This is a genomic window from Hymenobacter norwichensis DSM 15439, assembly GCF_000420705.1.
GTDB classification, from domain to species: Bacteria; Bacteroidota; Bacteroidia; order Cytophagales; family Hymenobacteraceae; genus Hymenobacter; species Hymenobacter norwichensis.
On the sequence record NZ_ATVL01000006.1, the window covers coordinates 632,977 to 690,647 of the forward strand.

41 protein-coding genes (2 of these 41 only partly in view) are annotated in these 57,671 nt (G+C 56.4%); 17 read left to right on the forward strand and 24 right to left on the reverse strand.

Features of this window, described 5'->3' with window-relative positions:
* Positions 1 to 1,572: the 5' portion of an ABC transporter substrate-binding protein gene (locus G536_RS0103875; RefSeq protein ID WP_084708475.1), read on the reverse strand. It extends 141 nt beyond the left edge of the window; the window shows 1,572 of its 1,713 coding nt (coding positions 1-1,572); its start codon is at positions 1,570 to 1,572; its stop codon lies off the left edge, out of view.
* Positions 1,573 to 1,652: 80 nt separating this feature from the next.
* Positions 1,653 to 2,000: a hypothetical protein gene (locus tag G536_RS26125; protein WP_022822267.1), complete on the reverse strand. Its 348-nt coding sequence runs from the start codon at positions 1,998 to 2,000 to the stop codon at positions 1,653 to 1,655.
* 361 nt (positions 2,001 to 2,361) lie between these two features.
* Here G536_RS26125 and G536_RS0103885 point away from each other — a divergent pair, with 361 nt between their 5' ends.
* On the forward strand, positions 2,362 to 3,891 hold the full coding sequence (locus G536_RS0103885) for a hypothetical protein (RefSeq protein WP_022822268.1): 1,530 nt from the start codon (positions 2,362 to 2,364) through the stop codon (positions 3,889 to 3,891).
* A 38-nt stretch (positions 3,892 to 3,929) separates the two neighbouring features.
* On the opposite strand, the gene G536_RS0103890 is transcribed toward G536_RS0103885, so the two are convergent.
* From G536_RS0103890 to G536_RS0103915, 6 genes are all read right to left on the reverse strand, one after another.
* Complete coding sequence (locus G536_RS0103890; protein ID WP_022822269.1) at positions 3,930 to 4,607, reverse strand: PKD domain-containing protein; 678 nt, start codon at positions 4,605 to 4,607, stop codon at positions 3,930 to 3,932.
* Positions 4,604 to 5,323 (reverse strand): LytR/AlgR family response regulator transcription factor, encoded by a 720-nt coding sequence (locus G536_RS0103895; RefSeq protein ID WP_033369503.1) that lies wholly within the window; start codon positions 5,321 to 5,323, stop codon positions 4,604 to 4,606. The genes G536_RS0103890 and G536_RS0103895 overlap by 4 nt, the downstream gene beginning before the upstream one ends.
* Positions 5,324 to 5,379: 56 nt before the next feature.
* Entirely contained in the window at positions 5,380 to 9,060 is a 3,681-nt protein-coding gene (locus G536_RS30270) for a hybrid sensor histidine kinase/response regulator (protein ID WP_169515037.1), read from the reverse strand.
* Between the two features lie 181 nt (positions 9,061 to 9,241).
* Positions 9,242 to 11,176, reverse strand: coding sequence for an OmpA family protein (locus G536_RS0103905; protein WP_425402123.1), 1,935 nt, complete (start codon positions 11,174 to 11,176; stop codon positions 9,242 to 9,244).
* Between the two features lie 227 nt (positions 11,177 to 11,403).
* Positions 11,404 to 12,420 carry a tetratricopeptide repeat protein gene (locus G536_RS0103910; RefSeq protein ID WP_169515038.1) on the reverse strand — a complete coding sequence of 339 codons (1,017 nt, stop codon included), beginning with the start codon at positions 12,418 to 12,420 and terminating at the stop codon, positions 11,404 to 11,406.
* Between the two features lie 176 nt (positions 12,421 to 12,596).
* Positions 12,597 to 12,890, reverse strand: a complete 294-nt coding sequence (locus tag G536_RS0103915) for a hypothetical protein (RefSeq protein ID WP_022822274.1) — start codon at positions 12,888 to 12,890, stop codon at positions 12,597 to 12,599.
* Positions 12,891 to 13,095: 205 nt separating this feature from the next.
* Between G536_RS0103915 and G536_RS0103920 the strand changes: the two genes are divergently transcribed.
* Positions 13,096 to 13,518, forward strand: a complete 423-nt coding sequence (locus G536_RS0103920) for a BrxA/BrxB family bacilliredoxin (protein ID WP_022822275.1) — start codon at positions 13,096 to 13,098, stop codon at positions 13,516 to 13,518.
* A gap of 110 nt (positions 13,519 to 13,628) precedes the next feature.
* Here the strand turns inward: G536_RS0103920 and G536_RS0103925 are convergent, their stop codons facing one another.
* Entirely contained in the window at positions 13,629 to 15,701 is a 2,073-nt protein-coding gene (locus G536_RS0103925; RefSeq protein ID WP_022822276.1) for a M3 family metallopeptidase, read from the reverse strand.
* A gap of 234 nt (positions 15,702 to 15,935) precedes the next feature.
* The gene (gene recQ, locus G536_RS0103930; RefSeq protein ID WP_245575746.1) at positions 15,936 to 18,122 is read right to left on the reverse strand and encodes a DNA helicase RecQ; all 2,187 of its coding nucleotides are present in this window, start codon (positions 18,120 to 18,122) and stop codon (positions 15,936 to 15,938) included.
* 178 nt (positions 18,123 to 18,300) lie between these two features.
* On the opposite strand from recQ, the gene G536_RS0103935 reads away from it, so the two are divergent.
* Together G536_RS0103935 and G536_RS0103940 are read left to right on the forward strand one after the other, a co-directional pair.
* On the forward strand, positions 18,301 to 19,278 hold the full coding sequence (locus G536_RS0103935) for a KpsF/GutQ family sugar-phosphate isomerase (protein WP_022822278.1): 978 nt from the start codon (positions 18,301 to 18,303) through the stop codon (positions 19,276 to 19,278).
* A gap of 134 nt (positions 19,279 to 19,412) precedes the next feature.
* Positions 19,413 to 20,498: a mannose-1-phosphate guanylyltransferase gene (locus G536_RS0103940; RefSeq protein ID WP_022822279.1), complete on the forward strand. Its 1,086-nt coding sequence runs from the start codon at positions 19,413 to 19,415 to the stop codon at positions 20,496 to 20,498.
* A gap of 113 nt (positions 20,499 to 20,611) precedes the next feature.
* Here the strand turns inward: G536_RS0103940 and rlmB are convergent, their stop codons facing one another.
* The 5 genes from rlmB to G536_RS0103965 form a co-directional block, all read right to left on the reverse strand.
* The gene (gene rlmB / locus G536_RS26135) at positions 20,612 to 21,664 is read right to left on the reverse strand and encodes a 23S rRNA (guanosine(2251)-2'-O)-methyltransferase RlmB (RefSeq protein ID WP_022822280.1); all 1,053 of its coding nucleotides are present in this window, start codon (positions 21,662 to 21,664) and stop codon (positions 20,612 to 20,614) included.
* Entirely contained in the window at positions 21,628 to 22,833 is a 1,206-nt protein-coding gene (locus G536_RS30275; RefSeq protein ID WP_022822281.1) for a GWxTD domain-containing protein, read from the reverse strand. Before G536_RS30275 ends, rlmB begins: the two co-directional genes overlap by 37 nt.
* A gap of 124 nt (positions 22,834 to 22,957) precedes the next feature.
* Positions 22,958 to 25,957 carry a glycosyltransferase family 117 protein gene (locus G536_RS0103955; protein ID WP_022822282.1) on the reverse strand — a complete coding sequence of 1,000 codons (3,000 nt, stop codon included), beginning with the start codon at positions 25,955 to 25,957 and terminating at the stop codon, positions 22,958 to 22,960.
* 212 nt (positions 25,958 to 26,169) lie between these two features.
* Positions 26,170 to 26,790 (reverse strand): T9SS type A sorting domain-containing protein, encoded by a 621-nt coding sequence (locus G536_RS30280; protein ID WP_051166836.1) that lies wholly within the window; start codon positions 26,788 to 26,790, stop codon positions 26,170 to 26,172.
* A 312-nt stretch (positions 26,791 to 27,102) separates the two neighbouring features.
* A complete protein-coding gene (locus tag G536_RS0103965; protein WP_033369618.1) occupies positions 27,103 to 27,867 on the reverse strand; it encodes a biotin--[acetyl-CoA-carboxylase] ligase in 765 nt (254 codons plus the stop codon).
* A gap of 42 nt (positions 27,868 to 27,909) precedes the next feature.
* On the opposite strand from G536_RS0103965, the gene rsfS reads away from it, so the two are divergent.
* A complete protein-coding gene (rsfS, locus tag G536_RS0103970; RefSeq protein ID WP_022822285.1) occupies positions 27,910 to 28,299 on the forward strand; it encodes a ribosome silencing factor in 390 nt (129 codons plus the stop codon).
* Positions 28,300 to 28,397: 98 nt separating this feature from the next.
* Entirely contained in the window at positions 28,398 to 30,518 is a 2,121-nt protein-coding gene (gene ftsH / locus G536_RS0103975) for an ATP-dependent zinc metalloprotease FtsH (protein WP_022822286.1), read from the forward strand.
* Between the two features lie 188 nt (positions 30,519 to 30,706).
* Here ftsH and G536_RS26155 read toward each other — a convergent pair whose 3' ends face one another.
* A complete protein-coding gene (locus G536_RS26155) occupies positions 30,707 to 31,972 on the reverse strand; it encodes a tetratricopeptide repeat protein (RefSeq protein WP_022822287.1) in 1,266 nt (421 codons plus the stop codon).
* Between the two features lie 421 nt (positions 31,973 to 32,393).
* On the opposite strand from G536_RS26155, the gene G536_RS0103985 reads away from it, so the two are divergent.
* The 5 genes from G536_RS0103985 to G536_RS0104005 all read left to right on the forward strand — a co-directional run bounded on the left by G536_RS0103985 (position 32,394) and on the right by G536_RS0104005 (position 39,125).
* Positions 32,394 to 33,053, forward strand: coding sequence for a LutC/YkgG family protein (locus G536_RS0103985; RefSeq protein ID WP_022822288.1), 660 nt, complete (start codon positions 32,394 to 32,396; stop codon positions 33,051 to 33,053).
* A complete protein-coding gene (locus tag G536_RS0103990; RefSeq protein WP_026879812.1) occupies positions 33,025 to 33,813 on the forward strand; it encodes a UDP-2,3-diacylglucosamine diphosphatase in 789 nt (262 codons plus the stop codon). The genes G536_RS0103985 and G536_RS0103990 overlap by 29 nt, the downstream gene beginning before the upstream one ends.
* A gap of 64 nt (positions 33,814 to 33,877) precedes the next feature.
* Positions 33,878 to 34,747, forward strand: a complete 870-nt coding sequence (locus G536_RS26160; protein WP_022822290.1) for a hypothetical protein — start codon at positions 33,878 to 33,880, stop codon at positions 34,745 to 34,747.
* Positions 34,748 to 34,980: 233 nt separating this feature from the next.
* Positions 34,981 to 36,144: a zinc-dependent alcohol dehydrogenase gene (locus G536_RS0104000; protein WP_022822291.1), complete on the forward strand. Its 1,164-nt coding sequence runs from the start codon at positions 34,981 to 34,983 to the stop codon at positions 36,142 to 36,144.
* A gap of 335 nt (positions 36,145 to 36,479) precedes the next feature.
* Entirely contained in the window at positions 36,480 to 39,125 is a 2,646-nt protein-coding gene (locus G536_RS0104005; RefSeq protein ID WP_022822292.1) for a S8 family serine peptidase, read from the forward strand.
* Between the two features lie 148 nt (positions 39,126 to 39,273).
* Here the strand turns inward: G536_RS0104005 and G536_RS0104010 are convergent, their stop codons facing one another.
* A complete protein-coding gene (locus tag G536_RS0104010) occupies positions 39,274 to 39,921 on the reverse strand; it encodes a M57 family metalloprotease (RefSeq protein ID WP_245575748.1) in 648 nt (215 codons plus the stop codon).
* Between the two features lie 1,116 nt (positions 39,922 to 41,037).
* Between G536_RS0104010 and G536_RS26165 the strand changes: the two genes are divergently transcribed.
* Positions 41,038 to 42,705, forward strand: a complete 1,668-nt coding sequence (locus G536_RS26165; protein WP_022822294.1) for a PSP1 domain-containing protein — start codon at positions 41,038 to 41,040, stop codon at positions 42,703 to 42,705.
* A gap of 15 nt (positions 42,706 to 42,720) precedes the next feature.
* Positions 42,721 to 43,215 carry a gliding motility lipoprotein GldH gene (locus G536_RS0104020; RefSeq protein WP_022822295.1) on the forward strand — a complete coding sequence of 165 codons (495 nt, stop codon included), beginning with the start codon at positions 42,721 to 42,723 and terminating at the stop codon, positions 43,213 to 43,215.
* A 134-nt stretch (positions 43,216 to 43,349) separates the two neighbouring features.
* Here the strand turns inward: G536_RS0104020 and G536_RS0104025 are convergent, their stop codons facing one another.
* Positions 43,350 to 43,547: a cold-shock protein gene (locus G536_RS0104025; protein ID WP_022822296.1), complete on the reverse strand. Its 198-nt coding sequence runs from the start codon at positions 43,545 to 43,547 to the stop codon at positions 43,350 to 43,352.
* A 194-nt stretch (positions 43,548 to 43,741) separates the two neighbouring features.
* Here G536_RS0104025 and G536_RS0104030 point away from each other — a divergent pair, with 194 nt between their 5' ends.
* Positions 43,742 to 44,584, forward strand: coding sequence for a hypothetical protein (locus G536_RS0104030; protein ID WP_022822297.1), 843 nt, complete (start codon positions 43,742 to 43,744; stop codon positions 44,582 to 44,584).
* A 73-nt stretch (positions 44,585 to 44,657) separates the two neighbouring features.
* Here G536_RS0104030 and G536_RS0104035 read toward each other — a convergent pair whose 3' ends face one another.
* The 3 genes from G536_RS0104035 to G536_RS0104045 all read right to left on the reverse strand — a co-directional run bounded on the left by G536_RS0104035 (position 44,658) and on the right by G536_RS0104045 (position 47,773).
* Entirely contained in the window at positions 44,658 to 45,533 is an 876-nt protein-coding gene (locus G536_RS0104035; RefSeq protein ID WP_022822298.1) for a hypothetical protein, read from the reverse strand.
* 140 nt (positions 45,534 to 45,673) lie between these two features.
* Positions 45,674 to 46,672 (reverse strand): ComEA family DNA-binding protein, encoded by a 999-nt coding sequence (locus G536_RS0104040; RefSeq protein ID WP_022822299.1) that lies wholly within the window; start codon positions 46,670 to 46,672, stop codon positions 45,674 to 45,676.
* Between the two features lie 132 nt (positions 46,673 to 46,804).
* A complete protein-coding gene (locus G536_RS0104045) occupies positions 46,805 to 47,773 on the reverse strand; it encodes a hypothetical protein (protein WP_022822300.1) in 969 nt (322 codons plus the stop codon).
* Between the two features lie 125 nt (positions 47,774 to 47,898).
* On the opposite strand from G536_RS0104045, the gene G536_RS0104050 reads away from it, so the two are divergent.
* From G536_RS0104050 to G536_RS0104060, 3 genes are all read left to right on the forward strand, one after another.
* Complete coding sequence (locus G536_RS0104050; RefSeq protein ID WP_022822301.1) at positions 47,899 to 48,492, forward strand: DinB family protein; 594 nt, start codon at positions 47,899 to 47,901, stop codon at positions 48,490 to 48,492.
* Between the two features lie 167 nt (positions 48,493 to 48,659).
* On the forward strand, positions 48,660 to 54,965 hold the full coding sequence (locus G536_RS0104055; protein WP_022822302.1) for an alpha-2-macroglobulin family protein: 6,306 nt from the start codon (positions 48,660 to 48,662) through the stop codon (positions 54,963 to 54,965).
* Between the two features lie 219 nt (positions 54,966 to 55,184).
* Positions 55,185 to 55,613 carry a hypothetical protein gene (locus G536_RS0104060; RefSeq protein ID WP_157530384.1) on the forward strand — a complete coding sequence of 143 codons (429 nt, stop codon included), beginning with the start codon at positions 55,185 to 55,187 and terminating at the stop codon, positions 55,611 to 55,613.
* Between the two features lie 56 nt (positions 55,614 to 55,669).
* Here the strand turns inward: G536_RS0104060 and G536_RS0104065 are convergent, their stop codons facing one another.
* The 3 genes from G536_RS0104065 to G536_RS0104075 form a co-directional block, all read right to left on the reverse strand.
* Entirely contained in the window at positions 55,670 to 56,527 is an 858-nt protein-coding gene (locus G536_RS0104065) for a hypothetical protein (RefSeq protein ID WP_157530386.1), read from the reverse strand.
* 39 nt (positions 56,528 to 56,566) lie between these two features.
* A complete protein-coding gene (locus G536_RS0104070) occupies positions 56,567 to 56,893 on the reverse strand; it encodes a 2Fe-2S iron-sulfur cluster-binding protein (RefSeq protein ID WP_022822305.1) in 327 nt (108 codons plus the stop codon).
* A gap of 129 nt (positions 56,894 to 57,022) precedes the next feature.
* Positions 57,023 to 57,671, reverse strand: partial view of an NAD(P)/FAD-dependent oxidoreductase gene (locus tag G536_RS0104075; protein WP_022822306.1) — the 3' portion only. 365 nt of this gene lie beyond the right edge of the window; the window shows 649 of its 1,014 coding nt (coding positions 366-1,014); the start codon falls outside the window, past its right edge; the stop codon is at positions 57,023 to 57,025.

A 57,671-nucleotide genomic window follows, 5' to 3' on the forward strand; every position in this document is an offset into this window, starting at 1 on the left:
CAACAGGACCTGAAAGCGTCGTAATAAGCTAGCCTGCCGAAGTGGGTTCGGCTCGGCAGTAATGGCTTCAATCAAATGGTCACTTTCCGCGTTTTGGAAGCGGGGATAATTGATCATCCCAATGCCGCGGGAATGCATGATGGAAAAGAAGTTGTAGGCGTAGGGAGTACCATTGAGGGTATGCACGTACATATCCATATTCCCACTTTGCATTTGCCGCCGTAGCAGCGTACTTTCTTGAGGCCGCAGTTTAATCAGAACGCCCAGTTGCCGCGCAGTAGTCCGAAGCTGCGTGGCAATGGCCTCATGATCAGCAGCGCCGGCCTTATAAATAATATTGAGGACCAGTTGAATCTTGTTGCGCCACCATGTTTTGTCGGGATGCTGTTGCCAGCCGGCTTGGCTCAGAAGTGCGAGGGCCCGTTGCGGCGCAAATACCAGTAATGGCAGGCTGTCATTGTACGCCGGCTTGTCGTGCGGATTAATCAGGCCCACGCTGCGGTACGCCAACCCAGGTTGGGTGGCGCTTATCAGGCCCGGTATATCGAAAAGCATGCTCAGAGCCCGGCGAGTTAAGGGGTCTTTCAGGGCTGGGCGCTGCGTATTGAACCCTACCATGGTCACGTCGTACGAATTAGCTACCGAGAACAGCAGCTTGGTGCTATCCGCCGAATGCCTAAGCCGGTTGAAATCCTGAGCGGGTGGCTCCGGATACAAGTCAATGTCGCCTCGGCGTAGTGCCAGTAGCGCCGTGGCATTGTCTGGAATGATGCGGTAGTCCAGAACCTCAGCTTGGGCCTGTAGCCACCGCGGCGGCTTATTAAGTTTGCTGCCCCACCAGTTCGGCTTGCGCTGTAACCGCAGATACTGGTTTTTCGCCCAAGCTGTAAGCTGGTAAGGGCCGCAACCGGGCTGCTTTTCCGGCGGAATGCTGCGGTAGCGGTTGGCAAGATTCAGCAGCGACGGGTAGCGCCGAAGAGCCGCCGCAGTATCTGCCCGTAACAGCGGAAGCGGCACTGCGCGCAGTGCCGCTTCCGGGTCTAGGCTGTGTTCGGACAGAATCAGATAGTCGCCCGATGCTATGATGACGTTTTGGGAAGAGCCTTTGCAAACCAGTGTAAACCGGCGTGGGTTGGCAGCGTCCAACTCGATGTCGAGAATTACGCCATACTGGGTGCGGGAGTACTCGGTAGGTAAGCGCGGGCAGTTCATCACCTTGAGAGTGAAAGCCACATCCCGGGCCAGTACCGGCTGCCCATTGTCCCAAGTTGCTTCCCGCCGAAGCGTATAGGTAAGCAAGGTGAAACTGTTGCGCCGACTAATAACCGGCAACGATTCGGCCAGCCAGGGGGCAAAGCGCCCGTGCTCATAGTCGCCGGCCAGTAAGCTACAATGCCGAAGGTTAATAACTTCCACCGCCTGTGAGGAGGTTGCTGTCAGTGGCTCCAGCGTTTGAGGATCCTGAGCCCAGCGAATACGAACGGCCGGCGGGCCAGCGGATGGTGTGGTGCAGGCTGTGAGCCCGACACCACACAAAAGGAAGGCCGCTAATCCGGACAGGAAAGACTTCATTGGCTAGGAAAAGCACTGCAAGGGGGCAGGGCAAGTTAACCAAGAAATCCGAGCCAGTTCTTATAAACTATTCCTGGGCCTTATTTGCCAGTCCAGCCGCCTGTGCCGTGGTCGTCGATACCCGTCCAACCACCGGTGCCATGGTCAGCGTTGTTAGTCGTTGGGGTGTCGATACCCGTCCAGCCTCCGGTGCCGTGGTCAGCATTGGTCGTTGGGGTGCCAGTGGTCGTGTCGATGCCTGTCCAGCCGCCGGTACCATGGGCGTTGTTGGTCGTTGGGGTGCCAGTAGTGGTGTCAATACCCGTCCAGCCGCCGGTGCCGTGGTCATCGGCAGTTTCAGCTACAGAAACAGTTTGAGTGGTAGCAACTTCAGGGCTAACGGTCAGGCTGCTGATTTGAAATAGAGCGAGGGCGATGAGGTTGAGCATGACGAGTGGTTGTTGTGTCGTTCAAGTGATTGATTGACACAAAGGTGTAGGCAAACCGGCCCCTTGGAAAGGAAAGAAGAGCAGCAAAAGTGATTTGTATCTATTAAATAAGTTACATGAATATTTATAGTGCAAAATCGTTTTTCCCCCGAACGTATTATCCAATCCCTGGATAAGCCATGTTGTATATCAGGCTAAATGTGACATTGAGGCAAAAAAAAACCTCTATTTTCCTATTTTACAAAGGTTTCACTAGTGCAGGGCAGTAGTAAAGGAAAAAGCTGGTTATTTTGTGACGTAGATTCAGCAACCGAATCATTATTAAAAACGCCACGTAGCGTTTGTACACGTATGTTCCGGAATGGAAGAACTGATCAATCTGGCTCGAATTGTGACAGACCGGCGCTTGAAAGTGCTGCCATTGCTTGACTTTGCTGCTCGGAACTCTTCCAACAAGGAAATGGCCTTGGTACAGCTGCTAGTAGCTGAGCAGAATAAGTCGCAAAAACAGGCCATCAAAATGCTGTATGGGAAAAACGACGAAACCACCCAAACGGCCTTTCGAAAGCTTAAATCCCGGGTTCAGCAGAAGCTTCTCAACCATCTATTTTTTCTGGATGATACTGACCCGCGCCACCCAGTTTCGCGCCGCCACGAGCATCAACTGCTGAGCCTATATTTTCAAACCAGTACCCTGCATGCCGAAGGAGAAATAAAGGCCGCTGAACCGCTGGCGCGGAAGGCCCTACGATTGGCCATGAGCCAAGAGTTGACGCAGTATGCCGTGCTGTGCGCACAGTTACTCCGCAGCATTTACGCCGACCTGCGCATTCCGGTACGGTACCGTAGCAACAACCAGCAACTGGCCAAGCTGCAACAAACGCTGGCTCTGGAAGAAGAGGCGGCGCAAGTGTACTGGGATGTGAAAGCCACGATGGCCTATACAGTGCGGGCCCGCCGGAACATTCTAGATACCATGTCGGGGTTGGTTAAAAAATTAGCAGAGTTGAATCGCCAAGCTGGCACCTTTATCACGTTTCTATATTACTACCGCACCCGCATTGTAGAGCAGGAGCTAATTGGTAACTACGAGGAGATAATTCAGATTACCAGCGAAACAGCTAAGCTATATGAGTTGGGTACAATCAATCCGCGGCGGTTTGATATGCGCTACAACGACTACATGAGCGTGTACGCACACTTCCGTAGCCGACAAGCCACCAAGGGCTTAAAGCTGGCCGAAGAGTTTGTGAAGGACTTTCATTACTCTTCTGTTAACTGGCTGTATTTCATGGAAATATATGTATTGCTGGCTATTCATGCGGAGCAGTACGGGCAGGCGCGCGAGTTACTGGGGCAGGCTCGAGCCAATGTACATTTCATGAAGCAGCGCGACTTGGCTTTGCAACGTTGGGACCTGTACGAGGTGTATTTGCAGTTTATGCGGCCTGATGCTTCGCCGCTACGCATGCGCAACTTCACCACCTTCGTGCAAACCGTACCCGACCATAGCCAAGACAAGCAAGGGTACAATGTAGCCGTACTGATTCTGCAGTTTCTGTACTACCTGCGGCAGCGCGACCTAGAGGGGCTATTGGTGCGTTTGGAAGGCTTGCGCAAGTATCAACAGCGGCACCTACGCGACGCTGGTGCCTTGCGCAGTCAGTTGTTCTTCCGCATGCTGGCCATTACCGTAAAGTCCGACTTCGATCCTGCTCTTAGCCAAAAGCTAGCTGAGCCACTACTTAGCAAAATGCAGGCAGCGCCGCCACCTGGTGAGGCATTTGCTGAAATTGAAATCGTGCCTTATGAGCACTTATGGAACATGACGCTGGAGATACTAAAAGCAACTGCGGCCCAAGTTAGCGAGGAAAACAAGCAGTTGGTATAGCTCGCCAATGATGCGAAATTTGAAACAGACCGCAGTTTTTAAGGGGCAGTAGCAGGCAGCACCGTGATAATCCGACCCACGCAATGGCTGTCGGGGCAGCTGCCGGGACCATTGCCGCGTAGCGCCATACGCACGGCATACTGGCCGGGGCGCCGAAAGGTATGTTGTACGCGGCGGCCATTGCTTACCACACCGTCGCGGAAATCCCAAAGCACCACCACGTTGGCGCAAAGTGGCAGCTGCGAATCAACGGCATCGAAAGTGACGGATTGGCCGGCCCGGATGGTATCAGGCGTGGCTGTGAAGTTGAGGACAATTTCCTTGGTGAAATCAACGGGAATAAGCTTCTCGGCTTTGCGTATCTCACCAGTTTTGTCGTCTATCACATCGAGCTGCACAGTGTATGCGCGCCGGGCAGTATAGCAATGCGAAACCACCGGCCCCGTAAGCGTGGTGCCGTCGCCCATCAGCCAGCGGTAAGTGAGCGGGCCCGCCGCCGAGTCAATGGATGCGCGGGCATCCAACTCCACACACAGTTCCACCACCCGCGGCAGCGGACACGCTACGCTGGTCGTGTCGCCGTCGCGCTGCGCCTGGGCCGTTTGACTAACTGCTATCAATAAAGCCAGAAGCCAGAAGAACTGCCGCCAAAAAAACGATGGAAACGGCACGCTCTTTACCAGTTGAAACAGGCCAAAGAATAAATCAACAATCAAAATTTATTGAGGCGTTGAAACACCTCCCGCATATAGGTTTGGCCGATGGGGATGTGCTTGTTATCGATGATAATGGTATTGTCCTCAATGGCTTGTACCCGCTTGATATTGACAATGAAAGAGCGGTGGACACGTACAAATAAGGAATCAGGAAATTTCTCTTCTACAGCTTTCATCGTGCTGTACACGATGAGCTTGCTTTGGCCCGTCACGATGTGCACATAGTCGCCGAGAGCCTCCACGTAGCGCACTTCATCAAAAAGCACCTTCACTAGCTTGGTATCCACCTTCATAAAGGTGAAGTCGGCGCCGGCTGGAATGGCAGACTCAACGCCTGGGTGTGCTTGGTGAAGTTCTAGGGCCCGTTGGGCGGCTTTTAGGAACCGGGCATAGCTGACGGGCTTTACCAAGTAGTCAACCACATCATACTCAAAAGCCTCAACAGCATACTGCTTGCTACTGGTGATGAGCACCACCAACGGCGAATTCTGGAGGGTGCTAAGTAAGTCGATGCCTGACATCAGGGGCATCTCCACGTCTAGAAACAATAAATCAATTGCCTGCTGACGCAACACTTCAGCTGCTGCTACAGCACTTTCGCAACTGCCTACGCTGGTAAGGAAGGGGGTGCTGGCAATGCAGTTCTCAACCACCTGAATGGAGAGAGGGTCATCGTCGACGACAAGGCAGCGCAAATGGGGAGTAGAAGTTGGCATATTTTCAAAGGTAAACTATCCACTGCAGATTAAAATTGATGTTAATAACAGGTATGTCAACCAGCCAACCGGGCTTGCAGTGCCGGATAAAGTAGCGCTAGTTGCTCCTGCACTTCGGTAGCTAGTGCTGTAGTTACGGCGGGTGGCGCTTGTTGGCGGGCCTGTTGCTCTACTTGCTCCAGCGTCGTCTGTAGAAATTCGACACCAAAGTAAGCAGCCTGGCCTTTTAGCTTGTGCGCTGTACGTGCCAATTCGTCGTGGTCGGTGCTTTGGGCCGCAGTAGTTAGGTGTTGTTGGAGTTGTGGCGCCTGGGTAAGAAAGGTATTGATAATCTGATGGATGAAGGTTTCGTTGCCGCCGGCTAATTCCTCCAGCAGCGTCCAGTCGACAGCAGCTAGTCCGACCGCAGAAGTTGTAGGTACCACCGAGTTAGACGGGTTGCTGGGGGCTACTGGCTGACGGTTGGTATAGTGCGCAAGGCGGGCGTAAAGCAAAGCTGGGTCGAAGGGTTTAGCCAAGGTGTCATTCATGCCGGCTTCCAAAGCCAAGGCCCGGTCTTCGGGCAGGGCTGAAGCGGTGAGGCCGATGATGGGCAATTGATGGGCATTGGGGAAACGGGCACGCAACTGCCGGGAGGCCTCGTAACCATCCATTTCCGGCATCTGCACGTCCATCAGCACCGCATCGAAGGTTGCTTGCTCGACGGCTTCCATAGCCAGGCGGCCATTGGCGGCAATAGTGACGTGTACGTTCCACGCCTCCAGCGTCCGGCGAGCCACCAGCTGATTTAGCTCGTTGTCCTCGGCTACCAGTACTCGCAACTCCGGCTCGAAGCGGCCAACAGCCAGGGTGGCTTCCGGAGCTACATCGGCGGGGTCGGCGGTGGCGTATGGAATTTCAAACGAGAAAGCCGAGCCCTCACCTTCAATGCTTTCCACCCACAGCTGACCGCCGTGCAGCTCCACTAAATTACGAGCAATGCTGAGGCCGAGGCCCGTACCCCCAAACTGCCGGGTAGTGCTGGCATTGGCCTGCGAGAAGTCCTCGAAAATAGCGTCTAGTTTACTGGCCGGGATACCGATACCCGTATCCTGCACCACAAACCGAACTATTTGTTGGCCTTTAGGCAGCGGGCGGGCGGTTACGCGCAGCGTCACGCCGCCGGTGGTAGTGAACTTTACCGCATTGCCCACCAAGTTGACGAGCACCTGATTGAGCCGCACAGAGTCGCCGAGTACCGCGGCGGGTACGGCCGGGTCTACATCAAGGGTGAAGTACAGGTGCTTGGCTTCGGTGGCAAACTGGAACATGCTAGCCACGCGCCGAAGCAGTTCTGGCAAGCGGAAAGCAGCTTGTTCGAGCGTCAGTTTGCCGGCCTCAATTTTCGAACTGTCGAGGATGTCGTTGATGATAACTAGTAGGTTTTGCGACGACGACTGCACCGCCTCCAGGTACTCGTTCTGTACTGCATTAACGGGCGTTTGGCGCAGCAAATGCGTAAGGCCGATAACGGCGTTCATCGGGGTGCGGATTTCGTGGCTCATGTTGGCCAGAAACTGCGCCTTGGCTTTGCGCGAAGCCTCGGCCACGTCGCGGGCGACCGTTAGCTCGGCGTTCATCTCCTCGATGTGCGCCTTTTGGTGGCGTAACTGCTGGGTACGCTCGCGCACTGTGATTTCCAGTTGCAGCTTCTGGCGCCGTAGGGTGGCTTCCCGGGCCTGGGTGAAGGCAAAAACTCCAGCTCCGGCAGCCAGTATGCTCAGTGCCGCAAACCACCATGTTTGGTAGAACGGAGTAGCAATAGTGAAGGCGGTTACTGTGGGTGCCGACCACACTCCTTGCTCGCCCAGCCGGGCCCGCACCGCAAAAGAATAGTGGCCCGCATCAAGGCGCGGAAACTGTGCTTCGCCTACCACCGTGGGCCGGCTCCATTGCTCCTGGTAGCCAAGCAAACGGTATTGATACTGAAGCCCGGCCTGTCCTGGCAGCAAGCTTACGCCCCTGAATGTGAAGCTGACCCGATGCCGCGTTGCTGATAGTTCTCCTAAGTGGTATGGAAACTGCACGGCGCCGTCTACTTCAGTGGCCAGCAAGGTAGGAGTAGACTGACTGGTGCCTGGTAATAGCTCGGGAGCATTGGTACGCAGGCAAAGCAAACCAGTACGGGTGCGTAGCCACACGCAGTAACTGCTCCAGGCTACCGCGGCTTGAGGCAACAAATCCTGCACCAAGGGGTTGCCGGGCAAGGCCGCCGGGGCAAAATGACGGTTGGTGGTGTCGGCAAAGCTGAGGCCGTTGCGGTGGACTACCAGCACCTGCTCGTGCCGAAAATCGTGGTGGTAGCCGCCGTGGTAGCTGCTGCCCCAGCGCACCGGCAGTAGAGCGTAACAATAAGCAGAGGCTAAGCCATCAGTTGAACCATAGGGGCGTAGCCTGCCGTTTTCGTAGCAGAAAATGCCGCTGCCTTCCGTGCCAATCCACACCCGGCCCCGGTCGTCGTTCAGCAGCGAGGATACATCGAGGGCGGCTGTGCGGAAACGATAGTAACGGAAGCTTTTGCCCTGCCACACCGCCAGCCCGGTATCGTGCGTGCCAATCCAGACGTGACCTAAGGAGTCGGTGGTGAGGGCGTAAATGGTGTTGTGCAGCAGCCCGTTGGCGGTAGTGAAATGCTCGGCGGCCTGGCTGGAATCGGCGGGTAGGCGGTAGACGCCATCCAGCGCGGTACCCACCCACAAGTCGCCGTTGCGGTGCTGGGTGAAAGCCGTTACAGCAATGGTAGCAGGTAGGCGTTTGACCTGCTGCATAACTATTGCTTTAGTGTTAGGAGCCGGTATAGGAATCTGCCACAGTCCATACCCTGTGGTGCCCGCCCAGATGGATCTGGGCGGTGGGTCTGGTCCATGTCTGTCGAAAACTGGGTACGCCCGACCATCAGGAGTTTGCAAAACCACACTGGGTGTACACGGCAGTACCTTCTCCGGATAAACAATAATAGGAGATAGCTGACCAGCAGTAGGGTTGAGTCCGCAAAGCTGACCATTGGTGAGCATGCCATACCCTGTGCCTTCGCCGGTATATAATGCCGCAAGAGTTGCTGCTGTTGAGTTCTGGGGCAGCGGATAAAAGGCCACGTGCCGGTCCGACCAGCGCCATAAGCCCTGCCCCGCCGTGCCTATCCATACGTTGTGCTCCCGGTCAGCTAATACGCACTGTGGGGTAGCGCCTGGCGGCAGCACTTGCCGAAGCGTTGGAAATCGGCGCGCGGGTGCTTCCTGCTTGGTCGATAGTTTCGCGCCGGCGTACGTGGTATCGGGCGAAGAAATACCAAGCTTGAAGCGAAAATTGACCGGGTGGGAAGCCGCATCTGTTACACGTTGGAAGTGTTGGCCGTTCCAGCGCGACACGCCACCTTGGTAATGCCCAACCCACACTTGCCCGGTGTTAGGCTGCACGTACAGTTTCGTTACAAAATCTTCAGCCAGCCCGTTTTTAGTGGTAAACGTGACGAACTCCGTGCCATCGTAGCGCACTAATCCTTCGGCGGTGCCTATCCAGAGGTAGCCGGTTCGGTCCTGCGCTAGGGCATAGATGAATGGCTGCGGCAAGCCGTCAGCAGCACCGAATTGCTTCAGGAAATACTGCGGCGCCGTAGCGGAAGCTTGCGCCCACACACCTTGGATGGCCCCGCAAGCAAGCAGCAACGTGAAAAATAGTCGGTAGAAGCGAACAAGCACAGCTAAGAAGTCCGGTGGTCGGTAGCGGACTTTCACAAGATACAGTGCAGCTTTCGGCAGCTGAGTGTCATGTCGAGGAACCTCAGCCTCTACCTGATGAATCAAGTGTTTGACGCTGTGAGAAGAGAAATGCTGGGTGAAGCTGGTACGCCATATCTTATAGGATACCAGCATTGCCCGCTTACTTGCCGGTTACCTTGAACTCGGTGCGGCGGTTGAGTTGACGATTGGCTTTGGTGGTGTTGGGGGCCACTGGCTGGGTATCGCCGTAGCCAGCGGACGTCAAACGGTCTTGGGCTATGCCTTTCTGCGTGAGGTAGTCCACTACGGTTTTGGCGCGGCGCTGGCTTAGCTCCCGGTTGGTGGCGGCAGTGCCCACGTTATCGGTGTGGCCGGATATTTCCAGGCGTAGCGCTGGGGTTTCGACTAGCAGCTTTTGCAGGCGCTCCAACTCGGCAGTGCTTTCCTTGCGGAGCGTGGCTTTACCGGTATCAAAGAAGATGTTGTTGAGGACCACTTTCACGCCCACATCCAGCTTCTTGAGCTGCACATCTTTCACCACTTCCGAATAGGCGGTGCCAGCGGGTAAATCGAAATTTTCGGAGTGGAACAAATAGCCTTCCTGCCGTACCACAATGCCATAGTTCACGCCTGATGGCAACGACACCAAGTAGCGACCCGATTGCGCATTGGCCCGGAATGAGGCAATAATCTGATTTAGCTTGTTATCCACCACGTCGATAGTAGCTTCCACCGGCTGCTTGCTAGCATCATCCGTGATGGTGCCCTTCAAGATGGTTACTTGGGCAGTGGCTACAGGCACGGGCGGTGCCAGCAAAGTTTCTTTCACTGGCTGAGCACGTGAGGCTAGCAATTGGTCTTCTTGGCTGAGCACTGGTGGCTTTTCCGGCCCCAGAAACGTAATCTGGTAGATGTCCTTCGACCCCAATCCATCGTCGCGGAACGAGGAATAGTAGCCGTGCCGACCCGAGGCGGATACCACAAAAAACACGTCGTCGTCGGGAGTATTGATGGGCCAGCCTAGGTTTTCCGGCGTGCTCCACTTGCCATTTTCGTAGGTGGATTTAAAAATGTCGTAGCCGCCCATTGAGCTGTGGCCTTCCGATGAGAAGTACATCGTTTTGCCATCGGGGTGCAGAAATACGCCTTCCTCACCGTAGGGCGTGTTGATGGTGGAGCCGAGATTTACGGCCGGGCCGCGTCCGTCTATTTCTACTTTGTAAATGTCGCGCCCACCTAGGCCGCCGGGCTTGTCGCTCACCAGCAGCAGGCTCTTGCCATCGGGTGTGTACGCCGCCGACGATTCGTGTGCTTTGCTATTAATGCGGTTGCCGAGGCGCTGGGGCTTCAACCAAGTGGCACCGCGCAAACTGGCTTCGTTCAGGTCGCCGCCGTTGTCTTCCACGTACACCAGCATGCGCTGGGCATCAGGCGCGAGGCCTACGGTGGCGTCGTGGCCCGAGCTATTCACGGTTTCGCCTAGGTTACGGGCCGTGCCCCAAGTATCTCCTTCGCGGTTGCTTTGGTACACGTCTTCAAAGAAACCTCCCGATTCCGGGTCCTTCTCGCCTCCCGTCGAGCCCTGCCGCCGCGACGTGAACAAAATCACCGATTCATCGGCCGAAATAACTGGCCCATATTCTGGGTACGGCGAGTTCACGCCCGGTCCGGCATTGTCGATGAACACCCGCACGGGTTTGGCGGCCATCTTGCGGCCGTTTTCACACTCCGCTATTTTCTTCTGGATATCCTGGGTGAAACCGGCCGTGTTTTTGGTGCCGGTGGCGGGCGTGGCCTGCTTGTACTCGGCTATAGCTTCCTGCCACTTACCGTTCAGGTGCAAACCGCGGCCCAGCAAATAATGAATGCGCGGGTCAACGCCGGAATTGAGTTGGTAGGCCTTCTGCAAATACACCAGGGCGCGTGGCTTGAAACCAGAATGCAGGTAACAGTCCCCGATTTTTAAATTCAGCTCGGCGTTTTCAGGGTTGAGCTTTTGGGCCTCTAAGTAGTGCGGCAAAGCCTGCTCGTAGCGGGGCGGGTCGTTGGCATACCATTCGTCACCTAGCTTTATTTCCTTGAGGGCCGCTTTCAGGCCGTCCTTATTATTGCCGAATCGTTCCTTGCTGAATTCCACACTTTGGGCTTGAGCGGCCGTGGAAAGTAGAAGCAGGGCTAGTAGATACTTGTACATAAGATAATAATTCGTGCGGATGACCTTATCCCACAAAGGGCGCAGATTCTTCCGCAGATGACGCAGAGGTCTTTCTTAAGTGTTCAGGCCTGAGTACAGGATTTGCCAGTAGTCAATTACTGCGCTACTCAGTTGCTTTCGCCGCAGCCGGAGTTTGCGGCATAGTTGGTCCCAATTTCCAAGCCAAGCTCGGCGGCTTTGCGCCAGTCTTGGCAGGCACCGTTGGTATTGCGCAGCATTTCGCGGGCGTGGCCCCGGTTTAGGTAGGCTTCGCCGTATTGCGGGTTGAGGGCTAAGGCCTTGCTGGCGTCGGCTTCCGCTTTCTGGTAGTCTTCGAGCTTGAGGTAGGCAGCAGCACGGTTGTTCCAGGCAAAGGCGTAGGTGGCATCGAGGGCTACAGCCCGGCCGAAATCCTCAGCTGCTCCCTTATAGTCGCCAGCTTCGTAGCGGGTGGCGCCGCGGTTGGTATAGGCTACGGGGTTGTCCTGCTTTTTCTGGAGGTAGTCAACGTAGTCCTGGAGGGCGCCTTTTAGGTCGCCGGCGCGGCGCTTGGTACCGGCGCGGTTTAGTAGGGCCGGCAGCAGTTCGGGTTGCAACGCCAGCGCTTTGGTATAGTCCTGAATGGCGGCGGGGTAGTTGTTAAGCTGGCGCTGGGCGCTACCCCGGTCGTGCCAGGCGTAGGCGTAATTGGGGTCGGCCTTAATAGCTTGGTCGAAATCAGCCTTAGCAGCCGCATAGTCGGCCTTTTCGAAGCGCAGAGCACCGCGGTAGTACCAAGATGGGGCGTAGGCAGCGTTGGCTTCTACAGCTTTCGAGTAATCCTGCTCGGCTTCGGCAGGCTGTTTGAGTGCCTCCCGAGCCTGGCCCCGCCCGAAGAATGCCGTGCCGCTGGTAGGCTCCAGCTTCAGGGCTTCGTCGTAGTCCTGCACGGCAGGCTGGTACTCTTTCAGCTCGTAGCGGGTGGTGGCGCGGTTATAGAACGCCTTAGCAAAATCGGGCCGTAGCGCCAGCGCCCGGTCGAAATCCTGCAGTGCGGCGCGGTAGCTTTTCTGGTTGAACTTCGCCACGCCGCTATTATAAAGTTTCTCGGCTTGTTGGGCCGGCGGCAGGGTAGAGGCCCGCACCGAATCTACTTGTGCTTGCACAGCAAGGCTGGTTAAGCCGAGGGCAGCAGTTAAGAGTAGTAAGTTCCGCATCACATCCAGTCAATTGGTTTCGCTGGATAAATATAATTTTTATTGCCGATACCTGATTAAAACACCATAAAATTTATTAATATATAATACTATTTCAAGATGAAGTAGCAGCCTGTATGTCGCGCCTAGCCGGCCAGTTGCGACTTTACCAACGTTTGCCACTCGTGGCGAGTGGAGCCGTCGAACACCGGGCGGCCAGCGTGGCGGTACCAGTATGCGGCATTGGTAGCGTCGCCTTCCTGGCGGTGCAGCAGCGCATGTAACCAATCATACTCTGGCTCGCCTTCGTGGTCCTGTACAATATCGTGTGCCTCGGCCCACTCGTCGCGGCCGGTGTGCCAGAGAGCGAGCAGGATTGGCGAAAAACTGGCGGGCGGGGTGTGGGCCGTGAGGGAGGCGTCGAATTCAGCGTAGGTCATGGGAAATCTCAGGAGAGGTGAGCGGGTGACTAGACAGCGGCAGGAGATTGAGGTAACTTCAGCTTATACCTTGGATTGGTACCTGCGCAATAACTGTAAATCAAACTTCCGGCGGGGCACTGATGTTTGCGTATTTTTGTAACACCAACGTGCTACTGCGGCGCGTTGTTTTTTCACCTCTCACCCCAACGCCTAGCTTTTACCTATGGCTACGTACCCAGAATACATGGTTGCCCCTATCCGCCAGGACCTCGTAGAGGCCGGCTTCGAGCAACTCATGACCCCCGAAGAAGTAGATTCTGTCCTCAGCGAGCAGAGCGGTACCGTACTGGTGGCCGTTAACTCGGTGTGTGGCTGCGCCGCTGGCAAAGCCCGTCCGGCCCTGAAAATGGCCGTGGCTAGCTCGGAAAAGAAGCCGACCAAACTCGTAACAGTGTTTGCCGGCATGGAAACCGAAGCTGTAGCCAAAGTGCGCGAGCACCTATTGCCGTATCCGCCTAGCAGCCCTGCCATTGCCCTCTTCAAAGACGGCGAGCTGGTGCACATGATTGAGCGTTACCACATCGAGGGCAACGACTTGATGCGCATTGTGAACAACCTGCAAGGCGCTTTTGAAGAGTATTGCTAGAACGCGGATTTTGTAGACGATTGAGAAAGGGCTTGTAGCATATGCTGCAAGCCCTTTTTTGTTTCCTTTACTTGTTCTGTATTCGTCAAAAAACGGTAACCGGCAACTCGTTACAGGCCTAGTGACTTGAAGAAAGCTTCTTGGTTTGGCTCGCGGCCTAGGAAGTTTTTCACCAACTGATACTCGTCGTCGGTGCCACCTTTGGCCAGAATCAGGTCACGGTAGCGGAGGCCGGTTTTCTGGTCCATCACGCCGTTCTTCTCGAACACTGAGAACATATCTTCGGCGTACACTTTCGACCACATATAGCCATAATAGCCTGCGCCATAGCCAGTCAGGTGGCCGAATGAAGCCTGCATGTTGGTGCCGTCGAGGTAGGCGAAGGGCGTAATCTGGTTTTGCAGCTTCTTCAGCACGTCGGTAGTGGTTTCCGTACCGTTTGGGTCGAACTTGTCGTGCAGGGTCATGTCGAGCGTGCCGTACAGAATCTGCTGCGAGGCGCCAATGCCGGAGCCCACGTTGCGGGCCGCCCACATCTTGTCGTACAGCGGCTTAGGTAGTACTTCGTTAGTTTGGTAGTGCTTGGCAAAGGTTTTGAGGGCGTCGTAGTTCCAAGCCCAGTTTTCCAGAATCTGGGAAGGAGCCTCCACAAAATCACGCTTCACGCTGGTACCCGACTGGCTCGACAGCTCGGCCGTGGTAACCAAGTTGTGCATGACGTGGCCGAACTCGTGGAAGAACGTAACCACTTGGCTGTGGCTCATCAGGGCCGGCTTGCCGGGAGTGGGCGCGTTGAAATTGCAAAGCAACACGGCGGTGGGCAGCTGGTAGCCTTTGGCGGTTTGCTTGCCCGATTCCACCCCAAAGCAGGCAGCATGGCTGTATTTATTTTCGCGCGGAAACAGGTCCAAGTAAAAGCGGCCGATAAGCTTACCGTCGCGCTGCACCTCAAACATGCGCGCATCCTTGTGCCACACCGAAGGCTCCTTCACCTCGTTGAATTTTAGCCCGAACAACTGCTGCGTGGTTTGGAACAGGCCATCTACTACGTGGTTGACTTCGAAATATTCTTTTACCTTCTCGGCATCGAGCTGGTATTTGTCTTTCATCAGCAGGTTGCTGTAGAAGCTGCTTTCCCAAGGCGCAATGGTTTTTACGCTCGGGTCTTTGAGGTAGGCGCGCTTCACTACCAGCAGTTCCTCTAGGTCTTGCTGGCTTTTCTGCTTCACTCGGTCCACCAACTTGGTTTCGAAAGCCCACACCGTTTCGGGCGTTTTGGCCATGCGGCTGCTGGTCTGGTAAGCGGCGTAGGTTTTGTAGCCTAGCAGCTGGGCCTTCTTCTGACGCTCGATAAGCAGCTGTTTTAGCACTTCCAGGTTGGTGTCGGCGGCGCGGTTGTTATACAGCGTGTAGAGCTGCTTGCGCATGGCCTCCGACTCGGCGTACTTCATGAACGTGCTGTACGTGGGACCATCTACCGTAATGCGGTAGGCGTCGCCAGCTTTGGTGCGGCTTTTCTTGAAGTCGTCGGGCAGGCCTTTCATGTCGGCCTCACTCACCATCAGGAAGCTTTGGTCTTTGGCAATGTTGGCCCCGAAAGCAATGCTCAGGTCCCCGATTTTATCGTTCAGCTTTTGCAGCTCTTTGCGCTTCTCGGGCGTGAGGGCAAAACCGTTACGCTCGTATTCCTCAATAGTCTCCGTTACAAATTTCTTGCGTGCCCCCGTTAGCGCCAGTGCTTCTTTGGATTTCGAATAGTCCTTGATGGCGCGGTACAGCTTTTCATCCAGGGCCAGCTCGTTTCCATACTTGCTGATTTGAGCCAAGCTTTTCTGCGCTTGATTACGGATGGTAGAATCGGGGCTGGCGTTGAAGAGGATGCTGATGGGCCCGGCCACCCGGTCGATGTCGTCGCTCAGGTTGTCGAGCGCCACCATGGTGTTCGTGAAGGTACGCTTGCCGGTTGGCACGCTGTAAATGGCGTTTAACGACGTTTTGGTGCCCGCAATAACTGTAGCCGTTGCCTGCTGCACATCGGCCTTGGTGGCCTTGGCAAAAGCAATGGGCTGGTTGAATGCCGGCGTCAGCGGATTGGATGCGGCTGTCACGCTTAGTACCGCCAACGAGCTAACTACCAGCGTCATTCCCGCCCGCACGAGCGAAAAAGAAGTATGAATGGACATAAGAGAAGAAGGTTGAAAAGAAAGGCTTTGAAGGTAGCCTATTTGCTGTACTTATTCTATGCATAATAGCATATAATTCAGCCGCTTTGACCATAGAACGGCATCAGCTAACCATCAATAAAAAAGCCGCTCCGGTAAGGAAGCGGCTTTCAAACTATGTAAGCTTATTTAGTCAGGCAAACAGCGTTATCCACGAAATTCGGGTAATCCGAAAAATCTGTAAAATCCGCGTTCCTAGTTGGCTACTTCGCTCAAGAACTTAATGCGCATCAGGCGCAGGTCCTCCTCGGTGTAGTCGTCGGTGCCGAGTTCTTTCAAGGCCACTGCAATGTTGTCGGTACTGGCCGACATAAAGTAGTCGTAGATTTCCTCCTGGCGCTCCTCGTCCAGCAGCCCGTTGATGTAGTAGTCGAGGTTGAGCTTGGTACCGGAGTAGCAGATGTGCTCGATTTCCTCCATCAGCTCGCGCATATCAATGCCCTTGGAGGAAGCAATTTCCTCTAAGTCCATCTTCTTGTCGATTTGCTGAATGATGTAAATCTTGATTTTCGACTTGTTGACAGCCGATTTCACCACCACGTCCGAAGCCGTCATGATGTCGTTGTCTTCCACGTATTTCTTGATGAGCGCCAAGAATGGTGGGCCGAACTTCTGAGCCTTGCCTTGGCCTACACCGCCCACATGCGCCAGCTCATCGAGCTTAGTAGGGAAGGTGGTAGCCATTTCCTTGAGGGAAGGGTCCTGAAAGAGCACGTACGGCGGCAGGTCTTTCTCCTTGGCCATCTTCTTGCGAAGCGCTTTGAGCATCTCGAATAAGGCTTCGTCGTGGCCGGCGGCCTGCTGCACCTCTTCCTGCTCCTGCTCCTCCTTCACCTCCTCGTCGTAGTCGTGGTCTTTAGTGAGCTTAACTGAATGGGGATTTTCGATGAAGTCCATACCCTTATCCGTAATTTTTACAACGCCGAAATTGTCGATATCCTTCTCTAAGAAACCAAAAATCAAGCACTGACGCAACAACGAATGCCAGTACTGCGCATCGTGGTCTTTGCCCTGCCCGTAAATCGGGAGGCCGTTGTGGCCGTAGCTTTCCACGTGAGCATTGTTCATCCCCATAAGCACGGTGCCGATGTGGTCGAGGCCGAAACGTTGCTCGGTTTGCACCACCGCTTTCAAGGCTAGTAATACCTCTGATTTCGCCTCAAACTTCTCTTTCGGGTGCTTGCAGTTGTCGCAGAAGCCACAGTCCTTCTCGAAATGCTCACCGAAATAGTGCAGCAACTGCTTGCGCCGGCACACCGCCGAATCGGCGTAGTTAGCCATTTCTTGGAGCAGCAGCTTGCTGTTGTCGCGCTCCGTTACGGGCTTGTCCTTGTTGAACTTCTCCAGCTTCACGATATCGTCGTAGCTGTAGAACATCAGGCAGTCCCCATCGAGGCCGTCGCGGCCGCCGCGGCCGGTTTCTTGGTAGTAGCCCTCAATGCTTTTGGGCGTGTCATAGTGAATAACGAAGCGCACATCGGGCTTATCGATACCCATGCCGAAGGCAATGGTGGCCACAATTACGTCGCAGTCTTCATTCAGGAAGGCATCCTGGTTGGCCATGCGTACGTGCGGGTCGAGGCCGGCGTGGTAGGGCAGGGCCTTCACGTCGTTGACCTTCAGCAGCTCGGCAATTTCCTCTACCTTTTTGCGGCTCAGGCAATAAATAATGCCCCCCAAGCCTTTGCGCTGCTTCACATACTGAATCAGCTGCTTCTTGGTGTTGTGCTTGGGCCGAACTTCGTAGTAGAGGTTGGTGCGGTTGAACGACGTTTTGAACACCGAGGCGTCGTCCATCTGCAAGTTCTTCTGGATGTCGAGCTGCACCTTGGGCGTGGCAGTGGCCGTAAGGGCAATAACTGGTACCTGCCCGATATTGTCGATGATGCCCCGGATGCGGCGGTACTCGGGCCGAAAGTCGTGGCCCCACTCCGAAATACAGTGGGCTTCGTCAATAGCTACAAACGAAATAGTAGCCTTTTGCAGGAAATCGATGGTTTCGTCTTTGGTAAGGCTTTCAGGCGCAACGTAGAGTAGTTTTACTTCGCCGCTGATAACGTCCTTTTTCACCCGGTTCATCTCCGCTTTGGTTAGCGTCGAGTTCAGGAACTGCGCATTCACGCCGAAAGCATTGAGCTGGTCCACCTGATTTTTCATCAGGGCAATGAGCGGCGAAATAACGATGGCCGTGCCCGGTAGCACTAAGGCTGGTAACTGGTAGCAAAGGCTTTTTCCCGCTCCGGTGGGCATAATCACAAACGTATTGTGCCCCTCGATAACGTTTTGGATGATGGCTTCCTGCGTACCGCGGAACTGCCCGTACCCAAAAACTTCCTTTAACTTGCCTTTCAAATCAGCCGCCTGGCTAACGACATTATTCACAGCTGGCATTGACATCCTCACTTGCTCGGTTGGAAGATTCAGATAGAGCTTCACCACACGCAGCGGCTTGCCTATCTCAATCTAGGGAATTTTGAAGTATTCGGCATGAGACCCTAAGGAGTAAGATAAAACCGCTCTATCTCACTTCTCCGATACTCAAAACCTAATCAAATTTAGATTGAAACCGCAAAAAGAACTTCATTCCATTGCAAAAAAAGTGCTGCTAAATGAAGCGGACGCTATTCGGGGCGTGGCAGACGCCATCGAGCAGACCCCCGATTTTGCATTATGTGTAGAGGTAATCCTCTCATTGCGAGGCAGAGTAGTGGTGACGGGCATCGGCAAAAGCGCCCATATTGCCGGTAAAATGGTGGCCACCCTAAACTCGACCGGAACGCCCGCTTTGTTCATGCACGCCGCCGATGCCATCCACGGCGACCTAGGCATGATTCAGCCCGAAGATTTCGTCATTGCCATCAGCAAGAGCGGCGACACGCCCGAAATCAAGGTGCTGGTGCCGCTGCTCAAGCGCAAAGGCGTACCGATGGCCGCCCTTGTCAGCAATGCCGATTCGTACCTAGCACGCGAAGCCGACTACATTCTGCATGCTCCCGTCACGCGGGAGGCTTGTCCGCACAACTTGGCGCCTACCACTAGCACTACTGCTGCGCTGGCCCTCGGCGATGCGCTGGCCGTGTGCTTGCTGGAAAGCCGCGACTTCACCCGCCAAGATTTTGCGCGTCTGCACCCCGGCGGCACGTTGGGTAAGCAGCTTTATTTGAAAGTAGGCGACCTGAGCCGCCAAAACCAACAGCCCCAAGTGCTGGCCGATGCGCCACTAAAAGACATCATCCTGGAAATATCGGGCAAGCGCCTAGGAGCTACGGCTGTGCTGGATGCCACCGGCCAGCTCCGCGGCATCATCACCGACGGCGACTTGCGCCGCATGCTCAGCACGTTTGCCGGCCGCTTAGAAGATGTGCGCGCCCACGATATTCTCACGCCCAATCCCGTGGAGATTGACGTAGACGATTTTGCTGTGGAAGCTCTAGCCCGCATGCAACAGCGCAACATCACGCAACTGATTGTGACGGAGCAGGGCCAGTTCAGCGGCTTTATTCATCTGCACGATTTGCTACGGGAAGGATTGGTATGATTTAAAATAGAGCTGTTGCATTAGGGAAAGATTAAGTATTTCTCTTCCTGCTTCCCTGCGTGAGGAAAGGTTCCTATTAAAATCAGATATTTGCATTACTTCAACCTTTTTAGCTGCGGCAGTTTCACCTTATTATGCAACATACTTATCTCGTGGTAATGGCGGGCGGCATTGGCAGCCGCTTTTGGCCTTTCAGCCGCACCAACCACCCCAAGCAGTTTCACGATGTATTGGGCGTAGGCCGCTCGATGTTGCAACTGACCGTAGACCGGTTTGCCGGTATCTGTCCTCCTGAAAACGTATTTGTCGTTACCAACCGCGACTACCGCGAACTGGTGCAGCAGCATCTGCCCGACTTGCCCGCCGACCAGATTCTGGGTGAGCCAATCGGGCGCAATACGGCTCCCTGCATTGCGTACGCCAGCTATTGCATTGCCAAGCGCGACCCCAAAGCCGTGATTGTGGTATCACCAGCCGACCACGCTGTGCAGCGGGAAGAAGAGTTCCGGCACGTTATCAGCCAAGCGGTTGATGTGGCGCGCACCCATGAAGTGCTCATCACGCTCGGTATTCAGCCCTCGCGCCCCGATACCGGGTACGGCTATATTCAGTACATCGACGACGAAGCCAGCAGCCTGCCCAACGGCCTGAAAAAGGTGAAGACCTTCACTGAAAAGCCGAATCTGGAATTGGCCGAGATGTTCCTGCAAAGCGGCGACTTCCTCTGGAATTCCGGCTTGTTTGTGTGGCGTGCCGACGTAATCGTGCAGGCTTTCCACAACTACTTGAGCGACATTGCCGAGGTATTTGATGATGGCCAGGCGCAGTTGGGTACCGCGCAAGAAGAAGCTTTCATCACGGAAGCCTACTCCCGCTGTCGCAACATCAGCATCGACTATGGCATCATGGAAAAGGCCGACAACGTATTTGTGCTGCCCGCCGATTTCGGGTGGAGTGACCTAGGCACCTGGGATTCCCTGCACCGCATGGGCCGCCGCGACGAAAACAACAACGTCATCGACGGCGATGCCATTCTGTATGATACCACAGAGTGTGTTATCAAAACCCCTTCCGAGCGCTTGGTAGTAGTGCAGGGCCTTGATGGTTACATCATTGCCGAGTACGACAACGTGCTCCTGATCTGCAAGCGCACCGAGGAGCAGCGCGTGAAGGAGTTCGTAGCCGATGTGAAAGCCAAGAAGGGTATCGGCTACAACTAAATCGATAAAGAAATGCTACTGGGGCGAGTAGTTGCTATTCGCTAGCTCAAGCTAAAAAAGGAAGGCCGGATCATTTGATCCGGCCTTCCTTTTTTAGCTTGAGCGCAAAGCTTTTATTCGTTGCTAGGTGTTGAGGTAAGACGCTGACGAAGTACCTCAAACAGCATGATGCCGCTGGCAACCGATACGTTGAGGGAGCCAATCTGGCCGGTCATCGGAATGCGGAGGCGGTGGTCGGAGAGGCGCAGGTACTCGGGGGAAATGCCGTCTTCCTCGCTGCCCATGAGTACAGCTACGGGGCCCGTCATATCCACACTGCCGGTTTCCAAGCTTGCATCGGCTTTTTCGGTACAGGCTATAACTTGTACCCCGGATTCGCGCAGATACGTCAGTGTGTTCTTCAGGTTAGCCTCGCGGCAAACCGGTATGAGGTTGAGCGCCCCGGCAGAGGTTTTCACGGCGTCGCCGTTGATTTGGGCTGCGCCTTGGCTGGGTACCACAATGGCGTGCACACCCATACACTCAGCATTGCGGGCAATGGCGCCGAAATTGCGCACATCCGTCACTCGGTCCAGAATCAACAGAAACGGTACTTTGCCTTCTTCATACAGCCCTGATAGAATGCTGTCGAGCGGCATGTAATCTATCGGCGACACGAAGGCTACCGCGCCCTGGTGATTCTTGCGAGTCAGGTTGTCGAGCTTCTCCACCGGCACCGACGACACCGGAATGCCCTGCTGGCGGGCCATATCGTTGATTTCCTGGGTCAGGCTATTCTTGGTGCCGCGCAACAGAAAGATTTTCTCCAGCGTCCGGCCAGCGCTTAGGGCTTCCATGATGGGCCGCAAACCAAACAGCATGTCAATGCTGCGGTCAGGGGCTGGGCGGTTGGCGTAGAACGGCCTGGCCTTGTCGGAAGAGGAGCGCCGCTCCGTATTGTCTCGAGTATCCCGGTTGCCACGCGGCCCGTCGGGGCGGGCATCAATGAAGCCATCTGGTCGGCTTTCGGGGCGGCGGTAGCCGCCGGGCGTCTCACCTTCGGAAGCGGAGCGGCTAGGGCGGCTCGCGCCGGGGCGCGGGGTACGGGGCACCGGCCGATTCTCCGAGTCGTAGTAATTGCGGCGCTCTTTCAGCGGCCTTGGGCGGTCGTCGTTGCTTTTCTCCATTGCTCCACGGCGGCATACCAGAGACGTTCGTACTCGGGGCGGCGCACCAGTTCATAGTGTTCGGGTGCAAAGGTACTGGGTTTAAGCCGGAACGTGTAGGAAGCCGACGCGCCATTATCGGTGGCGTGGTATACCCACCGCTCGTCGGTGGCGGTGCGGTACACGGCGTCGGGCGGACCCACGGCAATATACAGCATGCCCCGGTCAGTCATCCATCCCGCTTTGTGGGCTACAAACAGCTCGTTGGCTGATCGGGTGCGGCCATAATAGGTGCGGATAGCCTGCCGGGCAATAACCTGCTGGCCGGCCGCCGCATTCAGCCAAAACTGGTCAACTGCTTTCTTCGGGTTGGGCGCATCGTATAGCTTTTTGCGCTCAGCCGAAGTGGTCAAATACACCAACGGCTGAATTAACTCGTCGGCGGTAGTTAGCTCGGGGTATTCGGTATCCGTTACGAGCAGCCCGAGCAACGGCGTCTCACTTGCCAGCCGCAGTGTATAAAGTCCGGCTTCTGGCAGCCGAATCGGCAACCCCGCCCGGAAAAACAGCGAATCGGTAACCGAGAGGGTGGGAGAGGCCGTGGACTGGCGGGCAGGGTCGGCGTGGGGCGGCAGCGCGGGCACAAATGAAGCACCGTAGCGCCGCACTAGCACCGGCTGCTCCGGCCCGTAGCGGTCCACTAAAAAGGCCTCGCCAGCCCGAACTGAGCGGCGCATCAACGGGGTGCCCAAGGTATCGGTTAGCACATAGGGGCGCGCGAGGCGGGCGGGGGTGATAGGCAGCCAAGCCGCGTCGCCGTTGGCCGATTCGGCGGGCGGGGCGCAGGCCAGGCTGAGCACGGTGCCGCTGATCAGTTGCGCGACAGGCAGGCAAAACTCCACCCGCGCGCCTCGCTCATCGGGCCGGACGCGCCGGGCTAGCTGTCGTACTGTATCAGTCCAGCTCAGGCGGCGCGAGTCATACGAAGGCCACGCGGTAACGCGCAACGGGTTACCCTGCCGGAACACGTTGCCATCCGGAAAGCGCAGGTAAATGCGTAGGCTGTCCCCTTCGCGGCGCGTATCCACCTGGATGCGCCGGTCGGGGCGGTACTGGTCGGAAAAGTCACGTTTTTGCGCCAAGGTAGGCCAAGTAATCAGCGCAAGTGCAAGTAGTAGGAAACTCTTCATTGAAAACGGCATACACCCTTATAACGCGAAGTTCCGCTTCGCGACCATTAGAACGAACAGCTCGGCGCTTTCGTCCATTGGCCACAAAGCGGAACTTTGTGTTACTTTCTAGTCCAAGTCTCAGTTACTGCCGCGGGTAATACTGGTTCAGCAACTCCAGGGCTTTGGAGGCCCGGGCCTTGTCGCCAATCTGCTCGGCGGCGCGGTACACGCTCTGCATGCTCAGCAGATAGGTCTGGTTTTCCATATCGAACAGCGCCGGATTGTGGGTCTGATAGTACGGCAGCGCCACTTGCGCCCGGCTAATCATCTTGTCCATGATGTCGTTGGCGCGGGCTCGTTCACCTACTTCTACTAGCGCCGGTACGAATTGCGGTGCGTAATAATCGTACGGGATGGTGTTATCAGGCATGGCCGTGAAGCACTTATCGAGCACCTCCTTAGCTTTCGCCTTATTGCCTTCCGCCAAATAGGTGTTAGCTAAGCGGGAGAACTTGTCGCGGTAGTTGGCTGGGAAGCGCAGGTTGTTTTCGTCGTAGAATACGCCTGGCTTGTCGAGGTTGCGGTACGAGAATTTCTTCATCAGGCTCTCATACATCAGGTCGGTGGCCACGTAGCCTTCGTCACCGCGCGGCTCGTAGTTCGGGTCTTTCAGGGGCAGTATGCGGTAGGCCATGCCTTCCAGCTGGAAGTAGGGCTGGAGATTCATAAAGTCGCCGCCGGCTACGGTGCTAGAGAAGTAGATGGGCCGCTTCCAGTTGTTGGTAGCCAGCATATCCAGAATCACCAGGTTTTTCTTCTCGATGGCGCCTTTGCCCATGTTCCACTCCATGCGGGTCACGAGCTGCTTGCGCCGGTCCTTGGGCACGATGCCCATCTTTTCCACGGCCGTGGTATCCACGTCAAGGAAGAAGTTCGGGCTCGGGAACGACATCATAGCCGGCCCCGATTCGTCGTACGATACCTTCAGCAGGTCGCTGTTTTGGGTTACCAGCTGAACGAATTCTTTGAGGTTGATCTGCTTCACCGATGGGTTTTCGGCGAAGGGCAGATAGTCGTTGGTGCCCTGCTTGTACCGGTCATTGGGCATAGAGATGGGCAGCGGCTGCGACTCGTAAGCGCGGCGCTTCATCTGTTGGATATACCAGTCGGTGTTCAGGTAGCTCAGTACCGCCACGCGCACGTCGGTACGCACACCTTCCACTTCTTGGGCGTACCAGAGCGGGAAGGTGTCGTTGTCGCCGTTGGTGAACAGGATGGCGTTGGGCTGCAAAGAGTTCAGCAGGTTCTTGGCTGAATCCACGGAGTTGTAGCGGCCTGACCGGTCGTGGTCGTCCCAGCCTTGCGCAATCAGTAGCACCGGTGCCAGCAAGCCTAGCGCGGTAGCCGCAATGGCCCGGCCCGAGTCAGCTTTAAGTATTGAACGAAGCAGCTCGGCCAGCCCTAACACGCTCAGTCCAATCCAGATGGCATAGGCATACGTGGCTCCAGTGAAGGTGTAGTCTCGCTCGCGCGGCTCGATGGGTGGCTGGTTGAGGTAAACCACAATAGCGAGGCCGGTAAACACGAACAGCAAGCCCACAATAAAGGCATTGCGCGAATCGCGGCGCGACTGGTAGAACAAGCCAATCAAACCCAGAATCAGCGGAATAGCATAGAAATTGTTGCGGGCTTTGCTGTCGGCCATGCGCTCCGGTACACCGGCATTGCTGGCATTCCACGGCCACAGCCCGCCCGACTGCTGGATGTCACTTTCGCGGCCCACGTAGTTCCAGAGGAAGTAGCGCCAGAACTGGTGGCCCATCTGGTAGCGGAACAAGAACGAGAGGTTCTGGCCCATAGTCGGCTTCACACCTTCCCGGATATCCACCCATTTCTGGTAGTTGTAGAGGTGCTCGGGCTGGGGACTGTAGATGCGCGGCAGCAGCATTTTGTCGGCGTCATCATACACCACCACCTGGCGCTTTTCGGCCACCACGTACTTGTCGCCTTCGCGCACGTAGCGCGGGGCGCCTTCCTCGTAACGAATTGGGCGGGCATTGAACTGCGGGCCGTAGAGCAGTGGCCGGTCGCCATACTGCTCGCGCTTGAGGTAGCTCACAAAGCTGAGCACGTCCTCGGGGTTGTTTTCGTTGATAGTGGGGTGGTAGCTGCTCCGAATCGGGATGATGAGGTAGCTGGAGTAGCCAATCAAAATGAACACCAAGCTCAACATGGCCGTGTTCAGCAGGCGGTTGCGCTTATGGATGGAGTAGCGGAAACCAACCACCAGCAGCGCCACGAACAGCACCAGGAAAATGATAATGCCCGAGTTGAAGGGTAGACCCACGCTGTTCACGAAGAACACCTCGAAACCACCCGCCAGCGAAGGCAAGCCCGGAATGATACCTACCAGAATCAGCCCTACTACTACCAAGCTGATAGCCAGCGTGACAATGCCGCCCCAGGTAGTAGGCTTTGCGGTACGACGATAGTAATAGATGAAAGCCAACGCTGGCAGAGCCAGCAAGTTCAGCAAGTGGACCCCAATACTCAAGCCTACCACGTAAGCAATGAGTACCAGCCACTTGTCGGAATCAGCTTCGTGGGCGCGGTTTTCCCACTTCAGCATAATCCAGACTACCGCCGCCGTAAACAACGATGACATGGCGTATACCTCACCTTCCTCGGCGTTGAACCAGAACGAGTCAGAGAAGGCAAACGACAAAGCGCCTACTACGCCGGCCCCAAGTATCAGCAGGCTTTGCCCAAACGTGGGGTCTGGCGCATTTGGTACCGAGTGGCCGAGTGCGCCGGGCTGGTGCAGTACCAGCTTTTTGGCCAGCATGGTAATCGTCCAGAACAGGAACAGCACCGTAAACGAGCTACTCAGCGCCGACAGCGCATTCACTAGCACCGATACCTTGGTAACGTCGCCGAACGAGAACAGCGAAAACAGCCGGCCTAATAACAGAAACAACGGGGCACCTGGGGGGTGCGGCACTAGCAATTTGTACGAACAGGCGATAAACTCGCCGCAGTCCCAGAACGAAGCCGTGGGCTCCAGAGTGATGAGGTAAACGACGGTGGCAATGGCAAACACCAGCCAGCCGACCAGGTTATTCAGGCTTTTGTATGAGCGCATACGGTAAAATAGTAGAGGGGCAGGCCCCGGCCGTCGTCGCCTGACGCGGACTTGTGGTCAAGGAAGAGGAGTTACAGTTCAAAAGTAGAGAATAAATCCGGCCGCACGGTAGCTTATGCTACACCTAGAGGAGCCATTGTTAGCTGCTAGGCATAAAAAAAGCGGCCAATTTCTCAGCCGCTTTTTCTAAAGACAAAATAAAAAGGAATCGATTAGTTCTGTAATACGAATCTCTTCGTTGAAACTACTTTATCATTCAACAACAGGCTGTAGAAGTACATGCCTGCTGGCAAATCCGATAGGTTTAGTGGTATGCCGGCACTGGCAGACTCAGGGTGAAGGGTAAAGCTGCGAATCTCCCGGCCCAGAATATTGGTTAAGCGCAACTTGTAGGGGGTGCCTATTTTCTGGTTTACCGTTACCACTACCGCGCCCTTGCTGGGGTTAGGATACACGCTGAGTAGCGTGCTGGCTGCCTTGGCATCAAGCGTGGACAGCGGTGCAGTAGGATCAACTATGATGCTGCCGTTCATACCCGTGTGGGCCGAGCAATGGTAGGCAAATGTGCCGGCGGTGGTGAGTTGCGCCGTGGTGAACGAGGTATTGGACGTGCTAATCACGAAGGTTTGCCACAAAGCTGGGTTGGAGTCCGACACCGTCGGGTGCGAGCTGGTGCCTACGTTCAGGAAGCGCACCTGGTCGCCGGGCCGGACGGTGACAGTGGCCGGCCGGTAGAAATTATCGCCCACTTCCACCACCACCGTAGCAGCGTAGGAGGAAAGTGAACCTAAAATGAGGCCGAACAGGCCAACCAAACGAGTAGAAATTTTCATGAGAGAACTGCTTCAGAAGAGAAGTTCCACAGGGAGGAACTTCTAAATATATAGTTTTTTGCGTATTAAGTGCGTTAGTTGTCTGGAATAACCGCAGGCGCACCACGTATTCAGATAGACAAGCACCGTGCCTAATTACCGATTTACAACCTGAAGCATAGATGAAGCAGCAGGCGAAAAGGTTGCGTTGAGCTTGAAATGCCCAGCTATTTTCAGGTGACTCGTAAGAGAATACGCAAAGGTTGCCCGTATGTATAGGTATAACGAGATAAACTAGGTAAGTCGCCCTTATTCACCGATCAACTGGCTAATTCAGATGACGTAACGAATTTCTTTCAGGTCGAAATAACGAATCTGTCCACCTGTCAGCAAGGCTAGGCGGCCAGCCTCGTCTACGTCGGTGATTTCGCCAGATATCTGTCGGCCATCTACCTCATATATATGAGCCTCTCTGTAGCGGTAAAGCACCTGCCGGTAGTCGTGACGGATGGCGGCGAGGCGGCCGGCACGCAATTGTAGGTAGCGACGCTCCAAGCATTCCAGCAAGCGGCTGGCCAAGGGCTCCAAGGCGTAAGCGCGTCCCGTTAGGGAAGCCAAGGAAGTAGCAGTAGTGACACCAAAGTCCTGCTGATTGATATTTATCCCAATTCCGACCACACTGTGCTGAATCATTGTGCCGCTCAGCGTGTTTTCAATCAGGATACCACCTAGCTTGCGGTTTCCAAAGAAAATATCGTTTGGCCACTTCACCCGAAGCGCGGGGTCGGGGCCGAGCAACGCTACCAGCCAGTCGTGCACAGCCAGCGCCACCGCTTGGCTAAGCAGAAACTGGTCGGGAACTGGCAGAAACGCCGGACGCCACACCACCGACATCGTCAGGTTTTCGCCAGGCGCTGCTTCCCACCGATTACCGCGCTGGCCTCGGCCAGCAGTCTGTTTGTCGGTTATTACCACGCAGCCGTCGGTGGCGCGGTTTCTGTGAATAAGATCTTGTGCTTCGCTGTTGGTAGAAGCACATTCGGGCAGCGAAACCACTTGGCGGCCCGTGAATAACGTTTGGGGGGAAAGTGCCTCCACGTGTTTTTCGTACTTTGTGATGATCAAACCTAACAATACCCTATGAAAAGTACCCCGGTTCGGCAGGATTCGGACAAGTTGGCAGAAGTAGTAGTACGCGGCATGCAGGAAAAGAAAGGCCTGGATATCGTAGTAATGAACCTCAAAGAGCTCAAAAATGCCGTAGCAGATTACTTCATCGTCTGCTCGGCTTCGTCAGATACCCAAATCGATGCTATTGCGCGTTCGGTGGAGGAAGAAGTGGAAAAACTAACCGGCCAGAACCCATGGCAGACGGAAGGCCGCATGAACCGTGAGTGGGTGCTGCTTGACTACGTAGACGTGGTAGTGCACGTTTTCCTACGCGACCGTCGGCAGTTTTACGCGCTAGAGGAATTGTGGGGTGATGCAGAAATCACTTACATCGAGGAAGAAACCGTTCCGGCTCGATAATACCATAAAGTAAAGTGCGTCCGTTTTCGTCTAGTAGCGGGAACAAACGCACTGGCGGGGTGTTCCGCCTTTGTTTTTTGCCTTAGCCCAATCTATACATGTCAGATAACACGCCCAAAAAGAAAAAGCCCATGCTGCCCAACCCGACTCCGAAGCCGGGTATGCAGCTCTGGCTGCTCGCTGGGCTGGTTCTGTTTCTGTGCGCTTGGCTGTTCTTTAACCAGAGCGGCAGCAAAGTGGAAATAAACCAGCAAAAATTCGAGCAGATGTACGCCGCCGGTGATGTGCGCGACGTGCGCCTGCTCACCGACCGCTCGGAAGTGGAAGTGTCGTTGAAGCCCGCAGCAGTGCGCTCCGGTAAGTACCGCAAGGAGCTTTCTCAGCGTGGCCCACTTGCCTTCGATGCTAGCCCTCAATTCGGTTTCCGGGTGGTGGATGGCAAAACCTTCAAGGAGGATTTCGAGAAGCTGCAAGCCAACGTGCCAGTTGACCAGCGCATCGGTATTACGTTTGATACCCGCAATGGCTACGGCGACTTAGTTACCACCTGGGGCCTCACCATTCTATTGTTTGTCGGCTTCTGGTTCTTGATGCGCCGCATGAGCGGTGGTGCTGGCGCCGGTGGCCAAATCTTCAACATCGGTAAAAGCCGCGCTGCCCTTTTTGAAGGCGGCGACAAAGTGAAGATTACCTTCAAAGATGTAGCCGGTCTGGAAGAGGCGAAAGAGGAAGTACAGGAAATCGTAGAATTCCTGAAGAATCCTTCCAAGTTCACCATTCTGGGCGGTAAAATTCCGAAAGGTGCGCTGCTAGTAGGCCCTCCTGGCACTGGTAAGACGTTGCTGGCCAAAGCTGTAGCTGGTGAAGCCGACGTGCCATTCTTCTCACTCTCCGGTTCCGACTTCGTGGAAATGTTTGTGGGGGTAGGTGCCGCCCGGGTACGTGACCTGTTTAAGCAAGCCAAATCGAAAGCTCCCTGCATCATATTCATCGACGAAATTGATGCTGTGGGCCGGAGCCGCTCACGGGGTAATATGCCCGGTGGCAACGATGAGCGCGAAAACACGCTGAACTCGCTGCTGGTAGAAATGGACGGTTTTGGTACCGATTCCGGGGTAATCATCTTAGCTGCTACTAACCGCCCTGATACGCTTGACTCGGCACTGTTGCGTCCTGGCCGTTTCGACCGGCAAATCAGCATCGATAAGCCAGACATCAACGGCCGCACTGAGATTTTCCAGGTGCATTTGAAGCCGCTTACGCTGGGCCCTGATGTAGAGGCGCGCCGTTTGGCCGCTCAAACTCCAGGTTTTGCGGGCGCTGAAATTGCCAACGTCTGCAACGAAGCTGCCCTAATTGCCGCCCGTCGCGACAAGAAGTTCATCAGCATGCAGGATTTCACCGATGCCGTTGACCGGGTTATTGGTGGTCTGGAGAAGAAGAACAAGATCATTAGCCCCGACGAGAAGCGCATTGTGGCCTACCATGAAGCGGGCCACGCCATTGCGGGCTGGTTCTTGGAGCACGCCGATCCATTGGTGAAGGTGAGCATTGTGCCGCGTGGCGTAGCCGCTCTGGGTTACGCGCAGTATCTGCCGCGCGAACAGTTCCTCTATAACACCGAGCAACTCACTGATGAAATGTGCATGACTCTAGGTGGTCGTGCTGCCGAAGAAATCGTATTCGGCAAGATTTCGACAGGTGCTTTGTCGGACTTGGAGCGCATCACTAAAATGGCTTACTCTATCGTAACAATGTACGGCATGAACGCCAAGCTTGGCAACGTATCGTACTACGACTCGAAAGGCCAGAATGAATATGGCTTCTCGAAGCCTTACTCGGAGTCCACTTCGCAGATGATTGACGAGGAAGTGCGCAACATCATCGAGAATGCCTACATCCGCACCAAAGACTTGCTGACCGAACGGCGGCACGAATTGGAAGTGGTAGCAAAGGAACTGCTCGATAAAGAAGTTTTGCTGCAAGACGACTTGGAGCGTTTGGTAGGTAAGCGCCCACACGGCGTACAAACCAATTACCAAGCGCACATGGCCGGCACCGACCGGAGCGAAACCTTGAGCGAGCGGAAGCAGGAGCACCCCGGTATTCCGCTGAGCGACGACCTACCCGAGTTGAATCTGCCCGGCATTGATGCAGACCTGCCCAACAGCAGTAATTCATCGGCTGGCTCAGGTGGCAGCGTAGTAACTCCCATGTAACTGCACCCATTAATATGCAAAAAGGCCAGCCTCTTGAGGCTGGCCTTTTTATTTGCCGGAAAATAGCAGCGCAAAGCTCCAACTTTGCGCCTCGTTGTATGACTGATACTCCTGTACCAACGATAAACGTGCAGCGTCAGCAACGATACGCAGAGCCGGCCCTCTGCGCTGCTATCATTTCAAGGAAGCTATTTACCTGTTATAACGTCCAGGGCAGATAGGCGAGACTTTGCAGTGAGCTTTTGGGCTTGATAATCGGACGAATACAGGGAGCCAGACTGCCGGGAACTTGCTTTCATCAGCTTCCGGTTCTTCAGGTAATCCTTGGCCTCGTTGTAGATATCAGACTTGCGCTCGGCCTTTTCTAGTACCACCTGGAAATAGCGCCGGGCCACGCTCACGTTGTTTTCCTCTTCCGCAATTTTTGCCAGGTTATAGTTTGCGTGTACGTAGTAGCCTACGCCAGTCTGGCCAGTAGCTTCCGAAAACACCACGCACCGCTGGAAATAGTCCTTGGCTTTGGCTGCGTCTTTGTACTTGTTCTGATTGAGCCAGCCTAGGTAATAGGTAGCATACCGACCGCTGAATCCTTCGTAGCCGGGCATGCCGCGGTTCAGCTTATCCAGAATATCGAGGCTAACCTGCTCACACTTGCGGTGCTCCCCATTATTGAAGCACAGCATGGCATAATACCGCTCGAAATAGCCGTTGTCGGGGTATTCGGTAGCTAGTTTGCGGGCTACTTGCAAAGCCGCAGCCGAGTTGTTTTCTCGCTCACTGCCCAGTATTTTCATCAGGAAAAACTTCGCCTCGGGGCCCGCATAAAAACCATTATCAGCTACGCTCTTGATTTGCTGCAAGCCCAACTGTCGGTTGCCTTTGGGGAAGAGTAGCAAGATAGGGCGCAACCACGGGTGTTCCTCGGAAATCCAGGCGGCGTAGTAGTTGAACAAGCCCTGGCCCAGCAGAAACTCCGGGCTCAAACCATTGGCTTCTTTGCTCTTGTCAAGGTAGTCGAGGGCGCGCTTGCTGCTAATAGTAGCTTTTCGCAGGTCGTGGCGCTCAGCGTGTAAGCGGGCATCAAATCCATATGCTGCGGCCAGAAAAAAGCACGCTTCGTAGTTTTTGTTGTCGAGGTCATACAGCCGTTCCCCCTTAGTTATGGCCGTATCCATGTAGGCAAAGAACGTCTTGTCGTAAATGGTGTTGGTGACGTTGCTGGGCATGATCTTCCACCAGGTGCTCAACCCCATTAGGAAGTAGGGCATGGGGTGCTGAGGGTAGCGGCGGCGCAACGAGCGAAATTGCTTCTCAGCTTGGTCGTGCTTGGAGTTGTAAATGTTATGTACAGCGCCATCCAGTTCCGTCTGGATATCCTTGTTGAGCAGCAGCCAGTTTTTCATGTCCACCACATCCGGCGATACGTCCACATTTTCCAGTGCAATGTTGCGCATGCCATTTACCAAGGTAGAATCAGGAGTCTGACCAAAGGATATGGTAGGCAGTATGAAAAAAGAAAGCAAAACACATAGTGCCAGAATAGCGTAGTTAGTTTTGCTAATTATAGACGTTAGCTGTATAGGATAGTATTTTTTCTTCATGGCTCAATCCTTTGAAGTGTAAAATTAGCCTATTATTAACGATTATGCTGCGTGTTTGGATTGATAAATATAGGATATAAGTAACTATGATGAAAAACAAGATTGCTGTATTATAACGAGTTAAGGTAAATTATTGCTGCAACTAAATTTAATACTATTTAAATATGGGTTGATGGTGCGTAGGGTTGTAAAAGAAATTGCTGATAATGCTTGTTAGGTTGAGTTAGTGGCAAGGCATATGTACTTCTACAGCTAGGCTCGTTACCTTTGGGATATGCCCGAATCGTCCCGCGACATTATTCTGCGCCGTATCCGCGAATCGCTCCGGCAACCCACGATGGCCAAGTCCGCGCCCGATTTTACCGCGCCGCTGCACCCCCGTGCCACCGGCGACTTGGCCGTAGCGTTTGCCGAAAGTTTTGTGCGGGTGGGCGGACAGTTGTATTTCTGCGAGTCGGAAGAGCATTTCTATGACCAGCTTTTTGCTTATAAAAAGGAAAAAGCCCTAGAATACCTGTACGTGTGGGAGCCGGAACTGAAAAAGATTCTGCATGCTGGTGGGTTGGTCTTCAACCAGGACGAGACGAAATTTGTGGCCCATGCCGACGCCGGCTTAACCACTTGCGAAGCCCTGATTGCCCGCACGGGTAGCCTGCTGGTATCGGCGGCAACCAGCAGTGGCCGCCGCCTCAGCGTCTACCCCGACCAACACCTCGTGCTGGCCCGCACCTCGCAGGTGGTAGCTGATATTGGGGACGCGCTGCATAATTTACAGCAGAAGTATGGCCCCGAGCATCTGCCGTCCATGATTTCGCTTACCACGGGCCCCAGCCGTACGGCCGATATTGAAAAAACTCTTGTACTCGGTGCCCACGGCCCGCGCAGCCTTGTTTTGTTTTTGTTGGATGACGAAACCACCCCCTCGGCTGCCTGATCTGGCATTGCCCCCTGGTAAGCGCGTTTATTTTGCTTCCGATTTTCATCTTGGTGTTCCGGATGCTGCCAGTTCATTGGCGCGGGAGCGGCGCATTGTGCGCTGGCTGGATACCGTGGCGCAGGATGCCGCCGCCATCTACCTGCTTGGCGACATTTTCGACTTTTGGTTTGAGTATAAGCACGCTATTCCGCGCGGCTTTATCCGGTTGCAAGGCAAGTTGGCTGAGTTGACCGATGCTGGCCTCCCGGTGACGTTTTTCACCGGCAACCACGACATGTGGATGTTCGACTACTTCACGCAAGAGCTTGGTATCCCAATTTTGCGCCACCCGGTTAGCCAATTAATTGGCGGGCGCGAGTTTCACATCGGCCATGGCGACGGCCTCGGTCCGAAAGACTATACCTATAAAGTACTGAAGCGAGTATTTGCCTCGCCGGTGGCCCAATGGATGTTTGCGCGCATTCATCCCAACCTCGGTATTGGTATTGCCAACGGCTGGAGCCGCCGCAGCCGGGTGCAGAGCACCAAGGAAGACGAAAAGTATTTCGGGGACGCAGAATGGTTGCTGGTGTACTGCCGGGAGCTGGAAAAACTCTTTCACCACGATTATTACGTGTTCGGCCACCGTCACCTGCCCCTCGACGTACCGGTAGCGCCCGGCAGCCGTTATCTGAACCTAGGCGAATGGGTCAATTATTGCTCCTATGGCGTGTATGATGGTACAGACTTGGCGTTGCAGCATTTCGAGCAGAAGTAGTAGCAAGATGAGCTGGCCGAAACGCTTGGCAGTTCTCGCGCTGCTTCTTGCACAATATTCTGTTTTGACCACGGCCATTGCCCAAACTAACGTGCCCACTCCGGCCTCGGTGGTGCCGCCCGGTCAGCAGCCGGCTCCCGCGCAAGCCGCTCCGGCCGTTACCAAGCCGAACGAGCCTACTACCACTGCCTCCACCTGGACGCTGGTGCGCACCATTGTTCTGCCTCGGCCGGGGGTGGCCTCGCTTGATAGGCGGGGCACGTTGTACGTAGCCGATGCCCAAAACAACGTGCGCCAATACGGGGCCGATGGGCAGCTGCTGAATACCTACTCGCCGCCGCTGCCGGGCCATGTGGCACAAATTGAGGCTTGGAACACCACCAAAATTCTGGTCTTCTATGACGACCGGCAGGAACTGCTGCTCCTCGACCGATTTGCGGCGCCCATCAGCCAATTCAACCTGCTCGACCTGCTGGATGGTACCGCTCGCGCCACCACCCTAGCCCCCGACGACCGGCTGTGGCTGCTCAACGAATCGGACTTAACCCTGCGCCAATTCGACCCGGCACAGCCCCGCAACACCCGCAACACGCCGCTGGATTTGCTGATTGGCCGCTCCAAACCCGATTTTCGGTTTTTGCGGGAGTACCAGAACAACCTGTACTTGGTGGACCGAGTGAACGGAATTTACGTGTTCGATAACTTGGGTAACTACCGCAAGAAACTGCCCTTCGCTAACCTGAATACCGTCGGTTTCCGGGGCGACGAGCTATATTTTCTGGCTGATGGGGCCGTGCAGCTTTTCCACCTCTACAATCTCACCCAACGGGCACTACCGCTACCCATCCCGGCCGCGGAGGTACGGCAGGTTCTGCTGGGCGAAGGGTACGCCTACCTCTTCACGGCAGCCGGAGTGCAGGTGTATAAATTGTAACACGAAGTTGTGCTTCGTATACTGAGGCGCACCGTTAAGATATATGCCAGTTATCCAACGATACGCGAAGCACGGCTTCGCCTTCTTACCTGCTTCTCTGCACTGAGCCTTAAGGCAATATAGAGGCCTGATTAGGGCAAGCTGAGCAATAACTCCGGTGTAACCTCGGCCGTTAGCCTTGTACCGGCCGCAACCGGGCTGCTCCGTTTTCACCTCCAAAACCTTACCTCACTATGAAGGCACTAGTGTACCACGGTATAAAAGACGTGCGCGTTGATACCGTAGATGATCCGACGATTGAAGACGCGCGCGACGCCATTATCCGCGTAACTAGTACTGCCATTTGCGGCTCCGATTTGCACATCTACAACGGCAGCATTCCGCAGCCCCGACCGATGGTGCTCGGGCACGAGTTCATGGGCATTGTAGAGGAGGTAGGCAAAGGCGTAGGGGGGAAGCTTAAGGTCGGCGACCGGGTGGTGGTGCCGTTTCCAGTGGCCTGTGGTACTTGCTATTTCTGCAACCACGAACTGCCCGGCCACTGCGAAAATTCCAACCCCGAGCACTACGGCCCCGAAGGTGGCTTGCTGACGGAAAAAGGCGGCGCCCTATTTGGCTACACCGACCTATACGGCGGCTACAACGGCGGCCAAGCCGAGTATGTGCGCGTGCCCTACGCCGACTTCGGACCGCGTGTCATTCCCGATTCGTTGACCGATGAGCAGGCACTGTTCTTGACCGATATTTTTCCAACCGGCTATTCCGGCATCGACTGGGCCGACGTGAAAGGCGGCGAAATCATTGCCATTTTCGGGTCGGGGCCGGTGGGGATTATGGCGGCGAAGTCGGCATGGCTACGCGGCGCGGCCCGCGTGATTATCGTGGACACCCAGCAGTACCGCCTCGACAAAGCCAAGGCCTCGGCTAACGTGGAAACCATCCTTTGGGAAAACGCCAAAGACGTAGTAGAGCAAATCCGCGCCATGAGCGGAGGGCGCGGGGCTGATGTGTGCGTGGAAGCAGTGGGCTTCGAGCCCGATCGGGACCTGCTTGACCGGGCCAAAGCCGTTATCAACCTAGAAAAAGGCTCGCCCAAAGTGCTGGAAGCCTGCATGAGTGCCGTGCGCCGCGGGGGTACCGTCACGATTTTGGGCGTGTACGGCACGCCATTCGACAACTTCCCGCTAGGGCAGCTTTTCGATAAAGGCATCAAGCTGATTGGTGGCCAGGCCCCGGCTCACAAGCACATCGACAAGCTGTTGCAATACGTTATTGAAGGCAAAGTGGTGCTTGACGACATCATCTCACACCGTTTGCCGCTGGCCGAAGCCGCCCACGGCTACGATATTTTCCGCAATAAGAAAGACAATTGCCTGAAAGTGGTATTGAAGCCATAAGTTGGTTTTTGTAATTGCATTAAGCGCAAAAAGAGTCTGCCACCAGCAGGCTCTTTTTGCATTTTAAAGCAGGCAGTGGAAAGGAGTATAGTTGGTTTAAGGTTGAGCTTTTACTTTCCACTACTGCTTTGTGTTGTTGCTGTATGTAGCTAGAAGGCTCGTAGCAGGCTTGCAGGCGGTAAAAGTGCTGCGTGATACGTTCAAGAAGTGGCAGCAGTAGTACGTGTATCAGCTGGTTTGAACTTCTGTTCGCGTGGGTAATGCTTTTTGTTAACTTTGAAAGAAGGTGCACCGTAAGGTATTGCCTGGCGGTACGCGCCCATTTACTGCTCTTTATGTTCCTCAACACTATCCGGGGCTGGCTTCGGGTCTGTTTTCCGCTTAGTGTATTGGTCGTGGCTGGTGCCGGTCAGCTGGCGGCCCAATACAAACCAGTTCCTACAATCAGCAAACTGGCTCCCACAGTGCGGGCAACAGGTTCCGGCCAGCAAACTGCGCGCGTGAGCGTCACAAACCGGACTGCATTTGTGGAATGGATGCGCCAGACGTTGCCGGGCGTGCGGGTACAGCCTGAACCTGGCCAACCAGAACTGGCGCTGGTTGTGGGAGCAACTAAAGCGCAACTAGAAGTGTTGCTGGCTTCGCCTTTAGTGCAATTTGTGGATGTGCCCAACCGGCCTGCCCACGAAGAGCGGCGCCTAGACCGGGCCAATCCAGTGGTGAACGGGGTGGCGGCGGTGCACCAGTACTACCCGGGCCTCACGGGGCAAGGCCTAACGGTTTCAGTGAAAGAAAACCTGCTTGACCCCACTGATATCGACTTCAAAGGCCGCTTGGTTGACGTAACAGCTTCCTCGGCGCCGGTATCGGAACATGCGTCCGTTATGGCAACGCTTATTGCCGGAGGCGGCAACTCAGCTCGCAGCGGTAAAGGCGTTGCTTGGCAAGCCCGCATCACTCCCGCCGACTACGCCAACCTGCTGCCCGACAACCTAACCGACCTGAACCGGCGCGGTGTAAGCGTGCAGAACCACTCCTACGGTACCGGCATCGAAAACTACTACGGCCTTGAGTCCCGCGCCTACGATGCCCAGGCCCGGCAGAACCCCGCGCTGCTGCACGTATTTTCTTCGGGCAATTCGGGTAACCTAGCTCCTGATACCGGACGGTACGAGGGCCTAAGCGCAGTGGCCAACCTGACTGGACAATTCAAGATGTCGAAGAACACGCTGAGCGTGGGCGCTACCAATGCGCAGGGTGAAGTAGCGCCGCTCAGCTCCCGTGGTCCTGCCTATGATGGCCGCGTGAAACCTGAGCTGGTGGCTTTCGGTGACGATGGATCTTCCGACGCAGCCGCGTTGGTTTCGGGCATCAGCTTGCTGGCCCAGCAAGCCTACCGCGACCTGAACGGCGGCGCGTTGCCACCTAGTTCATTGGTGAAAGCCGCCCTGCTTAACAGCGCCGATGATACTGGCCGCCCCGAAGTGGATTTCGACTCGGGCTTCGGGCAGGTTGATGCACTGGGTACCGTGCGCACAGTGCTGAACGGGCGCTACCGAACTGGTACAATAGGGCAGGGGCAAACGGAACGGTTTCAGCTAATTCCGCCACCAGGTGCTCGGAAACTCAAAGTCACGCTTACTTGGACCGATCCTGAAGCCATAGCCAATGCCTCGCAGGCTTTAGTCAATGATTTGGATTTAGAAGTAGTAGCATTGAATTTTGGCCGTGACGTTCAGTACTTGCCTTGGACGCTAAGCTCCTATCCAAACCTGGATTCGTTGGCTTTACCCGCGCGTCGGCGTCCTGATCATCTTAATAATGTCGAGCAGGTAACACTAACGGGTGTAGTGCAGGACTATTACATGATAGTTATTCGCGGCTTCAACGTAACGGCAGGGCCGCAGACGTTTAGCGTGGCGTATGAGTTTGAGCGGGAGTTTGACTGGCTGAATCCGCTAAAAACCCGCAGCTTGCAGGTAGGTGCTACCGAGCAGATTGCCTGGCAATGGGCCGGACCTGCCACCACTGCCCGCCTGGAGTATAAGCCCTTCGATGCCGCTGGCTGGCAGATTATCAACCCTAACCTTGACCTAAGCCAGCGCAACTACGCGTGGCAGGTGCCCAACATAGCCGCTCCGGTGCAGCTTCGCTTGGTTACGCCCGATACTACCTACGTATCCGATACCGTAGCAGTGGCGCGGGAACTGGCCTTGCAGGTAGGGTACGCCTGTCCCGAGGAAGGGCTGCTGTACTGGAACCGAGTGCCGGGTGCCACCGGCTACCAGATATATCGGCTGGGTGCCACTCACCTGCAACCGTTTCAGCTCACCACTGATACCACCTTGGTGCTTTCCAAAACGCAGCAGGATGTAAGCAGTTATTACGCCGTAGAGCCTGTGCTTGGGCCAGTGCGCGGCACGCGCAGCATCACTCTCGACTTAGCTAATACGGGCCTCAACTGCTATATCCGCTCATTTGTGCCGCGCCAACTGGTTGCTGATACAGTGAAGCTGCAATTAGAATTGGGCAGCCTGTTTCGGCTACAGTCGGTGGAGTTGCAGCGCCGGGAATTAGGTGAATTCCGAACCATTCAAACCATCCGCGCGGGCATTGCACTCAGCACCAAATTTACGGACCTCGCAGCTGCGCCAGGCCTCAACGAGTACCAGGTGAAGTTACAAGATATCAGTGGGCGCGTTTTCTACAGCCAAGTGGAAAGTGCGTATTTGGTGCGCCGCAATGAGTTATTGGTATTCCCGGTGCCGGTGGCGGTGGGGGAACCATTACGGGTAGTTGGTGAGCCAGGCGAGTCGTTGCAACTGTATCTCTTCGACAGCTTGGGCCGGCTGGTGCGCAAAACCACCGTAACAGGAACCATCAACGAATTTGACACCAAAGGCCTACGTTCGGGTATGTACTTGCTGCGCGCCCGCACCAGTAACGGGGCCAGCATTACGCGCCGGGTAGTACTGCGCTAGCGGGCAGGGTATAGATAAATTGATATAGCATTGCCCTGTTTGCCGCAGCGAGGATGCGGTGCCTGCATCTGTAATGGCGCTAGCATAAAAAAGCCCCCTGACCGTATGCGTGGTCAGGGGGCTTTTAACTTAAGCTACTGGCTATACCTTAGTATAGATAGTTGAGCGCCGTTCTATCATTGGAGTTGAAGGGACGGTTAGCACCCGAGCCAATGCAGGCCAGCATCCAAGAGTTAGGATCGTTGCCAGTGGGAGTGCCTGGGATGTAAACGGCGCCTACCGTGCTAGCACCTTCGTTTACTGCCGAGCCACCGCAGCTATACTGCCGGCCCGCGTAGTCGGTGTGGCGGAAGCCGATGCAATGCCCTACTTCGTGCGCCAAAATGGTAGCAATGTACGTGGAGGCATTGGCCGTGCCGATGGCCCCCGAGTTGACTAACACTTGGTTGTAAGGGTTGCCACCGGAAGGGAAGCCTGCTGAGGCCAAGTAGCCGGCACCAGATGGCGCCGCCGACAGCACAATGTTGCCGCCCGAGGTAACACGCGAAAAACGCAGCCGCAGGTTTTCGGCATTGTAGCGCCGAATCAGCTCGTCGGTAGCCGTGATGTACGCGGATGGCAAGCTGGTGGAAACACGGATAGTAATGGTGCGGGTGCCGCTGCTGGTGTTTACCAGGTTGGTAGTACGGTACTGCTCTTCCTGGCCGACGCGCAACATCGAGTACTCCGGCTGGCTGGTGAGCATCTCATTAGTTAACAGAATATCGCCTTCCACCAATACTCCTCCTTCTACCACAGTAGCTTCTGTAGTGCTAAAGCCTAGAGCACGAACTTGGGTGAGAGTTTCTTCTGATATTTCACTTTTTGCAACTACGTCTTCTTTCTTTTCGCAAGAAGAAATTGCGAAGGCAGTACCAACTACTAACGCAAGCGGAGTGAATAAACGGGTAATTTTCATGGTGAAGGTTGGTTTGGTTGTGGAAAGGAAGAACAGAATATGGTGAGGAAATAGATGAATTTTGCTGATATGTCAATGTATGGCCATAGTAATTAACATAATTATACACAAATGCTGTTTTTATTGAAATTATATGATTTGATTATAAAATATGGTTTTTAGATTAAGATGAAGGTGAAATGAAGAATAGATGCTGTGTTAGTATAATATAATTCAGCGAATTGAAATCGGTAATATATGATTAGCCATATAATTAAATTGTTGTTCTTAATCGTCTAGCATCTTTGCTCTTATCATAGCTAGGTGCTGAAAATCAACAGTATCTGCTAAGCTGTGCTTGTCAAAATTCGATTAGTAGCTAATAGCTTTAAGCGTTATCTGTCTGTTCGATTTCTGTGTGAGTTTTTGTTTGCTTGCTACTTTCAGTGTGGCTGCCGTTTGGTAGTGCCAAGGCCTAGTCCACTGATACCATTCCCGGTACAGTCATCAGGGTAGCTACTCCGGCGGATATAGTGGCCACCAAAAGCTCCAACGCAACAGGTACTGCGGTCCGGTTCCGGTATCCGACCAGGGTGCCCACAACTGCGAATAAGACCCTAGAGGTAAACTAAGCCGCTGATTCGGTGGTGCGGAAAGTGACTGCCATTGGTGAGGCTACTATGCTGGCTGGTGCGCCGTTAGGCTTTGAACACTAAGACGAAACTGCACTTATAGGTGCGTTTCAATAGCCCATTCGGGGTAGGGGCGGGGCTCTGGGGAATGGTGTGCGTCGCCGATAGCCAAAGCCAGGTTATTCGGGTGGTACGGTAGGAAAACCGACTTTATTTCCTGACCTAGCCCCTGCTCCTGAAGGGCGAAACGGGTGTTCGGGCCCCGCTTCCGAATTCTGTATCTTTGTAAAAACCGGTTTTCCGCGGCGTCCGGCGCTGCTTCACTATATAAATATTCCCACCAGTGGCTTGTTCCTCCTGTTCTTCCGGCGGTAGCTGCTCTACCACTACCTCGGGCTGCGGCTCGAAGGGTAGCTGTAGCAGCGGCTGCACCCGCCTCAACGTATTCGACTGGCTCCAGGACCTGGATACGCCCAGCGACTTCAAAGGCTTCGACATAGTTGAAATCCGCTTTAAAGGCGGCCGTAAAGACTTCTACCGCAACACCCACCACCTGCCCCTCGTCACTGGCGACGCCGTAGTGGTGGAGGCTGGCGGCAATGGCTGGCACTTAGGCCACGTTTCGCTGAAAGGCGAATTGGTGCGCCTCCAGATGAAAAAGAAAAAGGTGCCCCTAGATTCCAAGGACATCCACAACATCCTGCGGGTAGCCACCGAGCAGGACACCGAGCGGTGGAATGCCGTGCGCGACCTGGAAACCGGCACCATGTTCCGGGCCCGCACCGTGGTTGACGAGTTGCGCTTGCGCATGAAGCTCTCCGACGTGGAGTACCAGGCTGACCGCACCCGCGCTACCTTCTTCTATTCGGCCGAGGACCGGGTTGATTTTCGGGACCTAATCAAGCGCCTCGCCGATGAGTTTCGGGTGCGGGTGGAAATGCGCCAGATTTCGTTGCGCCACGAGGCCGGCCGCTTGGGTGGTATTGGCGTGTGTGGGCGTGAGTTGTGCTGCTCCACCTGGCTCACCGATTTCAAGAGCGTGAGCACCACCGCGGCCCGCTACCAGAACTTGAGCCTCAACCCGGCCAAGCTGTCGGGGCAGTGTGGGCGCCTCAAGTGCTGCCTCAACTACGAGCTGGACACCTACCTCGACGCCCTCAAAGACATTCCGCAAGTGCAGCGCCCGCTCCAAACCGAGAAAGGCGACTACACGCTGCAAAAAACCGACATCTTCAAGCGCAAAATGTGGTTTGCGGTGCGCGGCGACAACAACTGGGTGGTGCTGCCCGTGGAGCGCGTGCGCGAAGTGCTGGACATGAACAAGCGTGGCGAAAAGCCCGACACGCTGCTGGTACCCGTGCGCGAAGAAGAAAAAGCGCCCGAAGTAACGGCCATTGTAGAAGGCTCACTGGAGCGCCTCGATGATAAGATTCAAGCCAGCAAGCGGAGCAAGCGCGGCAAGAAGAAAGGTAAGCCTGAAGACGTAGTAGCCGCCGCGCCACGCCCAACCAGTGGCCGCCCTGTTGCTCCGAGCCGGGGTGCTGCTCCTGCACGCCCTACTACCGTGCCAGAGCCCGTTGCCGAGTCGTCGGCCCCAGTACCGGAGCAACAGGGCGCCGCCGCTGGCACTGCTGGTGAGGAGCCCCGGCGCCCCCGCGGTGCCGCTGCCCGCCCCCTCAACCGCCGCAACAACCGCAACCGTTCCGGTAATTCCAACTCAGCCGATGGCACGCGCCCAGAAGGCTCGTCGCGCAACGCTGACGGCCGCCGCAATGCCCCTGCCGACGGCACCAAGCCCGACGGCAACTCGGAAAGTCGGCCGCCGCGTAGTGGCGAAAGACGAGGTGGCCGGGGAGCATCGGCTTCCGGCGAAGGTGGCGAAAACCGCCCCAGCAGTACCGAAGGTGGCAACCGGCCTCCACGGGAAGGTGGTCGCTCGGGCCGCCGCGGTGGCGGCCGCCGCCCCGAAGGTGGTGCCGCTTCCGCGCCTTCTGCTTCTCCTGCTTCCTGATTCTGTTTCCTGTTTATGCTAAAGTTGTTTCGTGTGCTTCCGGCCTTCGGGTTGAGCCTGACGCTCCTGCTGACTGCCTGCGACCCGAGCCAGGTGTATGAGAAAAACGTCGATTTCGACAACTATACCTGGTCGGTGCGGCAGAAGCCGGCTTTCACCTTTGATATTGCCGATACCACCCAGCGCTACGATGTGTACTTCAACATTCGTAACGCTTCGGCTTACGGCTACTACAACCTGTATCTGAAGCATACGCTCACCGATCCGGCCAACAAGCAGGTGTCGCAACTGCTTCACCAGATGATTCTGATGGACCCGCAAACCGGCGAGCCACGCGGCAAAGGCACCGGCGACATCTACGACCACCAGTTTCTGGCCCTGCCCAATCAGCAGTTCCACCAAACTGGTACCTACAAAATTGTGCTGGAGCAGTATATGCGCCAGGCTCAGCTACCCGGCCTGATGGCTGTGGGGGTGCGAGTGTCCAAAGCCAAACCCGCCACTCCCTAAGGTGCTACTCCGGTATCTTTTCAAAAAAGCAAAAACGCCCTGGTTGTATAACCGGGGCGTTTTTTGTTGAAGCAATGCCTAAGGAGAACCGCAAAGGCGGCTAGCAACGGCCACCAGTTGGCACCCGAGAGTAGCTATACCGCAATACGCTCAACTTTAACTGCATTGAGGCCTTTTTTGCCTTCGATAACATCAAACGAAACCCGGTCATTCTCACGGATTTCGTGGATAAGGCCGGTCTGGTGCACGAAAATATCTTGGCTGTTTTCGTCCTGAATAATGAAGCCGAACCCTTTTGCTTCATTGTAGAACTTTACTTTACCGGTTTTCATAATACTACTAAGGTTGATTTGGAAGAGGAAAAGGAAGTGAAAAAGATGCAGGTAAATCTAAGGGGTATTTTGAACTCGCCCAACTCAAAAGTGCCAAATCCAACCCCGACCCCTACGGAAGCGTAGCAGTAGCTACCTGGCCCGGCCTCCCTGCGTGGCTAACTGCCGTTGTTCTACCATTGCTTTTCTGTCCTATGGAACCTTCCACCACGCCCAACCCAAGTCCCGAGCAAACTGCCACTGGTAACGCGCTGCCCTCGGCCCACACCGAGCCCCACGAAGTGCCCGGCAGCGACGCCAGCAACAGCGTCACCGACTCCTTTGCCGATGAAGACCGGCGCGACAACCAACTGGCCAACCCCGGCCGCGGCGAGTTTGGCGCTCACGGCCCCGGCCATACGCAAGGCGGTTTCGGCAACCAGTTCCGCGGCGACGAGGTGTACGGCGGCCAGGTAGTGCCCGCCGAGGCCACTCGGGGCGGCTACGCGGGTGGCACAACCGAAAACAACACTGGCTCGGCAGAAAGTACTCCCACCAACCAGAGTTCTAGCACCTTTGGTACCCAGCCCGGCACGCCAGTAGAGGGCTCGGCTGTTTCTCCTGACTATGGCAACGACAACAACGCGCCGCAGCACTTGAGTGGTGGCTACAGCGAAGACTACGGCCGTTCCTCGCTGGGCGGTACCAGCAATGCCGGCGCCAACCTAACCGGCCAGCGCAACCAAGTGGAAGACGAATACCTGCCCGCCGATAGCAAAGAAGAAGCTACGTCGCCGGGCGGTTTTCAGGCCGATCCAGCGCCGGTACCCAACCAGCCCGCTGTGGCCGGCGCCAACGAGCACACCAAGCCCGACGCTGCCCGCGAAGCCGACGAGTCGCGCACGGGCTACGTGCGTACCGAAGGCGAGCATAGCGAACAAGGCAATACCGGCGCGGGCATCGGTAGCAAAGGCGGTTCCTACAACGACCCCAATGGCCCCAAAGGCGACGCGCCCGGCCAAACTGGTCCCCAAAATACCGAACCGAAAGCGCAATAAGCAGCGCAACAAGTCAGCGGGCCGCCGTGTCTCGGAAGCATCCGAAATACGGCGGCCTTGCTGTTGCTGCACTTTACTGCCCTTTAGGTTTTTTGCGGGTAGCCTGGTAGATGCGACCTTTCTCGTTGCTGAACACGAAGTTCTCGTTGTCGATAAAGGAAATGGCTTCGGTTTGGCCTGAACTTGGGATGGGCAGGCAGCTTTTGCGGCCGTCGAAGAGGCGGCGGCCGGGTTGGCGCTCTATCAGATACACGTGGCCGTAGCCGAGCAGGGCCACCGTGCGGCTGTCGGGGCTGAGGTCAGCGCCGGTTATCCAGGTGTTGATTTTGATACTATCGAGCAGGGTGGCTACGTGGTAGCCGGGGCGAGCGGGTACGCCGTACATCTTCACCCAGTTGCCTTTGCCGCGGTTTTTAGTGAACAGATACAGGCTATCCTGCCGGTAATAAAACGCCTCACAATCGAAGTTGCGCTCGTCTTTGCGCGGCGGAAATTCCTTTTGATCGGGGTAGCGAAACTGAATGGTGTCTACCTGATTAAAGTTCACCCCGCTGAGCCGGTAAATGGCTAGGTTGCGGCGCTTGTTCTGGTTGTTGCCGAAGTCGCCGATGTAGAGGTGGCCTTCGTCGTCGCGGGTTAAATCCTCCCAGTCGATGTTGACGAGTGGCAGCTTGAGCGTCTGCAACAAGTCGCCCTGCGGCGTAACCTTGTACAAACTGGCTGCTGTGCCCCCGTCGCCGTGGGTCCATAAGTCGCCTTGGTCATTGGCCAGCGCAAATCCCGAGCTTTCAATAAGAACCGTCTTCGATATCCGGCCAATCTGCCGCACTGCGTAGTCTTGCCGCACCTGCGAGAAGTCGCCCCGGCCACCGTCTGGCGCACACCCGCAGATAACCGATTGCAGGAACACCAACACAGGAAAGAGCTTATCGCGCAGTAAAAACAGCATTTCAGGGTGATTAAGTGAACTAGAACACCTGCCTTCGGCTTCCGGCAGTACCAGGCTAGGAGCACTGCTAGGGCGTTGCGCGCTGCAACAATACGCACGGCTGGCTCCTGATGCTACTACGCGAGAAAATAGGCGGGCTACTACTTGAGCACCAAGTATGGCTGAAGTTTCAAGTAAGTAGCCTCATCCAGCACCCGAATCTGGCGCAGGTCGGTGGGTTGGTGGAATGGGCCGTGCTGCTGCCGATACGCTACCAGCACGCGGGCCAGGCGCTTCCCCATGTACGGGTGGGCCTGCAACACCTCGAACGGCGCGTTGTTCACATCCAACATAGCTGGCGCAAAACCAGCGCGTACAAACGTGTACTTGCGCAAGCTGTCTACCAAGTCGGGCGCGTCACGCAGACTGTAGATTTCGCTGAGCTGCTCGGCCCGTAGGAAGCCGCCCAGCCGCTGCCGGTACTCCACTAACCGCCCCGACAGCCCGCGTCCAATCCCCCGAATCTGCATGAGCTGGGTGGTATCGGCGGCATTGAGGTCAAAGGGTTGGAGGTTGCGGGGCTTGCGGGCGAACTTGCTGGGCGCGGTGCCAGACTCCGTGCGCGCTGGGTAGGTGCTGTTTGCGGGGTAGCGGCTGGCGTAGGTGCGCGCCTCACGCGCCGGCAGTTGCTCGGGTAGCTGGATGTAGGGTGCCAGCCGGGCATAGGTAGTATCAGAAAGACCGTAGGCTTTACGGATTTGCTCTTTGGCACGAAAGCCGCCTACCACGTCGCGGTACTTTACCAGCCGCTTAGCCAACCACTCCGGCAGGCCCCGCGCCTGCCAGTCAGTAACCGCGAAGCTATTGGGGTTGAAAGGAGCCAGCGCCACCTGAGGTACCCGCGCCCGCGCCACATAAGTGCGGCGCGGGTAGCGGCTGTTGCTGGCGTAAGTGGGCCGTGCTTGCCGTTGAGCTGCCAGTTCCGCCGCCAACGCATCAAGCTGTTGCTGGTCGGTGGCGGGATTGTAGGTGGCCAGGCGTGGCCGCACCAACGGCGGAAGCACCAGCAACGCCACTAAAAGGCCAAGCAGCACAACAAAGCCAGATGTTTCGCGGCGCGAAAACCCGAAATAGCGGCGGAGCCAACGACTAGGCTTCATAATCGATAAGAAGATAGGTGGTATAGAAAGTAAAGCGTAGCTAATGGAACAGCAAAATAAGACGAGTTCAGCTTGCGGTTGTCGTGTGCCGGTCGGACCTCTTTTTCAGGCAGCCCGACCAAAGCATAATTCCTATTTCCTGATTTTCACGTCCACATCGTAGCGGTAGCGGGGCGGGCCGCCCAGCGGAATAGCAAAGAAGGGTAGCGCCACATCGTACTGGTCAGTGACGTAGAAGACCAGGTCATTGCCTTCTTTGGTAAGTGAAGTGAGACGCATATCCAAGGATAGGCCGTGCTCTTTGTCGCTGATGGGATGCACGCTGCGGGCCCACACGTTGTCTTGGCTGACGGCGGCGGGATGGCCGTTTTTGGCCACGCTGAAAATCTTGATGCTCACGTCGCCGTCCAGGTCGAAGTTGCTTTGCCGCACACTCACCACCCGGTCGTTCACGAAGGGGTAGAGGTGCGTGATGGCACGCTTGGTGGGTACCAACCGGAAGGCATATTCATAGGTGAAGGCGTTGCCGCCTTCCACGGCCACATTTTCAGTGGGGCTCGTGCTCAGGAAATAGCGGTATAGGTTGCCATCGTCGCCGGATTTGCCTTGGGCAATGAGCTTGAACACGTACCCCTCGAACTCCGGCACCAACTCGCCTTCCAGCGGATTGAGGGGCCCAAAGGTGTACCACTTGCCATCATACTTAGGGTCAACTCCAAACTTCACTTGCTTGAGCAGCGTACCCGACCGAAAATTGCCCTTGGGCTCGGTGGCGCGGGCATCGGGGCCGGAATGCGTGCCTACGCCGCCGTACAAACTGAACTCGGTGGTGGTGTTCCAGTTGAAGCGCTTCTCATCGAACTGCCCGCCGCAGTCGGGGTCGAACACGCGGATGTAGACCGGCTGCCGATTGGCTTTCGGAATCAGGAAAAAGAAGGTCTGGGTGAAGTCGTCGTCGCCCCAGCTTTTATCGGCCTGCGCCCCAAACGTAACCAGAGACGCAATATTTTCGCCGGGGTTTGGCACCGCTTGCGCCTGCGCGGGGCAGCGGCAGAGCAGTGTCAGAAACCCGCAGAGAAGAAAAAATCGGAACGCACGCATGACGGCAAGATACTTGGATTTTGCCAGCAAATACGGGGGTTTGCCGCAGTATAATTGCCGATGCCGGTTGCGGCCCGTATCATTACGTATGCGTTAGTCCGCGTCCTTATCTCCGTCCGTTCAGCATGAGTCCTTACTCCACCCATACCGCCGAGTTTTTCGATGGTCTGACCGCCGACCTAGCCACCCTGCGCGACATTACGCAGCGCCGGTTTCGGCCCCTCACCGACGACCAACTGAACCGGCGCCCCAGCCCCAGCAAGTGGAGTGTGGGGCAGTGCCTGGAGCATCTCAACATTGTGGGTGGCCACTACCTGCCCACCATTACGCGCAAGCTCAAGCAGGCCCAGGAACGCGGCACCAAGCCGGCCGCTACCGTGAAGCACGGCATCATTGGCACTAAAATGACGGAAGCCATGCGCACCCCGGCCAGCGAAAAGTCCACCACGGCGCCACAACGCTATGCGCCCAGCGGCTCCCGGCTGCCCCGCACGGTAGTAGAGGTTTTTCTGCGCCAGCTAGATGAGCTGGAAGGGTTGCTGCAACAGGCCCGCAAGGTGAATGCCAACGCCATCCGTATTCCAAACCCCATCATTCCGCTGCTCTGGCCGCGCCTCCCCGATGTGGTGGAGCTGCTGGTAGTGCACCTCAAGCGCCACGTAGCGCAAGCCGAAAAGGTGCTGGAAACCCGTGGCATCACGCCCGGCCAAACCGCTTAGGCCGCATAGCCATTAAGCTATTTCAATGAACGTCCCCGCTGGCTGACAGCAGGGACGTTTTCTGTTTTGCGGGAATAGCCCGCTGTTATTTTCAAGCCCACGTGTGGAATTTGCTGTAGGTCGGCATCTGAATTGTATCAACTTGCCACCCCATCCGTTTCTGTTGTATGCGCCCTTTCCTGTTTAGCTTACTCGCCCTGCTGATGCTATTTTCCGCTGGCTCCTCGCAGCCCACCCCGCCCGGCTCTGGTGGCCCCAGCGCCGCTACCTGGAAGAAAATCGACCAGCTGCTCACCAAAGACCAGACCGCCTCAGCCGCCAAACTGCTGGAACCCCTGTACCAGCAGGCCCGCCAGCGCCAGGACACGCCGGAGTACTTGCGGGCCTTGCTATATAAGCTGCGCCTGCTGGAAGCGAAGGAAGAGGATGCCGACGTGCAGGCCATTGCGCTGGTAGAAGTGGACCTGAAAACCGCGAAGTTTCCGGCCCGACCCATTTTGCACAGCCTGCTGGCTCAGCTCTACGCCAATTATTATCAGCAGCACCGTTACCAGCTCTACAACCGCACCACCCAGGCCGCGCCCGACCCCACCGACGCCAGCAGCACCGACCTGCGCACCTGGGACGCCGCTCGCCTCGGCAGCGCCGTTATCAGCCACTACCGCGCCTCATTGCAAGACGAGCCCCAGCGCCAGCAGCAACTGGAACTGGCGGCGCTGAGCTACGCCGTGCGCGGCGGCAACGCGGAAGGCCGGCAGTTACGCCCTACCCTCTACGACCTGTTGGCCCACCGCGCCATTGACGGCCTCGGCAACGATGAGTACTACGTCACTAAGCCCGCCGAGCAGTTCGAGCTGAAAGACGCGGCATTATTCGGGGCGGCTTTCGACTTCAGCCGTCTGAACCTAACCGCCCCCCAGGCCGACTCGCTGAACGGACAGTTCTGGGCGTTGCAAGCCTTACAGCAGCTCACCCGCTTCCGCCTTACCGACACCAAAAACTCGGCGGCGCTGGCTGATGTGGACCTCAAGCGCCTGCGCTTCGTGCACCAGCATAGCGAATTGCCAACCAAAGACGAGCTGTACCGCGCCGCGCTGGCTCAAGCCGCTGATACCTATAAAGCCTTACCCGCGTCCACCGAGTTTATAGCGGAACAGGCCGATAATCTGCGGGAAACCGACCCGGCGAAAGCACGAGAATTGGCTTTGGTAGCCGAAAAACTGTTTCCAAAGTCGCGTGGTGCCATGCAGGCGAAAGCGTTGCGGCAGGGTATTGAGCGGGTGGAAGTGAGCTTTACCACCGAAGAGGTAGTGCTGCCCAACCAGCCGTGGCTATTGAAGCTGAACGTGCGCAACGTGGCGCGGCTGTACGCCACGGCGTACCGGGTAAGTGCCGCCCAGGTGGTCCGGCGCCTGAACCGGGAAGACAACTACGACGAAAGCAACTTCCAGAAAACCTACGCCCGCGCCCTGACCGCCAAGCCCGCCGCCACCTGGACCCTAGAGGTGCCCAGCCCCGCCGACTACAAAGCCCATACCGTGCAGCAAGCCGGTCCGGCGCTGCCACTTGGCCACTACCTCGTCGTACTCAGCACTGCTGAAAACCCCACGAAAGAACGCGCTGGTGTAACCACTGCCTACGCTCAACTAAGTGTGAGTGAATTGAGTGCAGTGCAGCGCGGCGCGGCGCAACCGGGTGTGGAAGTACTGGCCCTGCACCGGCAGAGCGGGCAGCCCCTGGTCGACGTAAACGTGTTGCCCTACTTCCAGTACTACGACCAAGCTGCCCGCGCTTACAAACAGCGTCGCGGCGCCCCGGCCACTACCGCTACGGAAGGCACAACGCAGATTCCGTTGGGCGTAAAAACTGGCGACAACACCCAACTCCGGGCGCTGCTGCTCACCAAAGGCCGCGACTCGCTGCTGGTGGCGGCCAATGGCTACTACCCGCGCCGCAGCCGCACCTCTGAAGCCGAGCAACCCCAGCGCCGCACGTTCCTCTACACCGACCGCGCCATCTACCGCCCCGGCCAGATACTCTATTTCAAGGGAATCTTCACCGAAACCCGCGCCGGTAAATCGGAGCTGCTGACCAAACAGCCGGTATCGGTGCGGCTCCAGGACGTGAACGGCCAAACTGTACAGACGCTGCCCTTCACCACCTCCGACTTCGGAAGCTTCCACGGCTCCATTGTATTGCCCACCGGCTTGCTCAATGGTGAAATGAGCTTGCAAACCGATAACGGCAGCATCAGCTTCGCGGTAGAAGACTACAAGCGACCCACCTTTCAGGTAACGTTTGAGCCAGTGAAGGGTACGCCCGTACTGGGCCGGGAAGTGACCATGCGCGGCAAAGCTACCGCCTATGCCGGCCAGTCCATCGACGGGGCCACCGTGCAGTACCGTGTGGTGCGCCGCACGTTCTGGCCGTTTTTCGGGCGGGGCTACGGCAGCTACCTGCCTGGTCCGCGTGGAGGTCAGCCCGAAGTTGAAATCCTCAATGGCACCGCCCAAACCGATTCGGCGGGCGGCTTCGTGGTGAAATTCGTGGCCAAAGCAGAGGCCAGCCAAGCTAAGCGCGGCCCTTGGAACCCCGGCTACGTGTTCGAGGTAACCGCCGACGTGACGGATGCCGCCGGTGAAACCCGCACCGGCCAGCAGTCCGTCAGCCTCGGTACCAACGCCCTGACGCTACGCCTGGAAGTGCCCGAGCTACTCAACCGTGAAAAGCTGCCGGCGTTGCGGCTGCTCAGCACCAATGCCACTGGCGAAGCCCTGCCCGCCCGCGGCACGCTGCGCCTTTACCGCCTCGCGCCACCCGCCCGCGCGTTGCGCCCCCGCGCCTGGGACCGGCCCGCGCTGGAAGCTCTAAGCCGCGAAGAATTCAAGCGCCTGTTCCCGCTTGATGCCTACGGCTCCGAAGACAACGACAGCACCTGGGTTCGTACCCTCGTGCTCACCCAAGATTTCGATACCGAAAAAAGCCCGCTGCTGCCCGAAATAGCAAAGGCTCTGGCCAGCCAGCAACCCGGCCGCTACGTGCTGGAAGCTACGGCCGCCGCGCCGGCTGCCACGCCGCCCACCAAAACCGAGCAGGCGTTTACGCTCTTCTCCGCCACCGCCACCACGCTGCCCGTACCCACCCCCAATTGGTTTGTGAGTTTGCAAGACAGCGTGGTACCCGGCCAGCCAGCCCGTTTTCTAGTGGGCAGTTCCGAAGCCGGGGCGCGCCTGCTGCTGCAAGTAGAAGCCAAGGGCGAAACCTTGCGCCACGAGTGGCTGACGCTGCAAGCCGGTGAGCAACGCGTGCTAGAAGTGCCTACCACAGCCGCACTGGATGGCACGCAGCTGCACGCCCACGTTACGCAGGTGCGCGACAACCGCCTCTACACGCACAGTGCCACCGTGCAGGTAGCCATGCCGCTCGCGCCGCTGGTGCTCAGCATTGCTACCTTCCGCGACAAACTGCAACCCGGCCAGAAGGAAACCTGGCGCGTCACTGTCCACAACACCGCCGGCCAACCCGCCAACGCCGAGCTGCTGGCTTCGCTCTACGACAAGTCGCTGGACGTTTTTCGCTCGCATTCCTTCATGGAACTAGACTTCCCGAAGCCGTACTACCAAGCTGCGCTAGCCTGGAACGGGCAGTTTGGGACCAAGGAATCGAGTGAATTGATTAATGCCAGATATAATACTACGCAGATAATAGGCGTATTATATCCTCACATAAATTGGTGGAGATACTCACTTGGAGACGAGGAAAGTAGCAAAGACTATTTGCTGGAACGTAGCAAAATATCTACGGTAAAGTTTACAGCTCCTGTTGTCAAGGCTGATGAAGAGGTACGCAGTTATGCTATGATGGCCGACGCCGCTGCGCCACAGGTGGCCATGCGCAAGATGGTACCGCCACCACCTAATGCCCCACCCAGACCGGGGCAACTTGAAGAAATTCCTGATGAAGAAGTATTGCGGGATAGGGTTGATGCTGACCTCTCCAACGTGCAAGCTCGCAAAGACTTCCGCGAAACGGCCTTTTGGCTCCCTGATTTGCGCACCAACGCCAAAGGCGAAACCGTGCTGGAATTCCAGATGCCCGAAGCCGTGACGCGCTGGCAACTGCTGGCCCTGGCCCACGACCAGCAACTCCATACCGGCCTGATTCAGCGGGAACTGGTCACGCAAAAGAGCCTGCAAGTGACGCCCAATGCTCCGCGCTTCTTCCGGGAAGGCGACCAACTGCATTTCACCGCTAAGCTCAGTAACCTCACCGACCAGACCATCAGCGGCAACGCCCAACTGTTTCTCATCGATGCCCGCACCCAGCAGCCGCTCGACAGCAAGCTGCTAAAAAGCGCCGCGCAGCTACCTTTCAGTCTGAAAGCCAACCAAAGCAACGCTCTCGGCTGGGACCTCGCCATACCCGAAACCACCGAAGGCCAGGTGCCCCTGGAAGCCATAACCTACCGTGTGGTGGCCTCGGGGCAGTTGTCAGCTCCCAATGCCCGGTTGTCAGAGCAAGACAAGAAAGCGCAGCGCAAGCAACGCCGCCAGAACAAACTGGCAACCGGCAACTCGCAACTGGCAACGGTACAAGACGGCGAGGAAAACACGCTGCCAGTGCTGCCCAACCGCATACTAGTAACCGAAAGTTTGCCGCTACCGATTGTGGGACCGGCTACGCGTGAGTTCGAGCTAAGGAAGCTGACCAGCACTACGTCGGCTACACGCCGCAACTACTCGCTCACGCTGGAAATGACGCAGAACCCCGCGTGGTACGCCGTGCAGGCGCTGCCGTATTTGATGGAGTACCCATACGAATGCTCTGAGCAGGTATTCAGCCGCCTCTACGCTAACTTGCTGGCAGCTAAAATCCTGCAAAGCAACCCGCAACTCCGTACTACGCTGGAAGAGTGGAAGCGCGCCGCCCAGTCCGGGGATAAAGCCGCGCTGAGTAGCAAGCTAGAGCAGAACCAGGAACTGAAAAACCTGTTGCTGCAGGAAACACCGTGGGTGCGCGATGCGCAAAGCGAAACCGAGCGGATGCGCCGCCTGACCGAGCTGTTCGATGGCCCGCGCCTGCAAGCGGAAACCACTCGCGCCCTTGCCAAGCTGGCCAACATGCAGCAGCCCGACGGGGCCTTCCCGTGGTTTGAACGGATGCCCGACGACCGGTACATCACCCAGCTCATTGTGGCCGGATTTGGCAAGCTGCAAAAGCTGGGTGCACTGGATGTCAAGCAAAACGGCCAAGCCCAGGACATCCTGCAAAAGGCCCTGACCTACCTGGATACCCAACTTCAGCGCGACTACGACCAGCTACGCAAACAACCCAAAGTCAATCTGAAGGCGCAGCATCTGTTGGATATTCAAGTGCAGGCGCTGTACGCCCGCAGCTTCTGGGTGAACCAAGCGGTTCCGAAGGCCGCCCAACCAGCGCTGGCGTACTATCAGCAGCAGGCCGCCACCTATTGGAAAGAGCAAACCCGCTACCTCCAGGCCCAGACTGCACTGGCGCTATACCGCCAGAAAGTGCAGCCCGCCGCCGTGAAAAACATTCTCACGGCCCTCTCCGAAAACGCCCTGCACTCGCCCGAGCTAGGCATGTATTGGAAGGAAGTGCGCGGCGGTTACTACTGGCGCGAAGCCCCCACCGAAACCCAGGCCACCCTCATCGAGGCCTTCGACGAGGTGCAGAACAATCAGAAAGCCGTGGATGAAATGAAGCTGTGGCTGCTCAAGCAAAAGCAAACCCAGAACTGGGAAAGCACCCGCGCCACCGCCGACGCTTGCTACGCCCTGCTGCTGCGCGGCTCTAGCTGGCTGGCGGCCCCTAAGCCGCTACAAGTCACGGTAGGAGGTCAATCAGTGGTGCCAACCAAGCAACAAGCCGGTACCGGCTACTTTAAAACCACCTGGCCCGCCGCCGAAATTAAGCCCGCCCAGGGCAAGGTGACGGTAACTAAAACCGATGCAGGCGTAGCCTGGGGGGCGTTGTACTGGCAGTATTTCGAGCAACTGGACAAGATTACGCCCGCCGCCACGCCCTTGCAGCTAGAGCGCCAGCTCTACCGCGAAGTGCGCACCACCGGCGGCCCCACGCTGGAGCGCCTCACTGCCACCACGCCCCTGCGCGTTGGCGACGTGCTGGTAGTGCGCCTCGTGCTCCGCTCGGATAGGGACCTGGAGTACGTGCACCTCAAAGACCAGCGTGCCGCCGGTCTGGAACTTATCGGCCAGACGTCCGGCTACCGCTACCAGAGCGGCTTGGGCTACTATGAGAGTCCTCGTGACGCGGCTACCAACTTTTTCATCAGTTACTTCCCCAAAGGCACCCACACCTTTGAGTACCGCCTGCGGGCGGCGCAGGCCGGCGACTTTTCGGGCGGCCTCAGTCAGATACAGTGCCTATATGCCCCCGAATTTACGGCCCACTCGGCGGGTACGCGGGTGCAGATTGCCGGGCAGCAGTAGCCGGCAACAGGAGAGGGATGCGGCGGTTTTGGAAGCCGGCGTATCTCTCTCCTGCTGCCGAAATCAGAAATAAATGCGGCACACAAAAACAGGGCTCTGGCAGTAAATAGGTCTTGCTTTTGCGGTGAGGAGAGGTAGCCCGATGGGGTAACTTGTTGGGTGGCTTTGGCTTTGCGAGAAGCGGCGGGTATCTTTGCGCCTCCTTAGTAAAAGTTGCACATGAAAATACGACTGATAATAGGGGTGGCTGGTTTGCTGTTGAGTGGTGCGCCGGTACTGGCCCAAGGCGACAAAACATCGGCTACCGTTACGCCTACCAAGCTGCCCGGCGAAGAAAAATTATCTGAACAGGAGCGCGCCGAGCGGGACTTTCTGATGCCCGTGCGCCGTAAGCAGGCTGCGGCCCTCAAGCACGCCGCCCAAGAGGAAGCTGCCGCCACCCAAACGGCCACCGACATGCTGGCTAGCGGGCCAGTAGCAGCCGAAGAAACGAAAGTGCCCGAAGTGGAAGCGCCCAAAGTAGCCGCCACGCCGCACCGTACCTACCATCGCTCTTCTTCGCGCCGCCGAACTACGGCTACCCGCAAGAAAACAGTACATAAGTCCACGAGCACCAAGCGCAGAACCACCAGTTCGCGCCGCCGCTAACCGACTACAAGCAGCAGAGGCAAGCCAACGCGGCTTGCCTCTGCTGCTTGTAGTCCTCAATCAATGGGTGATTCGTTGTTGGCGTCTTCTGCTTCGTCGATGCTGTAGCGCGGGGTGGGGTGCTTGTTGCGGGCGGTGGCTAGGCTGCCCAGCCGCAGCCCGTAGCCCAGCTGCACCGATCCGTACGACCCGTAGGAGCGCACCACGAAGCTGCCCTGTTGCACTGCGCCATTGGCATCGAGGTGATCTGCCTGCGTGGAACGTACTTTGCCTAGCTGCCGCAGTCCGCGCTGGTAGGTGGCCGTGAGTAGCAAGGTATTGCGCTGGCCCCACTCATAGCGAAGCACCGTTTCTGCACCCACCATGGGCGTGCCTTTTCGGTTTACCACCTTAACCCGAACCACTGGATTATACTCAGTGGGCTGACTTGCTGCGTCAAAAAACAGTATACTTTCATCCTGCCAGCTGCCACCAGACGCCCAGCCGTACGAGCCTGTTAGGGCTACATCCAGCCCCCAGCGCGGCCCCGGCTGCCAGATGTCATATAGGCGCAGGCTAACGCCAGACTGGTGCACGGTTTCCGTCATGATGCCGGTGGAGCGCCGGGAGTTGGCCACGCGGTACATGAATCCTTGACTGAGGCCCGTTGCGCGCTGCTCGATGCCCAGCCCTAGCTTATTGCTGAGGGGCAGCGTGAGGCGTAGGGTAGCCGCTGTATTGAACCCGCCGGGGGTATGAAAGGCGCGCGGTAGATTGTTCCGGCTGATGCTGGGCTGGGTCAACGATACGCCGCCGCTAAGCTGCACTTCCACCTCCCGTTGCGCCCACGCCGCAACCGGCGCACTGAGCAACAAAAAACCGCAGCCTAACAGGCTGCGGTAAAGCAAGTAACGGAAGGCAGGAGATAGGTGCATACACCACTCAACGGCTATACAAGCCGCAAAATTGTAACCCTACGAGTCTTGCGGCATCAGGCGAAGTATTAGGCCATCAATGGCATCGGCAATGCGAATCTGGCAGGAGAGGCGGCTACCCTCGCGCAGTACGGGCAGGCTTTCCAACATAGCCATTTCGTCGTCGCCGGGCTCATCGAGGGTGGGGCCGCCCAGCACCTCAATGTGGCAGGTGCCACACAGCGCCATGCCGCCGCAGGTAGCCTGAATATCATAGCCACTGGCTTTAAGCAGCTCCATCAGATTCAGGCCCATATCGGTGGGGCCTACCACCTCCGTGCGTTGGCCGTCGGCCTCCTCCACGTACACGCGTACTTCGTCGGTCATAGATTGAGTGGTGAAATTGTGAAGTGGTGAAATGGTGAGTTTAACGTTCCGCTGGAGCAATCTGTGCAGCTTGTGCAAGTAGCGCCATCAGAACGTTAAACTCACCATTTCACCACTTCACAATTTCACCTATAAAGTGGGTACTCCGTTTACGGTGGTGTACTTGAGCACGTACTTTTTGTCGGGGTTGATGTACTTGAAGGCACCCTGGCACATCAGGGCCGCTTCGTGGAAGCCGCAGAGAATCAGCTTCAACTTGCCGGGGTACGTGTTGATGTCGCCGATGGCGAAGATGCCAGGTACCGATGAAGAGTAATCCACGGTGTTCACCTTCACGGCGTTGTCCTCGATTTCCAGGCCCCATTCACCAATTGGGCCGAGCTTGGGCGTGAGGCCGAACAGCGGAATAAACGAATCCACTTCCAGGCTTTCGGTGCTGCCGTCGTTGGCGGTGATGGTCACGGCATTGAGCTTGCCGTTGCCGTGTACGTGCGTAACGTTGCTGCTCAGCACCAGACGGGCCCGGCCAGCTTCGTGTAGGCTTTTCACTTTCTCGGCCGAGTCGGCGGCGCCACGGAAGGTGGTGCCGCGGTGTACGAGCGTTACCTCTTTGGCCACATCAGCCAGGAAGATAGTCCAGTCGAGAGCCGAGTCGCCACCGCCGGCAATAACCAAGCGCTGGTCGCGGAAGGCTTCGGGGTCGCGCACCATGTAATGCACACCTTTGCCACCCTCGAACGTTTCGAGGCTTTCGATGGCGGGTTTGCGTGGTTCAAAC

Coding starts and splice junctions, on each gene's coding strand:
- G536_RS30280 (WP_051166836.1), bottom strand. CDS start 26,790: ATGAAAATTTCTACTCGTTTGGTTGGCCTGTTCGGCCTCATTTTAGGT.
- G536_RS0104065 (WP_157530386.1), bottom strand. CDS start 56,527: ATGCACCTATCTCCTGCCTTCCGTTACTTGCTTTACCGCAGCCTGTTA.
- G536_RS0104020 (WP_022822295.1), top strand. CDS start 42,721: ATGCTAAAGTTGTTTCGTGTGCTTCCGGCCTTCGGGTTGAGCCTGACG.
- G536_RS0104045 (WP_022822300.1), bottom strand. CDS start 47,773: ATGCGTGCGTTCCGATTTTTTCTTCTCTGCGGGTTTCTGACACTGCTC.
- rsfS (WP_022822285.1), top strand. CDS start 27,910: ATGAAAAGTACCCCGGTTCGGCAGGATTCGGACAAGTTGGCAGAAGTA.
- G536_RS0103915 (WP_022822274.1), bottom strand. CDS start 12,890: ATGACCTACGCTGAATTCGACGCCTCCCTCACGGCCCACACCCCGCCC.
- G536_RS0104060 (WP_157530384.1), top strand. CDS start 55,185: ATGAAAATACGACTGATAATAGGGGTGGCTGGTTTGCTGTTGAGTGGT.
- G536_RS26125 (WP_022822267.1), bottom strand. CDS start 2,000: ATGCTCAACCTCATCGCCCTCGCTCTATTTCAAATCAGCAGCCTGACC.
- G536_RS0103885 (WP_022822268.1), top strand. CDS start 2,362: ATGGAAGAACTGATCAATCTGGCTCGAATTGTGACAGACCGGCGCTTG.
- G536_RS30275 (WP_022822281.1), bottom strand. CDS start 22,833: ATGAAGAGTTTCCTACTACTTGCACTTGCGCTGATTACTTGGCCTACC.
- G536_RS0103990 (WP_026879812.1), top strand. CDS start 33,025: ATGACGAAACCACCCCCTCGGCTGCCTGATCTGGCATTGCCCCCTGGT.
- G536_RS0103895 (WP_033369503.1), bottom strand. CDS start 5,323: ATGCCAACTTCTACTCCCCATTTGCGCTGCCTTGTCGTCGACGATGAC.
- G536_RS0103985 (WP_022822288.1), top strand. CDS start 32,394: ATGCCCGAATCGTCCCGCGACATTATTCTGCGCCGTATCCGCGAATCG.
- G536_RS0104000 (WP_022822291.1), top strand. CDS start 34,981: ATGAAGGCACTAGTGTACCACGGTATAAAAGACGTGCGCGTTGATACC.
- G536_RS26155 (WP_022822287.1), bottom strand. CDS start 31,972: ATGCGCAACATTGCACTGGAAAATGTGGACGTATCGCCGGATGTGGTG.
- G536_RS0104025 (WP_022822296.1), bottom strand. CDS start 43,547: ATGAAAACCGGTAAAGTAAAGTTCTACAATGAAGCAAAAGGGTTCGGC.
- G536_RS0104050 (WP_022822301.1), top strand. CDS start 47,899: ATGAGTCCTTACTCCACCCATACCGCCGAGTTTTTCGATGGTCTGACC.
- G536_RS0103925 (WP_022822276.1), bottom strand. CDS start 15,701: ATGTCCATTCATACTTCTTTTTCGCTCGTGCGGGCGGGAATGACGCTG.
- G536_RS0103940 (WP_022822279.1), top strand. CDS start 19,413: ATGCAACATACTTATCTCGTGGTAATGGCGGGCGGCATTGGCAGCCGC.
- G536_RS0104035 (WP_022822298.1), bottom strand. CDS start 45,533: ATGCTGTTTTTACTGCGCGATAAGCTCTTTCCTGTGTTGGTGTTCCTG.
- G536_RS0104070 (WP_022822305.1), bottom strand. CDS start 56,893: ATGACCGACGAAGTACGCGTGTACGTGGAGGAGGCCGACGGCCAACGC.
- ftsH (WP_022822286.1), top strand. CDS start 28,398: ATGTCAGATAACACGCCCAAAAAGAAAAAGCCCATGCTGCCCAACCCG.
- rlmB (WP_022822280.1), bottom strand. CDS start 21,664: ATGGAGAAAAGCAACGACGACCGCCCAAGGCCGCTGAAAGAGCGCCGC.
- G536_RS0104005 (WP_022822292.1), top strand. CDS start 36,480: ATGTTCCTCAACACTATCCGGGGCTGGCTTCGGGTCTGTTTTCCGCTT.
- G536_RS0104030 (WP_022822297.1), top strand. CDS start 43,742: ATGGAACCTTCCACCACGCCCAACCCAAGTCCCGAGCAAACTGCCACT.
- G536_RS0103920 (WP_022822275.1), top strand. CDS start 13,096: ATGGCTACGTACCCAGAATACATGGTTGCCCCTATCCGCCAGGACCTC.
- G536_RS0104040 (WP_022822299.1), bottom strand. CDS start 46,672: ATGAAGCCTAGTCGTTGGCTCCGCCGCTATTTCGGGTTTTCGCGCCGC.
- G536_RS0103955 (WP_022822282.1), bottom strand. CDS start 25,957: ATGCGCTCATACAAAAGCCTGAATAACCTGGTCGGCTGGCTGGTGTTT.
- G536_RS0104055 (WP_022822302.1), top strand. CDS start 48,660: ATGCGCCCTTTCCTGTTTAGCTTACTCGCCCTGCTGATGCTATTTTCC.